Here is a 57,539-nt window from a genome sequence, read left to right as displayed (position 1 = left end):
AATGCGGCTGGAACTTGCTCTTGAAAGCACGCAGTCCGCGGAAGTTATAAAAGCGGCCGCCGAAGCGCCACACGATGCCCGCCAGCCGATGCCAGCGCGATGCGAGCGGTGTCGGCTGCATGCCGGAGAGCGGCGCGATGCCGAGACTGAGCGAGCGGAAACCCGCCTGCTTCAGATGCAGCGCCAGTTGGGTGAACAGATATTCCATCGCATACGGCGACGCGCCTTCCACGTGACGCATCACGCCAACAGTCGCTTCAGTGTTCATGTCGGTCGTCATGAAGGTCACAAACGCGGCCGGCTCGCCGTTCTGGCGCACCAGCATCACGGATTGCGCGGCGAGGTACTCGTCGGTAAACGCGGCCACAGAGAAGCTCTTTTCGCGTGCGTCGCGGCTATCGAGCCAGCCGTCGGAAATCTCGCGCAGCGTTTCGAGCGACGCCGGCACGTCAGCCTGATCGATCACTTCGACGGTAAAGCCGTCACGCTCGCCACGTTTGAGCGCATAGCGAAGATGCGCGCGATGCGAGCCCTTCAGGTCGAAATCGTCGAGCACTACGTGGGCCTCTTCGCCGAGCTTCATCAACGTGAGGCCGGCATCGAGATAGAGCGGCAAGGCGTTGGCGCGCACCTGATAGAACGCCGCGCGGCCACCATGCGCGTGCGCGAGCGCGACGAACTTGCTGATCAAGCCGGCCCACTCCTCGCGCGGACCGACCGGATCGTGCAGCGCGGCCCACGTGCGGCCATTTTTCGCGTACATCAGGAACGCTTCGCGCGATTCGGAAAAGAGGAAGCTCTTATCGCCCATCAGCGCGAGACCGGCGTCGCTACGCTCCTGCGCCCGCACGATGCGCGCCGCGTCTTGCAGATCTTGCGGAGCGGGCATCACGAAACGGCCCGCTGCGGGCCGCAGCAACTGCCAGAAAGAGAACGTGGCGGCGAACAGGCTGGCGGCCAGCGTCGCGCGCAACGCACGCGGTGCGCGTTCGTCGAAAGCGAATTGCCACCACAGGTCGCGTGTATATGGCACGTCCCGGAACGCAAACAGCATCACCCACACGGCGAGCGCGAGCACCATCGCCACCGACACCAGCCAGCCCGCCGTAAAGCGCTCGGCAAACAGCGACGAATGACGGTTGAAACGGCGGCGTGTGGACAGCAGCAGCGCGATCAGCATGCCGAGCACGCCTGCTTCCACGAATGCAAGACCTTTGGTCAACGACAGTGCGAGGCTCAGCACCGCCAGCAGCAAGGTCATCCACCACGCGGCATCCAGACGCCGCAGCAAACCGCGCGCGACGAACAACAGCAGCACGCCGAGCACGCTGCACAGCATCTGCGAGCTTTCGAGCACCCACAGCGGCAGCACGTCGCGCAGGATCAGGATGCGCTGCCAGAACGCGGGCGTCGCGCTGGAAATCACCAGCATGCCGCCGACCACGAAAGTCACGAGGCTCAGAAACAGCGGCGCGAGTTTGTATGCACCTGCCGCGTGCCGCAGCGGCAAACGGCTTTTCAGCGCGCGGCCTTCGAAGCCGGCGAGCAGTGCCGCCGAGACGATCAGCGGGACGCCGAAGTAAATCGCGCGATAAGCGAGCAGCGCCGCGACCATCTGATGCGTTTGCACGCTGCCGTTCAGCGTGAACACCATCGCGGCTTCGAACACGCCGACGCCGCCCGGCGTGTGGCCGATCATGCCGAGCAGCATCGCGGCGGCATAGACGGTGATGAAGGTCACGAAGCTCACATCCGCATGCGGCAGCAGCGCCCACAACGCGAGGCCCGCGGCCACCACGTCGAGTACGGCGAGGGCCACTTGCGCGAGCAGGTCGCGGCGCGCCGGGATATCGAACGACAGCCACTGCCAGCGCGTGCGGATCGGGCGCGTTTCGCGGCGGCAGGCGGCCGCCGCGAGTCCGAGCGCGGCGAGCAGCGCAGCGCCGCTCCAACGCAGCGTGAGCGGCGGGAGATGCAGCATCGTCGCGAGCGGGTCGGCGAGGCACACCATGCCGAGCGCTGTCATCAGCACCAGTGCGAGCGCCAGTGAAACGCTCGTGAACACGGTCATGCGGCCGATCTGTGCGGGCGTGACGTTCGACACCCCGTAGACGCGCGCACGCACGGCGCCGCCTGTCAAAGCGCCGAAGCCGGTCGCATTGCCGAGCGCGGAGCCCGCGGTCGCGCCGATCCACAGCGCCGCGCGCGGCACCGTGGCGCCGAGGTAGCGCAAGCCGACCGCGTCGCGGCCGACCAGCGCGATGTAGCTGAGCGCAGTCGCGCCGAGCGCCGCGGCCCACTCGCCCGCCGTCAGATGCCGCAGTTGGCGCATGACCGAGCGATAGTCGACGGCTTGCGAGAGATGTTGCAAGACGACCAGCAGCAGCCCGCAAATGACGAGTGCGAGCACGGGCGAGAGGATGCTCCGTTTGCCAAGCGCCTTCGATACACGGTCGAACATCGCGCCTAGCCGGTCGAAATTATTGTTATATCGGTGGAACATGGTCAATGCGGGCCTTGCGTAGAGCTGTCGCGGCGACGGGTCGTCTGCCACGGCGTCGCCTTGCTTCGGCGATTACAAATGGATAACGGCAAAGTGTGAAAAAGGTTGACAGTGTCAGCCAATGTCAGTCAATTCGTCGGGTTTTAACCTGGGCCGGTGATTGAAGCTGAACGCGCTTCGCGGCGTGACGGAGCAACATGCGCCGATAAAACGGTCGATATTGCCGATTGGCTTGCCGCGCTGGTGAGAACCGCTGCGCTCGGCAAGGGGCAGGATTTTAAACGCTTATTGAAGATCGCGAGACGAAGATTCGACATGGCGTCGATATCGCCCGGTCGCGCACCGATTTAAAGGCTGATTCGCTCCATCAAGTTTTTTTCGCTTCGCGTGCCGGCAATCCAGAGGCAGCCCTCCAGCGCCATGAAGCGGTTTGATGCTCTAATCGATGACGATGCATCGATTCCGAAGCACGCTTCCCTCAGGACAGGAGACACGGATTGACGAACGAAAATCAACTCGAACGCTGGCTCGCACGCGAGCAGGAAGTATTGGCGACACTTAACGCCGGACCGGGTCCCGGCGTCGCAAGCCCCGAACAGGTGGCGGGCAAGACCGGCCTGGAAGTCATGCAGGCGATGATGAACGCAGAACTGCCCTACGCCGCGATCGCGCGCACACTCGACTTTACGATCGTCGAAGTCAGTGCGGGGCGCGCGGTGTTTCAGGGCACCCCGCTCGCGCAGCATCTGAATCCACTGGGCACCGTGCACGGCGGCTGGATCGCCACCCTGCTCGATTCCGCGCTAGGCTGCTCGGTGCACACGATGATGCCGCCGGGCCGTGGCTACACCACCGCCGAGCTGAGCGTGAATTACGTGAAAGCCGTGACGCCGCGCGTGCAACGCGTGCGTGCCGAGGGCAAGGTGATTCATTGCGGACGGCAACTGGCGACGGCGGAAGCTCGCCTTGTCGGCCCCGACGGCACGCTTTACGCGCATGCCACGACGACCTGTCTGGTGTTCGAGATTCCGGGCCAGTAAAAGATACGATCGATACCGACCGTTGCTCGAACGCTTACTGCGGGCGGCGATGCGCTTCGGCAAGCACAGCGCAGTTTTGCAGATGCAGGTTGAGCGCATGCAGAGCCAGTGCGCGGAGCTTGCCCAGCCACGAGTTGTTAGCGGCGGGTGCAGTACGGACGGTAGCGACGTTGGAAGCGGTGTTCATGGCGGACTCCTATATAGGGTTTATACCTAGGCAATAACCCGATTATAGCGATCCCATGCCGCACCGCAACAGATATCAATAATGTCGCCGGCATGTTGTTCGACGGTCACTTCAGCGATCCGGGTAATCTCGAAAAGGGGCGGCATCAGGCGGTGCGCTATTAACCATCCGCACCGTACAGGTGCAATAATGCCCCCTTTGCCTGCGACCTTCCGCCGCAGACCGCCCGTCTCTCATGACCGTCGCCCAGAAACCCCTGATTGCGCCTCTCATCGTCGCATGCGCGATGTTCATGGAAAGCGTCGATGCGAATGTGATCGTCACCGCCTTGCCCGCCATGGCGCGCGACTTCGGGCGCGATCCGGTCACGCTGAAAATCGCGGTGACGAGCTATGTGCTTGGTCTTGGCGTCTTTATCCCGGTATGCGGCTGGCTCGCGGACCGCTTCGGCGCCCGCACGATTTTCCGCACCGCAATCGGCATCTTCGTGACCGGCTCGCTCTTGTGCGCCGCGTCGAACTCGTTGGCCACCTTCACCCTCGCCCGTTTCGTGCAAGGCGTCGGCGGCGCGATGATGGTGCCGGTCGGGCGGATCATCATCTTCCGTGTGGTCCACAAGTCCCAGTTCATCCGCGCGATGAACTATCTGAGCGTCCCTGCACTGCTCGGACCGGCAGCCGGGCCACTGCTCGGCGGCTTCATCACCACTTATCTGCACTGGCGTCTGATCTTCTTCATCAATGTGCCGATCGGCATTCTCGGTATCTATCTGACCAACCGGCATATCGCCAACACGCGCGAACCGGACCCCGGGCCGCTCGACTGGATCGGTTTTTTTCTGTCGGCGGCCGGCGCGGTGCTGCTTCTGCTCGGACTGTCGCTAGTCGGCGGCGAACTCATTTCGAATCGGGACGCGTTCGGCATGTGCGCAAGCGGCGCGGTTCTGCTGCTGGGCTACGTCGCGTACGCTCAGCGCGTCACACTCCCGCTGCTCGATCTGCGCTTTTTCAAAGTGCCGACTTTCCAGGCGAGTGTGCTTGGCGGATCGCTGTTTCGCATCGGCCTCGGTGCGTTGCCCTTTCTGCTGCCGCTGATGCTGCAGGAAGGACACGGCATGAGCGCGTTCGAATCCGGCCTGATCACCTGCGCGTCCGCGTTCGGCGGCATGTTCATGCGCACGTTCGCCTCGCGCGTGCTGCATCGCTTCGGCTTCCGTTCGGTGCTGGTGGTGAACGCGGCGTTGTCAGGGATATCAATCGCGGCGTGCGGGCTGTTTTTCCCTGGCACGCCGACCTGGATTATCTGGTTCGTCGTGTTGCTCGGCGGCTTCTTCCCCGCGCTGCAATTCACGAGCCTCAACTCGCTGACTTACGCGGAAATCGCCAGCCGCGACGTGGGGCGCGCGACGAGTCTCGGCAGCGTCGTGCAGCAGATGTCGCTCGGCCTGGGCGTGACGGTGGGCGGTATCGTGCTGCAGATTTCGCGTGTGTTGCACGGACATCTGAGCATCATGTGGTCGGATTTCTGGCCTGCGTTTCTGGTGGTGGGTTTGTGTTCGTTCGCTTCAATTCCGGTCACATTGCGCATGCCGCATCGCGCCGGGGAAGATATCTCGCGAGGCGGGCGAGGGTAAAGACCGGCCTTCTCAGGCCTTCTTACAGAGCACGCTCACCCTGCCGCGCCGATCTTTTCCGCCAGCTTCGCGTCGTAACTGGAATGGACATGCACCCGCTTTTTCTCCGGATAGGCGTAGGCGTACGCCTTGCGCAGCGCTAACGACGCCTCGTGAAAACCGGACAGAATCAGCTTCTGCTTGTTCGGATAGTTGGCGATGTCGCCGACCGCGAAAATGCCGGGCCGCGAGCTTTCGTAGTTAGACGTATCCACGTCGACGCGGCCGCCGTGGATCGATAGATTCCACTGCGCGATCGGCCCAAGATCGGCGACCAATCCGTACAGCACGACGAGGTGCTCGGTGTCGAGTTGTGTTTCGCCTTCGATATGCCGCAGCGAGATCGATTTCAACGCATCGTCCTCGACGTTGAGCCCCGAAATCGCGCCGACCACAAAATCCATCTCCCCTGCCTCGACCGCCCGCCGCATCGACTCGACGCTCGAATCCGCCGCACTGAAGCCCTTGCGCCGATGCACCAGCGTCACGCGCCGCGCGACCTTGCGCAATGCCAGCGCCCAGTCGAGCGCGGAATCGCCGCCGCCGGCGACCACTACCGTCTTGCCGGCGAAATCGGCGAGACGTGGCACGCTGTAGTGCACGTGACGCGACTCCAGCGGCACGGCTTCGGCAAGCGTCAGTTTTTGCGGGACGAACGCGCCATTGCCGGCGGCAAGCAGAATTGCCGCCACGTCGAACACGAGGCCGCGATCGGTGCGCACGGTCCAGCGCCCATCGTCGCGCTGCTCGACCGACTCGACCCGCTGCTCGAGATGGATCGGCACATCGAACGGCTTGCATTGCACCATCAAACGCTCGACCAGCTCGCGCGCGGTACACGAGGGAATCGCGGGAATGTCGTAGATCGGCTTGTCCGGATAGAGCTCAATGCACTGCCCGCCCACCTTGCCGAGCCCATCGACGATCTGGCATGACAGGCCGATCACGCCCGCTTCGAAAGCGGCAAAGAGGCCCACGGGGCCGGCGCCGACGATCAGTACATCGGAGCAGATCGGTTGCGAAAGCGGCTGCGAAAGCGGGTCTGCGGCGTGCGTCATTCGGGATCTCGTCGGGTAGGTCGATGATCCACCATACAGAATCGCCCGAAGCCCGGCAACGATGCCATTACAAGCGGTAAGGACGCTTGGGTTGCTGACATCTTCCTGAATCAAGGCACATGCCCTGGTGTTGCATGGACATGTGCCTGGCGATCCTAAGCGCTGAATGGCACCATTCAGCGCAATCTCAACTTAAAACACCGGCTCAGAAACTGCCGTATCGCGGTCGACTTTAAAGGCCGCGGTCAATTCGCTCAATTGCCGCGCCTGATCCGCCAGCGAGTTCGCGGTCGCCGCGCTCTCCTCGACCAGCGCAGCATTATGCTGCGTGACCTCATCCATCTGCGTGACAGCGAGACTTACTTGCCTGACGCCCTCGCTCTGCTCTTTGGAAGCAGCCGCAATCTCGCCAACAATCCGCGCGACGCGCCCGATTGCCGCTTCGATTTCCTGCATCGTATCGCCCGCTTCATTGACGAGCCCGGCGCCGCTCTCGACACGCGAAGTCGACTCCGCGATCAGCGCGCCGATTTCCTTCGCGGCCGCTGCTGAACGTTGAGCGAGACTGCGCACCTCGCCCGCCACCACGGCGAAGCCGCGTCCTTCTTCACCCGCGCGGGCGGCTTCGACGGCCGCGTTGAGCGCAAGAATATTGGTCTGAAAGGCGATGCCTTCAATCGCGGTAATGATGCCGGTCATCTTCGATGAACCCGCGTGAATCAAGCGCATCGTCTCAACCATGCTGCCGACCGAACTGCGTCCACGCGCGGCCATTCAATTGCACGGTCGACGTGAGCTGTTCCATCGCCGCCGCGGTTTCTTCCAGCGACGCCGCCTGCTCCTCCGTGCGTTGCGACAGATCGAGATTGCCCGCGGCGATCTGCTGCGTCGATGAAGCGATCGAATGCGAACCGGCGCGTACAGTGGTGACGGTCGCGCCGAGCTTGTCCTGCATGGACGCAACGCCGCGCAGCAGCGTCGCCATTTCGTCATTCGAACGGATCGGCACGTGCGTGGTCAACTCGCCGGCGGCGATGGCATCGAACTGGCGCAACGCATCGTTCAGCGGTCCCATGATCGCGCGACGCAACGTGCGCCAACTGATGAACGCCACCGTCAGACCCACCAGAATGCTGCCGATACACGCAACCAGGAGCGTGTGAAACAGCGTGGCCGAGCGCTCGTTCGCGTCGCTCGCCTGCTGGCTCAGATAGTCCTCCAGCGCGCTCTGGCTCGTATTCATCGCCGTGTAAAGGCCGATCAGGTGATTCGCGCGGCTTTCGTCCATCCAGCTCGCGTCGCCCGTGCGGATCGCATCGACCAGCTTGTCGATGCCGTCGCGCCGCACGGCGGTGCGCTTTGCGTCGAGATCGTCGGTGAGACGTTGAAGTTCGGGCGTTTTCGGCAGATCGCGGAAGCTGTTCCACCACTTGTCGGAATCGGCCAGCAGCATGCGGGCACGGTCGAGTTGCGCGCCCAGTTGCGGCGAATGCGGATTGCTCATCGCCCAGTCGAGTCCGAAGCGCGCGCGTGACATCGCCGTGCCCGATTTGCCGAGCGCCACAACTGAAGCGAAATGCACCGTATAAGCGTCACGCTGCGCCGCGTTGCTTTCGTCCATCCCGAGGATGCCGAGCGCGCCGGTGGCAATCAGCAGCCCGCCGAGAAACGCGATGGTGATCGCGATCCTCAGATTGATGGTCAGGTTCTTGGTCATCGTGGTTTTTGTCGTTTTTGTTTCTTATATGGAACATCTACCCGTATATGGAAAGTATGGCGATTCGCACTGGCGCGAAAAAATTAAATTTGCGAGGCGCGGCAAACGCGCAACAAGCCCGTAAACCATGTTTCGCCGGTGGTCGACGGAGGCCTCATTGAATAGATTCAATTTATGGAACTATAAGAAAACAACATTATTTTTATAGCCGACGACTTCGTATAGTCGAGCCCAGTTCGAATGCGCCCTACGCTCGGCGCCCTCCTTTCCCGCTACTGGACCACGATGAAACTACTCAAGTTCGCCCCTCTCGCGATTGCCGGCGCGCTTTCCAGCGCCGCCCATGCACAAAGCAGCGTGACGCTGTATGGCCTGATTTCGGCGGGCGTCGGCTATGCGACGAATCAGGGCGGCAAGAACGCGTGGCAGGCACTCTCGGGGACCAACCAGAATCCGCGCTGGGGTCTGAAGGGCGTGGAAGATCTGGGCGGCGGCACGACCGCGATCTTCCAGTTGGAAAACGGCTTTAACGTGATGACCGGCACGGCATCGCAAAACGGCCGCGAATTCGGCCGGCAGGCGTTCGTGGGGCTCGCCAGCAAGACGTTCGGTACGTTGACCTTCGGCCGTCAGTACGACACGGTGCACGACTACGTCGGCCCGGTGATCATCGCGAGCAATGGCGTGAACATCGGCGACAACGACAACGGCTATAACGACATCCGCGTGCAAAACGCGGTGAAGTACGTGACACCCGACTATCGCGGCCTGAAGGCCACAGCCGAATACGGTTTCAGCAATGCCACCGGTTTCGCCAACAACAATGCGTACAGCTTCGGTGCCGGTTACGAGAACGGCCCGCTCAAGTGGAGCGTGGTCTACGCCCAGTACAACAACCCGTTTAGCGCGACCAATCCGGACGGCGCGATTTCGAACGACTACGCGTCGTCGCTTCTGATCTTCGCGAAGAGCGCGCTGCATCCGGCCGCGTATGCGAGCAAGCAGCGCATCTTCGGCACAGGCGGCTTCTATACGGTCGGTCCCGCGCAATTTGCAGCGCTCTTCACCGATGTCCGCTACGATTATCTCGACGGTTCGCATCTGCATTTGCAGAACTACAACCTGAACCTGAACTACCACGTGAGCCCTGCGTTCATTCTCGGCGCAGCGTATGCCTTCACGGACGGCAAATACGATGTGATCAACACGAGCCCCAAATGGCATCAGGTCAATCTGCAAGCCGACTATTTCCTGTCGAAACGCACCGACGTCGCGCTGACGGTGATCGCGCAGCAAGCCGCTGGCGACGCGCAACACGCGCAGATTTTCGCCTACGCTCGATCCACCGGCATACGCCAAATGATCGCGACAGTCGGCATGCGCCACGTGTTCTGACGATGATGAACTCCTTCGATCCAACACAAGACCGGCGCGCGTTTTTGCGCACGGCCATGGGACTGGCTGCGGGTGCGTCGGCGTGGCCGATGTTTGCAGGCGCGGCAACAGGTGTTGCCGACACCGCTAACGCGGCAAGTGGCACGTCCTCGTCGACCGACACCGCTTTGCAAAGCGGCGCTCGTCGCAGTGTGATCATCGATTGCGATCCCGGTCAGGATGACGCGATTGCCATCCTGTTCGCCCTCGGCGCGAGCGACCGGCTCGATGTGCGCGCGATCACGACGGTCGCGGGCAACGTGCCGCTCAATCTCACCGAGCGCAACGCCCGCATAGTGCGTGACTGGGCCGAGCGCACGCAATCGCTGCCGGTGTACGCGGGCTGCCCTCGTCCGCTCACGCGCGAGCTGGTCACAGCCGCCAACGTGCACGGCAAGACCGGTCTCGAAGGCGTGCCGTTACATGAACCGCTAGCGCCTCTCGCGCCGCAGCACGCAGTTGCCTTTCTGATCGACACCTTGCGCGCGGCGCCGCCGCATAGCGTGACGCTGTGCGCGACCGGGCCGTTGACCAACCTCGCCACCGCGTTCACCGAAGCGCCGGAGATTCGCAACGGCATCCGCGAAATCGTGCTGATGGGCGGCGCCTTCTTTGAACGCGGCAACATCACGCCCGCGGCCGAATTCAATATCTACGTCGATCCGCAGGCTGCGCAAGTCGTGTTTGCGAGCGGCGTGCCGATCGTCGTGCTGCCGCGCGACGTCGCCGTGAAAGCGCCGATCACGCCGGCACGGATCGCGCCGATTCGCGCGCTCGGCAATCGTTGCGGCACGATGGCCGCCGACATCATGGCCGCGGAAGTCGCGTATCAGAAGGGACGCCGGGGCGTTGAAGAAGCGCCGATGTACGACCCCTGCGCGACCGGCTACCTGATCGAGCCGTCGCTATTCAAAGGACGCGAGGTCAACGTAATGATCGAGACCGTCGGCGAATGGACGCTCGGTGAAACCGTGGTGGACTGGAGCGGACACAGCGGCCGTAAGCCGAACGCGACCTGGATCACCGAAGTCGACGCGGACGGTTTTTATGCCGCCTTGCGCGCACGGCTCGCTACGTTGCCGTGAGCCGGCAAACCCTTGAACCCGTAAAGGGCTCGACAGCGGCCATGCATGCAGTGCGCCTTGCGTCGTCAGATATGCGCGGCGATCCACTCGCGGCAAGCACGCACGTGCGGGCCGCGATCGCCGCCGGCGAGCGAAATGAGTGCGATCGAACGGGTGACGCGCGGCTTGTCGAGGCGCAATGCGACCAGTTCCGTGTCGTGCAGATGCATGGTGTAGAGACTGGGCAGCACCGCAATCGCCAGACGGTTGCGTACGAGTTCGTACAAAGGCTCGGTGTACTCGACGCGGTACGCGACCGTCAGCTGCAAACCTTCGGCGCCCCCGGTACGCTGCAGCGCGTCGCTGACGCTGCCGCGCACGAACACCGCCAGATCGCGGCCCACCAGCTTTGCCCACGCAAGGCTCTTCTTCTGCGCGAGCGGATCGTCGCGCCGCACCACCACCAGGATCTGATCCTCGAACAGATCCTGGTAGCGCAACGCGGCTTCGCCGTCGCTGTCCGCCGCGGCCGCATCGGGCTCGTGCACACCGACGCCGAAATCGGCCGCGCCCTGGCGCACGGCATCGATCAAGGCCGTGTTCGGCATGTCGTTCAGCGTGAAGCGCAGCGACGGTTGTTGTGCGCGCAACGAGGTGAGCGCCGGCAACAGGCGCGCCGCAGCCGATGGAATCAGCCCGATGCGCACCGTCTGCACGCGTTCGGCGAAGGTGCTCGCCATATCGTCGAAGGTGCCGCGCGCCTGATTGAGCAGGCGCTCAGCGAGCGGCAGAACGCTGGCGCCCGCATGCGTGAGCGTCAGCCGATGCGCCGAGCGCGCGAACAGCGGGCCGCCGAGCAGGAACTCGATCTGCCGGATCGCCGCCGTCAGCGCAGGCTGCGTCAAGGCGAGCGACTGCGCGGCCTGCGTGAAGCTGCGTGCATGCGCGAGCGTGACGAAGTACTGGATTTGCCGCAGTGTGAGCGCGGGCAGCAGGGACGAACGGTCGGTCATGGAGAGCAATACATCGACACAATGCGCAGCAGTATAAATGGCGTGGTTACAGGATGAACCAATTGATCAACAACGAATTTTCAATGCCGAAGACCAACAACCCGGCACACGTCACGCGTGGCGGCTGGCTCGAACGGCGTTTCGCGCTCGCTGAGCGCAAGACCAGCGTGCGTATCGAAACGATCGCCGGCATCACGTCGTTTCTCGCGGCCGCCTATTTGCTGGTGGTGATTCCGTCGCTGCTGTCGGCGGGCGGCATGGATCGCGGCGCGGCGACTACAGCGACGATTCTCGTGTTCGTGCTGAGCACGGTGCTGATGGCGCTGTATGCAAATCTGCCGTTTCTGGTGGGGCCCGGCATCGGCGGTTCGGTGATTCTCGGCATTACGCTAGCGGGCGAGCACGTCGCATGGCAAACGGGCCTGGGCATTGCGTTCGTGTCCGGTGTGCTGTTCCTGATCCTGACCCTGGTGGGCGCGCGCAGCCTCGTGGTGCGCTTGATTCCAGCGCAGATCAAGCTCGGGCTCGGGGCCTCGATCGGTTTGTTCATCGCGGTGCTCGGCTTCCGTAACGCCGGGATGGTGATCGCCAACGCGAAGACCAATGCACTCGCGCTCGGCGATTTTTCGCGGCCCGGCACGCTGGTGGCATTGATCGGCCTCGGCGCGGCTGTCGTGCTGCAGGGCCGCCGCGTGCCCGGCGCAATCTTGTGGGCGATCCTGATTGCGGCTGGCGCCGGTGTGCCGCTTGGCGTCACGCATATGCCCGCGTCGTTTCTGTCGTGGCCGCATAGCATCGCGCCGATCGCGTTCAAGCTCGACATTGCGAGCGCCTTGAGTGTGGCCGCGATTCCGTATCTGTTCGTGTTCTTCGCGGCGGAGTTTTTCTCGACGCTCGGTACCACGCTCGCGGTCGGCGCCAAAGCGGATCTGCTCGACGAAAACGCGAATCTGCCAAACATCAACCGCCCGTTTCTCGTCGATTCGGTTGCCGCGACGCTCGGTCCGGTGTTCGGCATTCCGGCGCTCACCGCGCTGGTGGAATCCGCGGCAGGCGTTGAAGCGGGTGGGCGCACCGGCCTCTCCTCGCTCGCCGCGGCCGCGATGTTCGCACTGATGCTGTTGTTCGTGCCGCTCGCTCTGGCCATTCCGAAAGAAGCGACCGCCCCGGCGTTGATCCTGATCGGGCTGTCGATGTTCAGCACGATTCGCCACACGCATTTCGACGATTTCAGCGACTCGCTGCCCGTTCTTTCGATGGTGCTGCTCACGCTGATGTCGAACAGTTTCGGCACCGGCATCGCGGGCGGCCTGCTCTGCTATGTTCTCGTCAAGCTGCTCGTCGGACGTTTCCGTGACGTACCGTGGGGCCTCTATGTGCTGGCCGTGCCGCTCGGCTATTACTTCTATACCGTGGTTAGGCCGCATTGAGTTCTTCACCTTAGTTACCCCACCTGGTTACCTAACGCAGTTGCACGTTTTCATTCTGCATTCGTACTAAACTGAGTTTGCGTCGAGTTTTACGCACTACCGAAAAACATACCGACATGAAAGAGACATTGGGCAATGTGCCCGCATCGCGCCTCGGCATTGCGCTCATCGACGCGCATCGCGCCTTCTTCACCGCCCTGCCGAAGGTTGAGTTGCATTGCCACCTGCTGGGCGCGGTGCGTCACGAGACGTTCATCGCGCTCGCCGAAAAGAGCAACGCGCCGATCGAGCGCGAAGAGATCGACGCGTTCTATACCCGCGGCGAAAAGCCCGTCGGCGTGCTGCGTGTGCTGCGCGCGCTCGACGAGCATCTGCTCACGCATGCAGACGACCTGCATCGCATCGCCTACGAATATCTCGCCGATGCCGCTGCGCACCAGGTGCGTCATAGTGAATTCTTCTGGAATCCTACCGGCACTGTGCGCGTTTCGAAGATTCCCTATGCGGATGCGCAAGCGGCCATTGTCACCGCGATTCGCGACGCCGCGCGCGACTTCGGCATCAGCGCGCGACTGATCCCGAGCATCGACCGCGAAGCCGATCCCGACGAAGCGATCGCGCTGGTCGACTGGATGTGCGCGCATCGCGCAAAGGAGGTGGCGGGCCTCGGCATCGACTACCGCGAGAACGACAGGCCGCCTGAGTTGTTCTGGAAGGCGTACCGCAATGCGCGCAACGCCGGCTTCAAAACCACCGCGCATGCAGGCGAATTCGGCATGCCGTGGCGCAATGTCGAGACGGCCGTCGACCTGCTGCAATGCGACCGGATCGATCATGGCTATACGATCGTCGACAACCCGCAGTTGGCCGCTCAATACGCGGAGCGCGGCATCGTGTTCACGGTGGTGCCGACCAACTCCTACTATTTGCGCACGCTTGCCCCCGAAGTCTGGGCCGAACAGCATCCGATGCGGCGCATGCCGGGCCTGGGCCTGAAAATTCACCCGAACACCGACGACCCGACGCTGCACAAAGTGACGCCGAGCGAAGCATGGCAATTGATGCATAGCCACTTCGGCTTCAGCATCGCCGAGTTGCGGCAGTTCATGCTGAACGGCATCGACGGCGCATGGATCGACGAAGCGACGCGCCACGCATGGCGCGCAGCGTGGGGCGCGGAGTTCGATGCGTTAGCGGCAACCTTGCCTGCTTAAGTGGAACAGCGCCTCGGGTCGCGCCACCCACTCAGGCGCCGCCCGCGCGGCTTCATTCACCAATCCACGAACCGCGCAAATCGCTGTCGTGCAGCAATTGCAGCAACGTGCCCGCCGGACGGCTCAGCCGTTTGGCGGCCAGCGCGATGAATTCCACCGAGGGCAGCGTCGGCAAACTGGCCGCGTTGAGCGGCGGCGTCAGACCCCGCGCGGCCAGATACTGCGGACGAACCGTGATGCCGAGCCCGCCGCGCGCGGCCGCAATACAACCCGCGTGACTGCTGCTCGTGCAGACCACCTGCCAGCTGAAACCGGCTTCGGCGAGCGCATCGAGCACAACGGCTCGCGTCACGCTCGGCTCGGCGACCAGAATCAGCGGCAACGGCTGGCTGAGGTCGACCAGCGTGCCGGTGCGCGCCAGCCACTCCAGCCGCCCGGTGAAAAGCGGCACGCCGCGGCGGTCGCCCAGACGCCGCTTACCGACCAGCAAATCGATCGAGCCGGCGTCCAGCAACTCATACAGCTTGCCGGTCATACCGATCGTGATTTCCAGCTCGACATCGGGATGCGCGTTGCGAAACGCCGCCAGCACCGTGGGCAGCGGCCCAAGCGCGACGTCGTCCGATGAACCGAGCCGCACGCGCCCTTTCAGACGCGGCGCGCGAAACTGCGACTCGGCTCGTGCGAGTGCTTGCAGGATCACGCTGGCGTGCGCGAGCATGGCCTCGCCGTCCGGGGTCATCGCGAGCGAATGGGTGTCGCGCACGAACAGGCGCCGCCCGACGCTCTGTTCGAGCCGGCGGATATGTTCGCTGACGCTCGACTGCGTGAGATCGAGTTGCCGCCCCGCCTCGGTGAAGCTATGGCAGGCTGCGACTGTTGTGAAGGTCTTGAGCCAGATGGGATTGAGCATGCGTCATTGTGGTCCTGGTTATCGGCAAAGTCGATAACAGTCAGCGTCTTTAGTGGGGTTCCCGATTGACGACGATGTCAATATGATGACGGAATCCCGCCAACGATTGCTTCGAGCACGGACCGCTGGTCTATCCATCCCGCCGCCTCCGCAGCCATTTGAATATGAACAAGGATTCCGCCCAGACCGCGCTGCTCTGGATAGTCGCCGCCGGCTTTTTCATGCAGTCGCTCGACACGACGATCGTCAACACCGCGTTGCCGTCGATTGCGAACAGCCTGCACGTCGCGCCGCTCGCGATGCAACCGATCGTGGTCGCTTACACGCTGACCATGGCCATGCTCACCCCCGCGTCGGGCTGGCTCGCCGACCGTTTCGGCACACGGCGCGTCTATTTCGTGGCAATTCTCATATTCGTGCTCGGGTCGATCTGCTGCGCGAGCGCGCATACGCTCGGCCAACTGGTGATGGCGCGGGTCCTGCAAGGGCTGGGCGGCTCGATGCTGCTGCCGATCGGAAGGCTCGCCGTCCTGCGCAGCGTCTCGAGCGAGCAATACGTGTCGGCGCTCGCGTTCATTTCGATTGCCGGCCAGTTGGGGCCGATCGCCGGGCCGACGCTCGGCGGCTGGTTCGTTCAGGCCATCACATGGCACTGGATCTTTCTCATCAATGTGCCGATCGGCGCGTTAGGTCTCTACGCGGTGCAGCGATTTTTGCCGGCGCATGGCGAAACTCAGGCGCCGCCATTCGACTTCGTCGGCTGTGGGCTGCTGTCGCTGTGCATGATCGCGTTTTCGGTAGCCGTCGACGCGCCGGTCGACACGCACCGCGCAGCATGGTCGGCGGGTCTCTTCGCGCTCGCTGTGGTCAGCGCGCTTGCCTACATTCCGCACGCAAAGCGCCGCAACAATCCGCTCTTCAAACTCTCGCTCTTTAGCGAACCGAATTTCAGCGTCGGTCTGATCGGCAACCTGGTATGCCGCGTCGGCTCGAGCGCCGTACCGTTCCTCGTGCCACTGCTGCTGCAATTGCAGCTCGGCTACACCCCGCTGCATTCCGGCCTGATGATGCTGCCTGCCGCACTTGCCGGCACCCTCACAAAACGCTGGATTGCGCCGCTCGTGCGCCGCTATGGCTATGACACGTTCCTGCTCGTCAACACGGTAATCGTGGGGTCGGCGATCGTTGCGTTCGCATTGATTACGCGTGGTACGCCGCTCATCGTCGAGATCGTGATTCTGGCGGTGTTCGGCGGCGCCAACTCCATGCAATTCGCGGCGATGAACAGCGTTACGCTCAAAGGCCTCTCGCATGAAGATGCCGGCAGCGGCAACAGCCTCTTTTCGATGGTGCAGATGCTGGCGATCGGGCTGGGCGTTTCGATCGGCGGCGGGCTGGTGAATCTGTTCTCGGCGCAATGGGGATCGGCGGCGCTTGGGTTCCGCCTGAGCTTCGTGTGCGTGGGCGTCATCACGCTGGTGTCGGCATGGGTGTTTCGCCATCTCGACGAAGCACCCGTCACGCGCGAGATGCGCGTCCAGGCGACTCAGGGCGCGGGACGCTGAATAGCGTCTCTCAATCCGGCACACGGACGCCGGAAAATCCTTCGCCCGCTTTGAACCATACGAAGCTCTTGAGTGCATCCGCAATTTGATCTAGAAATGAGGAGGCGCGAATTGCCCGCTATGCGTCTCGAGTTGAAGAAGTCATTCTCCTGCCACTTGTCGACGGTACGCTGTATGTAATACAGACCGCGCTAGATGGTCTCGAGAAAGATTTTACCGATCACGGATTTCAAGAAATCTGGCTGGCCGACCATTCACGTGAATGATCGCTACATTCAGGAGAGCATCAGTCATGGTCGAAAAAAAACGAATTCATGCTGCGCTCCTCGCCGCAGCGATCGCCACGATTGCGCCGGCCTGTCAGGCGCAAAACACCACCGACTGGCTGGCGAACACCTATGGCACCCTCGCCGCCCACGTGGGTAACACCGCACGTTCCATGTGGGTCGCGCCCGAAGGCGTCGTCTATACGGCCTCCATGTGGGACGAGTACGAGGGTGGCGTCGCCATCTACCAGAACGGCAAGAGCGTCGGCTCGATTGGCGCGCATGGCGAGTTTCAGGGCGGCGCGATCACGGGCAACGCGACGTCGATCTTCGCGGCACTGCAGTCCGGCAACACGTACGGAAGCGGCGCGGTGGGACGATACAACCGCACCACCAGGACTCGCGATCTTTTGATTCAGATCAGCGCGGTGACCAACCAGCCTCGGGTCGACGTCATCACCGGACTCGCCACGGCGGGCTCGCTCCTCTATGCGAGCGACTTCTATGGCAATCGCGTCCGGATCTTCACTATCGACGGTGTCTGGAAGCGGGACATCAACGTCTCGGGCCCGGGCGCGCTCGCCCTGGATGGCGCAGGCAACGTCTGGGTCGCACAGAAGAGTGCGGGCTCGATCGTCGAGTTCAGTCCAACCGGCGCCCTGCTGAACACCATCCAGATGTCCAGCGGGTCGCAGCCGTCGGCGCTCTATTTCGATGCGTCATCGGGGCAGCTCATGGTCGGGGACGAGGGCCCCGACATGAACATCAAGCGCTACAAGCTCTCGAGCACGCCAACACTGGCCGGTACATTCGGCATTCAGGGCGGTTATCTCGACACCACGACGGGAATCAAAGGTCAGGTCGGCGCGAAGCGCTTCACCCGCGTCGCTGGCATCGGCAAGGACACCGCCGGCAACCTCTATGTGCTCAACAACCCGTGGGGCGGCAGCTGGGACCTCGGCCGCAACGGCGGCACCGACATTCATGCGTATGACAGTGCCGGCAACTTGCGGCGGACGCTTCAGTCCCTCAACTTCGAGGGCGTCGCTGCCCCGGACCCGGCCACGGATGGCGCCTTGTTCTATGGCGGCACCAACATCTACACCGGCAGCGCTGGAGGCACCTTCGTCGCGAACACTGTCGATCCGTTCGCCTACCCGTCGGATCCGCGAGTCAACATCAACGATCGCGCACGGGATGAGCACTTCGGTCAACTTGCCACGGTCGGCGCCAATCGGATCCTCGTGGTGTCCAGCCAGAATCCCGATACCTTCTACTTTTTCCACTTCAATGCTGCGAATGGCTACATCGCAATACCGGACGCCACGCTTCCCGGCACGGCGTTCAAAACGACCGCATCGGTCAGGGACGGATTCTGCATCGACAGCAAGGGGGGCGTGTGGGCCGGTCTGGACAGGACCGGTTACATCTACCACTACCCGCTGACCGGCTTCGACGCCAGCGGCAAGCCAACATGGGGACCCGGTATCCCCATCCGCATTCCCGCGAGCATTCAGCCGCTGACGCGCATCGTCTACCTCGCGGACAGCGACACCATGATTCTCGGACAGGGCATCGTCGGGAGTACGGATTGGACGTCGATAGGCACGCGGATCGAGGTGTATCACGGCTGGAGCGCGGGCAACACCACGGCACCCAATCCGGTGATCAACCTTACCCACGCCGGCGCCAAGTCGATCGACGCGGCCGGCAGCTATCTCTTCGTCGGCTACTGGTTCAGCAGCAGCGGGCAAGCTTTGCCGAACATCGACGCCTTCAATCTCGCTACAGGCAACCTCGACGCCACGCTGGTCAACACCAGTAACGGTACCGTGGACGCCAGCAGCGCCATTGATTCGATGTACGGCATCAGGGCATACCTTCGATCGACGGGCGAGTACGTGGTCACGAAGAACAACGTCAAGGGCAACAGCATCACCGTTTATCGCTGGACGCCCTGATCGTGCGTTTGGTCCATGAGAGAGGCTTGGCCCCGGACAAACGTCATGCCTGGCTTCAAACGCTTCAGGAACGCCGCGACCACCCTTGCGGGCATTGAGCTGATTCATCGCATTCGCAAAGAGCAATTCCGCCTTGGCGGGTTGCGCCTCAAAGATACCATTGCGTCGGCTGTCTGGAATGCCGTCCTGTCGGCTCAATAAAATAGCCTATCTATTGAAAACAGCTCGTCCTTACGGGCTATTTGCACCAGAGCCCGAATTGACGCTTTCATTTCGTTCCGAATACCGGCGCATGAATTCAAACGATGTTTCGAGTTAGCATGTCACACATTAATGCATAACAAAGGAATATCACATGCCATTTGACGAGCGCATGCTGAACGGCATGGGCGTGCTGACGGCGATCGTCGACTGCGGCAGTTTTGCGGCGGCAGGCGTTGCACTCGACATGTCGCAATCCGGGGTCAGCCGTTCGGTTGCACGGCTTGAAGCACGCCTCGGCATCCGGCTATTCGACCGCACTACCCGCTCGGTCACACTGACGGACGAAGGCCGGCGCTTTTACGAACAGATCGTGCCGCTGCTCGGTGGACTCGAGGAAGCGGCCGCTTCCGCAGCTGGGGGCGCCACTGCGATTCGCGGACGTTTGCGCGTGAACATGGACCCGTTCTTTTCGCGTCTCGTGCTGGGGCCGAGGCTCGGCGGCTTCATCGATAAGCATCCCGATCTGCAACTCGAGTTGATCACGCGCGACCTGTTAGGCGATATGGTCGCCGACGGCTTCGACCTTGCGATCCGTTTCGGCGACCCGCCGGTTTCGACGCTGATTGCACGCAAGCTGCTCGACACGCGGATTATGACTGTGGCCGCGCCGTCGTATCTGAAGAAGCATGGCCATCCGGCGAACCCCGCCGAACTTGAAAGCGGCAAGCATGTGTGCATCAAGTTTCGTGATCCGTTGATGGGTTACCCGTTCAATTGGGAGTTCCACCGCGGACGCAAGAAAATCGCGATTACGCCGCAAGGCCGCTTGACCGTGAACGACGTTGGCACCTTGCATAGTGTGTGCGCTGCGGGCCAGGGCGTCGCGCAGATTCTCGCGCTCGGCGCCGAGTCGTTGCTCGTCAATGGCAAACTGGTTGAACTGTTTCCCGACTGGGGCGACGAGGTTTATCCGCTGTATGCGCTCTATCCATCGCGGCATCATCCGCCAGCCAAGGTGCGGGCGTTTTTCGACTTCATCGTTTCGCTGACGGGGGGCTCGATACGCGAACCGGCCGTTTGAGTCGCGGTTGGACACGGGCAATGCCCTGCCGAAAACCAGCGCGCAGCAGCCATGCGTTTATCGACGTAGCGGGCGCGGCACAAATAGAAAAACCGGCTTTACGCCGGTTATTTTCCTTCCGAATGCCTAAAGAGCGACGGGTTTCTTTTTGAGCATCAAGGGTCGGCGCGTTTGCATCAGCGTACTCCTTGCGCCCAGCCACTTCGTGACGTGCTTGACCCATTGCTTCGGTGCGGCTTCACTGCCCTGGCCCCGCTGCGGCTCGTTTGCCGTGGGTGTGGCCGCCTTATCGCTTCCGGCAACGCGCGCTGCTTCGCGCCGCCGTTTGCTGTCGGCGATTTCTTCTAAGTTGACCTGATCATCATCCATGCTGGAACTCCCGCGACAAAGCAAGGCGACGCGCCGGTGGGCGCCGTACTGCTTCGGCTGTGGAACAAGGCGGCGCACGGCAGGTCCGGTTGGACGTGCCGCGCCGCGCTGCATCAAGAAATCGTATAGCGGTTTTGCGGACCGCCGACATAAAGACCGCGAGCGAGCGTGAGGATTTGCTCGCGATGACGGTCGAAGGCCGCCAGCACTGCCGGTTCGTCGGAGCCTGCGCTCGGGCTCAAATTCGAAATGACCGAATTGTTGACAGTGAAGGCGATTTCGCGCGCGTTGTCATAGCCCCAGAAATTGACGCAATGACGGAAGGCGTCGTAACTGCGGCTTGGGTTCGGGAAGTTGAGGGACATTTCACGCTCCCGTGGTGTTTTCCTTCTTTACGGTGCGCCGAATATGGGGCGCGGTCAAGGGGTTGTTTGTAAGTGTGTGACAACGATAAGAGCAAGCTGCCCGAACGGACGATGAAGGGCGCGATCAGTCGCAAGCGGTCCGTCCCGGCAAAAAAACCGGCGAAGGCAAACTGTCAGCCAGTTGAAATATCAAGTGCTAACCCAAGCGGCTTTGCTGCGTTTTGGCACCAAAACCGCACAAATTTTCCCCTTCTAACCGCTTTCACAACGTTGACATTTTTTCCGATTTATTACGGATTATTTTTTTCTTGTAATGCACTATTTTGCGGCATGCAGCAATGTGTGCGCAAAGCGAACCGGCTGCTCCCGTTAACAGATAAGAAAGGAGACGCCCGTGTTTACCTTCTCCACCGCATCCCCCACGTCCCGCCCCTCGCCCAAGGTTTCCATTTGCCTGCCAACCTGCAATCGGCCTGAGTTGATCGCGGAGTGCATCGATTCGTGCCTCGCGCAAACTTATGGCAACCTGGAGATTGTGATCGGCGACGATTCAAAGGATAAACGCACCCAGCAGTTGATCGCGCAGCGCTATGCGAACGAACCGCGCGTCCGCTATGCGATGAACCAGCCGCCTCTCGGCCAGGCGCGCAATGTCGCGAGCCTGTTCGAGCGTGCGCGCGGCGACAAGATCCTGCTGATTCACGACGACGACCTGCTCACCACCGACGGCATCGAAAAGCTGGTGTCGCTATGGAAACTTCATCCGCAGCTCGAAGTGGCCTTCGCCGATCAGTACGAGGCCGATCACACCGGCGCCATCGACTTCGAAGCCAGTACACGCCTGAACACCGCGTTTCGACGCACGCGGGACGCCGAAGGCTTGCAGCCTCTGCCGGGCAGAACCGGGCTGATCCAGATGTTCCCGAACAACGGCTGGATGGCCAACGCGGACCTGGTCAAGCGGATCGGCTACAAGGACCAGTACGGCATGTGCTGCGATTTCGTGTTCGGCACCGAACTCTGTCTCGCGGCGCGCAAGGTGTTTTACCTGCACGAATACGTGTCGGTATATCGGAAGACGGCGACCTCGATCTCGCATAGCACGCGCGGCACGACGGTTGCCGCGACCGTCAGTGCGTATGCGTTCGTCAAGGCGCTGAAGCTGCCGCCGCAACTGGAACCGTCACGCAAGCTGGCGTTACGCCGGCTCGCGCCGATCGTCGTCTCGGTTCATGCGAGGAATCGCCAGACAGTGCCTGGGTTGAAGATCGCGCTCACGCATCTCTTCGCCTACAAGTATGGTTTCAGCATGCGGCTCTATTACCACCTGCTCATGCTCTCACGTGCGGCTGTGAGCGTGCGGCAGCGCGCAACGGTGGCTGCGGTGGTCGCAGCAGCGCCGGCTGTCGTCGCCGAGCCGGCCGCCGCTGTGACGGAGCTCGTTACGGACCTCGTGACCGATCGATCCGAACTGGTCTGACGCTGCCGTAGCTGCACTCGACCGCCCCTTCCTGCGCCGCAGCTTGCTCCATGAGCACGATCAGTGGACAAACATCGCTGCGGTTTTCAGGCTAGCTGGTTAGTCGGTTAGTCGGTTAGTCGGTTAGTCGCCAGACAATGCATGGGCGGCGGCCGGTGCGAGCGGTCGTACGATGCGTTTGCGCCGCGTCAGCGCATAACTGGCGACACGATCAAGCGCCGTGCACAGCACAAGATAGATGAAGCCGGCGAACAAAAAGATCTGCGCGGGATACACCATCAGCCGATTGCTGACCTGCGTCGCGACGAACGACAACTCGCCGACGCCGACGATATACGCGAGCGAGGTGTCCTTCACCAGCGACACCCATTGATTCACGAACGACGGCGCCATGATGCGCATCGCCTGAGGCAGCAACACATAGCGCAGCGTTTGCATCCGCGTAAGGCCGAGCGAGAGCCCGGCTTGCCACTGACCGTCGCCGACCGCTCGAATGCCCGCATGCACCGAGTGCGCAAGATACGCGCCGCCGATCAGCGAGAGGGCACAGACGACCGTCGCGAGCCCGGGCACATCGATATGGAAGACCACAGGCAGCAGGAAATATGTCCAGAAGATCAGCATCAACACAGGTATCGCGCGAAAGAAACCAATCACGAGTAGCAACGGTATCCGGGCGATACGCCCCGCCATCGTCAGCGCAATGCCACCCGCGACACCGAGCACCGCCGAAGCAAGCGCGGAACACAATGCAAGCACCAGCGTGAGCGCCGCGCCGCCGAGCGGTCCTTGCGGAAATGCGCCGACCAGCAGATACGGCAGGTTATTGGCGAACAGCGACCACGTCATGCTCAGCGCCTCGCGAATGAGCGGTCGCGCGCATGCGCCACCGTATGCGCGACGGCTTCGATCAACGCGACGGCAGCGATATACAACACGGTTGCCACACCGAATGCCTCGAAAGTTTTAAAGGTCTCCGTCTCGACCTGACGCGACGCGTACGACAGTTCTGCAAGACCGATCGCCATGGTCAGCGATGAGTTTTTCACGAGGTTCATGTATTGGCCGAAGAGCGGCGGCAGCGAAATGCGCACGGCTTGCGGCAAAACAACGTAACGGAACGCCTGCAATGGCGTGAGCCCCAAGGCCGAGGCCGCAGCATGCTGACCAACCGGCACGCCGCGCAAACCCGCCTGGAACTCCTCTGCGATGAAGGCTGCCGTATAACACACGAGCCCAACCCACCCGGCGACAAATTCGAACGACGGCCAGCGCAACGCGTACGCGCCGATGTGCACGCTATGCGGCGTGTTCAGCCATTGCATCAATGCGTCAGGCATCAGCGTGGCCGCGCCGAAGTACCAGAAGAACAGTTGCACCAGCAACGGCGTGTTGCGAAACACAAGCACATACGTGGCCGTTGCACGACGCAGCCCGCCGTACCGGGCATGACGCGCGATCGCCAGCACGAAGCCGAACAAGGTGGCCGCGAGCGCTGCCGTCAACGCAAGACCGACGGTGACACCGAAGCCTTGCCACAGCCACATCAGATACTTTGGAGCGAGCCACGCTTGCATCTTTGAACCTGCTTCTTTAAATCCGCTTCTTTAAACCCGCTTCTTTCGAAAACGCCGTCGGGCACGTTGACAACGTGCCCGTTCATTCCTGGGTGCTGCAGCGACACGGCGATCAGGTCCTGTCGCCGATCTTGAAGATGCGCGCGAGCGGCGTCTTCGTTTGCGGACCGAACCAGCGGTTGTAAATCTTCGCGGCCGAGCCGTCGGCTTCCAGTCCCTTCAGCGTATCGTTCACAAAGCCGACGAGGCGCGTCTCGCCCTTCGGGATTCCGACGCCCATGTAGTCGTTCGAAATCGTGAACGCCGGAATCTCGTAGTTCTGCTTGTCCGGCACGTTGGCGAGCAGGCCGACCAGCTTCGGACCGTCCTGCGTGATCGCCTGCACGTTGCCCGCGCGCAAAGCCGCAAATGCGAACGGCGTGTCGTCATACGCGACGATCGTGGCTTGCGGGAATTTCTCGCGCAGCGTGATCTCGTTGGTGGTGCCTTTGTCGGCGCCCACCCGCAAGCTGTTGATCTGATCCGCCGACTTCAGCACACCCTTCTTCGCCAGAAACTGCTGGCCCGACGAGAAATACGGAATGCTGAAATCGACCTGTTTGGCGCGCTCGTCGGTAATCGTGAAGTTGGCGAGCACCAGGTCTACTTTCTTCGACGTGAGGAACGGAATGCGGTTGGCCGGATTGGTCGGCTGCAGTTCGAGCTTTACGCCGAGCTTGTCGGCAAGCGCCTTCGCGTAGTCGACGTCGAGACCGACGATGTGGTTGCTTGTTGCGTCGACGTAACCGAACGGCGGATTGCTGTCGAAGGTCGCGACGCGCAATACGCCTGCCTTCCTGATGTCGTCGAGACGGTCGGCGTGGGCGAGCCCCGATACCGTCATTGTCAGTCCCGTCATTGTCATTAACCAGGCGGCGAGTATTTTCGATTTCATTTTTATGGATCTCTTTGTTTGTGTGCAATGCGTATGCGATGTTTCAGAAACGGATGCGTGTTGGCGATATCCATCGCAAATCTGTCGCGAGCGCGAAGTGCAACTGATGGCCACGCATGGGCGTCACATTAGCAGCGACGCCACGCGGTCCGAACCAAGAAATGCTCCTGTAATAAGCGCGTTTTCTGCTAAGCATCCGCTCATTAGCAAACGCGTATTTGTCGCTTGGTCTTGCGCGTGCGGCTGATTAGGATGGACCTCGAACCGTCATCAGCCCCGAGGTGATTCGCCATGTCCGACAGTGCCTGTTTCAAGCCGCGTGTGATCGAGCCAGTCGTCGTCAATCAGCCGGAAGGATTGGGGCTTGCAGTGGAGTTGTGGCTTGCGCATCCCGTCGATGGAATCGCGGGGCGAGCCGTGCAGATTCATTTGCGCAGCGATGCGAAGATGGCGCAAGCAGAGGCGCTGCGCGATCTGCTGCATGTGCTGGGAACGGAGATCGTAGTGGCTTGAGTGCGCGCCGTGCTTGCCGTGCTTGCCGTGCTTGCCGTGCTTGCCGTGCTTGCCGACAGGATAAAAAAACGGCGGCCGGGTTGCCCTTGGCCGCCGTTCTCAAGCAGCGCTCATGCGTGCTGTTCGAGCGTATCGATCACGCTCAAGGCTCGAGACGCAGATACCCTTCTTTCGAAGGATCGCGCATGCGCAGCGACACGATGCCGGCGATCGCGCACAGCACGGTGACATACCAATAGAACATCGACTCGTTGCCCACCGATTTCAGCCACAGCGCGACGTATTCCGCCGAGCCGCCGAAGATCGCATTGGCCACCGCATACGACAGACCCACGCCGAGCGCGCGCACTTCCGGCGGGAACATTTCGGCCTTGATCAGGCCGCTGATGGACGTATAGAAGCTGACGATCGCCAGCGCCACGACCACGAGGCCGAAGGCCGCATACGGGCTCGTCACGTCTTTCAAGGCATGCAGCAGTGGCACGGTGCCAATGGTCGCGAAGAAGCCGAAGAACAGCATCGAACGACGGCGGCCGATACGATCCGACAAGGCGCCGAACGCCGGCTGCATCACCATGTAGACAAACAGCGCCGCGGTCATCACGTTGCTCGCCGTCTTGGCGTGCATACCGGCTGTGTTGACCAGGTACTTCTGCATGTACGTGGTGAACGTGTAGAAAATCAGCGAGCCGCCGGCCGTGAAGCCGAGCACCGTCGCGAATGCGCCCTTGTGCAGCCACAAGCCGCGCAGCGTGCCGGCTTCCTTACGTTGACGCGTTGCAGCCGTGGTCGTTTCTTCAAGCGATTTACGCAGATACAGCGCGACCAGCGCCGCCAATGCACCGATCACGAATGGCACGCGCCAACCCCACGCTTTCAGTTCTTCGGTGGAGAGGGTTTGTTGCAGAACCACCAGCACCAGCAGCGCGCACAACTGGCCGCCAATCAGCGTGACGTACTGGAACGACGCGAAGAAGCCGCGGCGGCCCTTCAGCGCGACTTCACTCATATAGGTGGCGCTGGTGCCGTACTCACCGCCCACCGACAAGCCCTGGAACAGGCGCGCGACCAGCAGCAGCGCCGGCGCCAAGGCGCCGATCTGCGCATACGTGGGAAGCACCGCGATCACGAGCGAGCCGCCGCACATCATGAACACCGACACCATCATCGCGGTCTTGCGACCGTGCTTGTCGGCGAGCCGGCCGAAGAACCAGCCGCCGATCGGGCGCATCAGGAAGCCCGCCGCGAAGACGCCGGCGGTGTTGAGCAACTGCGTGGTGGTGTTGCCGTTCGGGAAGAAGGCCGGCGCGAAATATAGCGCGCAGAACGAATACACGTAGAAGTCGAACCACTCGACTAGATTGCCCGATGAAGCGCCAACGATCGCGAAGATGCGGCGCCGGGTGTCGTGTGCGTCGTAAGCCCTGGCCACGGTTTGGTCGGTTAGGTCGGTCATGCTGTTGTCTTTCCTTGTCTTTAAACGGAGGTAGCGGTCGTGGCGCCGCCTTCACAACACGCGCATCGAGGTGCCGCAGTGGCACCTATAGCGCGCGTGCGCGAATTTTACAGAATTGCAAGGGAAAGATGGGGGTTTGTTAGGGGACTATGCCGCGAGGTTCGTTGCGAGCTCCTCGAGTCCGGCTTCGTGAGCATCGCGCATCAGCGCTTCGACCTCAGGCAAGGTGCGGCGCACGAGTGCGCGCGCCGATCGCGGAAGGTCGGCGCAGGCGTCTTCGATGTCGCCGGTGCGATGTTCGCCAAGCATGGCCAGCAATACCGACGCCTGCTGCACGTCCTTTTGTGACTTGACGAGCGTGTTCGTTCGCAGGCGCGACACGAGCAGTTTGTGGATTGCAAAGCGGGCGGCGTCAGGTACGCGTACGGGCACGGCACCATGCCGTGACACGAGCGTGCCGGTCTGAGACCGGCCTAGCAGGTAAGCAAGATACGGCATGCCCGTGGCATGCGCATTGAGCTCGGCCACCGGCACGGTGGGAAACGAGTCGTCATTCGAGGGAACCAGCAAATCGACGTGAAAGCGTGACTTTCCTGCCTCCGTAAACGAGGTGGACGCCTCACCGCGTTTCATCGAAGGGACCGGCACGAAGTTGATGCCGGTCTCCTTGAGCATCGCGAGCAGTCCGCCTTCGGGAAGGTTGACGAGTGCGAGCTGATGCCGGCGCGCGATATCGATATCCTCGGTCTCGTATGAGATGGCCTTGATGCCGAGCGAGTTGAGAATCACGGCGTAAGCGTGCGAGCCAACCAACACTGCCCCGGCCTCGAAAAGGCCGTAATTGTAAAGAACGCCGACCGTAGCGTAGGTTTTGTTGTCCGCCAGCTGAAAGCCCAGCTTGCTGAGGTCCCGGATGCGCGAAATGAGATCCTTGCTCAGGTCGATGCGGTGCCGCACCTCCTCGACACTGCGGTCCACTTCTGGATCACCCTTTGGACCGCCAAGGCTCTCCTCCTGCTTCTTGCCTTCCGGCCCCATGTACTGACGGGCGTAGTAGACGGCCCCACCCCGTTTGTGCTCGATCACCGTTCCGGGCGCTCCCATCAGGACCTTGTCCTGAGTGGCGGCTGCCTGTTCGATGTTGGCGAACTGGGAGCAGTAGGCTTGTTCTTGCTGCTCGTAGAGAAGAAAAGGCGGCATGGAATTTTTCAGTAGTTTTTTATATTTTACTGAAAAAATGAACTTGCGTTTTTTCAGTACTTTCTCATAAATTACTGAAAGGCGGGTGCCGTGCGACCGGCCAGGCGTCGAATGACAGAAACCCCTGTTCGTCACAGACAAACAGGGGTTCCGGACAACTCAAAAACGCAGCCTTCCGCATGACAAGGTCGAGCGAATTCAAACCCTCACCGCCGGCGGCACATACTTACACTCATACCGCTTCCTCACCGTGCCATTCTCATCGACGCTCTCCAGGTAGACGTCGAACTGCCACAAGCGCGCCATGTGCTTGAGCACTTCATCGCTATCGTTGGACAGATGCCGGTTGTCGCTCATGAAATGCCGCAGCGTCAGACTCCGGTCGCCGCGCGTATTCACCGCCCACACCTGAATATTCGGCTCCCGATGATGCATGTCGTACTGCCGCGACAACGCCTGACGCACGTATTGATACCCGCTGTCGTCATGAATCGCGGACACTTCGAGTGCATCGCGCATGTCGTCATCGAGCACCGAGAATAGACGCATCTCGCGGATCAGATGCGGCGACAGATACTGCGCGACGAAACTCTCGTCCTTGAAGTTGCGCATCGCATAGTGCATCGCCGGTAGCCACGGACTGCCGGCCAGTTCGGGGAACCACTTGCGATCTTCCTCCGTCGGCGCTTCGCAGATCCGGCGGATATCGCTCATCATCGAAAAACCGAGCGCGTACGGGTTGATGCCGCTGTAGTAAGGCTTCGTGACCGGCGGCTGGTAGACCACATTGCTGTGCGAATGGAGAAACTCCATCATGAAGCCGTCTTCCAGCTTGCCCTGGGCGTACATCGTGTTGAGCAAGGTGTAGTGCCAGAACGTAGCCCAGCCTTCGTTCATGACCTGGGTTTGCCGCTGCGGATAGAAATACTGCCCGACCTTGCGCACGATGCGGATCACTTCCCGCTCCCACGGTTCGAGCAGCGGTGCGTTCTTCTCCGCGAAATACAGCAGGTTTTCCTGCGGCTCCGGCGGATAACGCCCCTCGATTTCCTCCGGCAACGGTGTATGCCGGGTCGGCAAGGTGCGCCACAGTTCGTTCACCTGCGATTGCAGATATGCCTCACGTTCGCGGCGCGCCGCAAACTCCTTTTCCAGCGACAGTTTCTGCGGACGTTTGTAACGGTCCACGCCGTAGTTCATCAACGCGTGACACGAGTCGAGAAGTTCCTCCACCCGGTCGAGCCCGAAGCGCTCCTCGCACTCCGCGATGTAATTCTTCGCGTAGACGAGGTAGTCGATGATCGCGTGCGCATCCGTCCACAGCTTGAACAGATAGTTGCCCTTGAAGAACGAGTTGTGCCCGTAGGCCGCATGCGCGATGACGAGCGCCTGCATCGTCATCGTGTTCTCTTCCATCAGGTACGCAATGCAAGGGTTCGAATTGATGACGATTTCGTACGCCAGCCCCATCTGCCCGCGGCGGTAGCTTTTTTCAGTGGAAAGAAAGTGCTTGCCGAACGACCAGTGACGGTAGTTCACCGGCATGCCGACGGATGCGTAAGCATCCATCATCTGTTCGGCGCTGATGAGTTCGAGCTGGATCGGATATACGTCGAGTTCATATTGCTCTGCAACAAGGGCAATATGCGAGTCGTACTCTTCGATCAATTCGAAGGTCCAGTCGGACGGGCACGGCAAAGGCCGTCTATCGGCTACGTTCATACGGACTTCCCTTTGCCCCTCAGTGGGCGTTCCGGTGTGTCCCCGTGCTGCAGCGGTGTCGACTGCTCCGGCTGCGGCGGCTCCCGTATCGTCCGCCTTCGCCTCGGCATGCCCCGACTGTTGCTGCTGCGGCACGCCTTTCCCACGCTCAGGCTGATAGCCGCGCGCTTCGTTGTGCAGGTGTTTAGTCATGAAGACGCCGCCTGCTTTTCAAACAACTCCCGAAACACCGGATAAATGTCAGCCGCGGTTTCGACCTTCTTCATCGCCATGTGCGGCTGGCTCAGCGCCAACTGTGCATATTCGAGCCACAGGTTCTGCTCTTCCGGCGTGACCTGGATATACGCAAAATAGCGCACCTTCTCCAGGATGTCATCTGAAAGTATCTTGCGGCACTTGGGTGAATCGTCAGTCCAATTGTCGCCGTCGGAAGCCTGAGCGCCGTAAATATTCCATTCAGTCGGCGAATAGCGCTCGTCCATCACCTTCTGCATCAGCTCCAGCGCGCTCGACACCACCGTGCCGCCGCTCTCTGTCGAATGAAAGAACGTGTCCTCGTCGACTTCCTCGGCGCGCGTATGGTGGCGGATGAACACCACTTCGATCTTTTCGTAGTTACGCTTGAGGAACAGATACAGCAGGATGAAGAAGCGCTTGGCGAGATCCTTGCGCTGCTCGTCCATGGAACCGGACACATCCATCAGACAGAACATCACCGCCTGACTGGACGGCGTGGGTTGCTTCACCCGGTTCACGTAGCGCAGATCGAACGGGTCGATAAACGGAATGCGCCAGATGCGCCCGCGCAAGTGGTGGATTTCCTCTTCGAGCAGTTTGATGTCTTCGCGACGGTCGTCCGGATCGGCCTTCATCACGTCGAGTTGCCGTTCCATCTCGTGCAACTGGTTGACGAGCGGCGCACCGAGCGCAATACGGCGGCCGAGCGCGCTGCGTAGCGAACGCACCACGTCGATATTGTTCGGCGTGCCTTCGGCCGCCCAGCCGGCGCGGATACTCTTCCACGTAGGCACGGCCATCAGATGGGTTTTGACGAGACGCGGGAGTTCGAGGTCGTCGAAGAAATACTGCATGAATTCTTCGCGGCTCAACTCGAACACGAAGTCGTCCTGACCGTCGCCCTCGTTGCTGGCCTGGCTGCCCCCGCCTCCTCCGCCGCCTTGCGGGCGCTGGATCTTGTCGCCGCGGATGTAGTCCGAGTTGCCCGGATGCACCATCTCCCGCTTGCCGCCGGGACCATGCCGGAACGACGGCTCCGCGATGTCCTTGCGCGGAATCGTGATGCTCTGGGTGTTCTGGATGTCTTTGATGCTGCGGTCGCGCACCGCCTCCGAAACCGCGCGACGAATATAGTTCTTAACGCGGCGCAAAAAGCGCTCGCGATTTGCAATGCTCTTGTTCTTACCAGCTAACCTGCGGTCGATGATTTGATGAAGCACGCCCGGTCTCCCGCTGTAATTTCGAGTGCGCGAGACGCACGTTGCATAGGCATGTCTGCAAACGCAACGCTATGTCCATGCAACTTGCGCCTCGCAAGGTGCCCGCGCGGTCGGACCGCGCGGGCGGCACGCAGTGCGTATCATGACGACTTGCGCACGCGCAGATACCAGTCACACAGCAAGCGCACCTGCTTTGGCGTATAGCCCTTCGTCACCATCCGGTTGACGAAGTCTTCGTGCTTGCGTTGCTCTTCCGCCGAGCCTTTGGCGTTGAACGAGATCACCGGCAACAGTTCTTCCGTGTTCGAGAACATCTTCTTTTCGATCACGACGCGCAGCTTCTCGTAGCTGATCCACGCGGGATTTTTCCCCGCATTCGCAGCACGCGCACGCAACACGAAGTTGACGATCTCGTTGCGGAAGTCCTTCGGGTTGCTGATACCCGCAGGTTTCTCGATCTTCTCCAGTTCGGCGTTCAGCGCCGCGCGGTCGAAACTCTCGCCGGTGTCGTGGTCGCGGAACTCCTGATCCTGAATCCAGAAGTCCGCATACGTCACGTAGCGATCGAAAATATTCTGACCGTACTCGGAATACGACTCCAGGTACGCGGTCTGAATCTCCTTGCCGATAAACTCGGCATAGCGCGATGCCAGCACGTCCTTGATGAACGACAGATACTTCTGCTCGGTTTCCGGTGGGAACTGCTCACGCTCGATCTGCTGTTCGAGCACATACATCAGGTGCACCGGATTTGCTGCAACTTCGGTCGAATCGAAGTTGAATACACGCGACAGAATCTTGAACGCGAAGCGGGTCGACACGCCGGTCATCCCTTCATCCACGCCCGCGAAGTCGCGGTACTCCTGATACGACTTGGCCTTCGGATCGGTGTCCTTGAGATTCTCGCCGTCGTACACTTGCATCTTCGAGAACAGACTGGAGTTTTCCGGCTCCTGCAAGCGCGTAAGCACCGACATCTGCGCCATCATCTTCAGCGTACCCGGCGCGCATATCGCACTGGCCAGCGACGAATTACGCAGCAGCTTCTCGTAGATCTTGACCTCTTCACCGTAGCGCAAGCAGTACGGCACCTTCACAACGAAGATCCGGTCGAGCAGTGCTTCGTTGTTGCGGTTATTGCGGAACGCCTTCCATTCCGACTCGTTTGAGTGGGCGAGGATGATGCCGTCGAACGGGATCGCGCCGAAGCCTTCCGTGCCCTTGAAGTTGCCTTCCTGAGTCGCGGTGAGCAGCGGGTGCAAGACCTTGATCGGCGCCTTGAACATTTCGACGAACTCGAGCAAGCCCTGATTCGCGAGGCACAGGCCACCGGAGTAGCTGTATGCGTCCGCATCATCTTGTGCGTACTGTTCGAGCTTGCGAATGTCGACCTTACCGACCAGCGACGAAATGTCCTGATTGTTTTCGTCGCCCGGTTCGGTCTTGGCGATACCGATCTGACGAAGGATCGACGGATAGCGGCGCACCACGCGAAACTTGCGGATGTCGCCGTTGTATTCGTGCAGGCGTTTCACCGCCCACGGGCTCAAAATGTTTTTCAGGTAGCGGCGTGGAATACCATATTGCTCTTCGAGGATCGGACCGTCCTCGTCGTAATCGAACAGACCGAGTGGCGACTCGTTGACGGGCGAGCCCTTGATCGCGTAGAACGGCACGCGTTCCATAAGTTGCTTCAGACGTTCCGCGATCGACGATTTGCCGCCGCCGACCGGCCCCAACAGATATAGAATCTGTTTCTTTTCTTCGAGCCCCTGGGCCGAGTGCCGGAAGTAGGCGACCACCTGCTCGATCACCTCTTCCATTCCGTAGAACTCACGGAATGCGGGGTATACCTTGATGACCTTGTTCGCGAAGATACGCGACAGGCGCGGATCGTTGCGAGTGTCGATCTGTTCTGGTTCACCGATTGCCGTCAACATGCGTTCGCCGGCCGTGGCGTACGCGGCGGGATTGTCTTTGCAGAGCGCGAGATACTCCTCGAGCGAGAGTTCATCTTCTCGCGTTTTCTCGAAGCGGGTCGCGAAACTGCTGTAGATATCCATGCTACCTCCTCGCCGAAGTCTAGACCGATGTCGTGCGCGGCGCGCTATTCGGAAACGACATCGCTCGAATTCATCCTAAACCCTTTTAAATTTTTTTTCACGAACTACGTTGCGAAAATCGCGCCGTACCCGCCTCCCAACATTCATCACTTGGAAACGCAGATTCGCTCACCTACAATCTTGCGCTCGCACACAGCGAATGCGCAGCGACTGCCGGTCCACGTTGCTAGCTCTCCAACGCCCCTGCTCGCCGTGCTGCTCAGCACAGTTCGCTATGCTCCGTTACACGAATCGTCTCGTTCATCGAACGATCTCACTGCTGCACCAGACAGCCTGTCTGCACGCGCACACTTTGTTGCATCGAACGCGGACGTCATGCGTTTTACTGCGCCCCGGTACTTTTTTTCATCAACGCGCGGCATCGCCGTTTGGTCTACAACGACAGGCGCTGTGTTACATGTTCATTCGCGATGCTGACCAGAAGCGCTGTTCAACGGCGCATCGTCTAACGGTTCGTCAACCCACGGGCGGTTTTGTTCCACGTCATTTCACATGGCGTGCGGTGGATCGCCACCCGGTGGATCGCCACCCGGTGGATCGCCTTGCGCTTGCCGCTCATGCCTCGCCCTCGTATTAACCGCGTCAGCGGCATGGTTAGCCGAACGCATAACTGGATCACGGCCGCACCATGGGTTGCTTCATAGGTATATATACGGCAAAGCGTCTAGTGCAGATGCGGCAAATGTAAAACGGCCACCCGCGGGCAGCCGTTTGCTTGATGTTTCGTAATGAGCGGTTACAAGCCGACGGTTACAAGCGGACCGTTACAAGTACACCGCGCCACGCTCAGCTCAGGTCAGTTCAATCTCCACTTCCCCGAGACCGTCGATGTGGCCGCGCACAATGCCCGGCTTGTCCACATTGTGCGCACCGACATACGAACCGGTGGTGAGCGTCCATTCCGGCTCGATGGTGATGCCCATGGCGGCGCAATGGTTGACGAACCACACCAGCAGTTCGCGCGGATCGCCAGCCGGATTGCCGGTGGCGTCCGGCACCAGCGAGTTGCCGTCGAAACTCAGCTCCAGTTCGGGCGATACGAAATCGAAGCCGCGCGCGAGGCCTGCATAGGCAACCGGATGACCGGTGATCAATGCGCCGTTGTTCTGTGCGTCGGCCAGTTGCGCGAGCGGCGCGACATTGGGCCACTCGGTAAAGCGGCTATCGACGATCTCGATGGTCGGCAGCACGACACCAACCTTCGAGAGCACCTCGTCACGCGCATAAGCCCGGCCGCGCGGCTCGATTGCCTCGGCGAAACGAAAGGCGATCTCCAGCTCCACCAGCACCCTGAAGAAGCCGGAATGGGCCACCCGCGCGGGGGACGGCAGCACCAGCGAAGCCGGAATCGGCGCGCCCGCGGCGGCCCCGCCCGGCGCTCTGGCGCCGACCTTCCACGCACCCGTCGAATCGCCGAGGCCTGCGATGACAGCCTGCTGGATCGCGTATGCGGTTGCCGCGTCAGGCGGCAGGCTGTCGGGTGGGGGCGCATCGATCGGGCGATGCTGCCGGCGGGCTTCGACGAGGCGGTTCGCGAGGTCGTATGGCGTCATGTCGGTCCTTTATGGCTGGCGCGTTGAGCGGTGGGCTGCCGCTGAGTCGCAGCAGTTGGGATAGCGGGCTCACGGTTCGCGCGCTGACAGCCTGAAGCGGCCATGTTGCCGATGCAAGCCGTAGTCGCGCCCGTCAATGTACCGGATCACGACGCTCACCAGGGCGCGGACAACGATTGTGAACGTTACTTAGTCCGCAGACCATGAAAAAAGACCGCGGTTGCATGCACAATCGCGGTCTTTATCGTCATGCGGCCGATCCGCATAAGCGTGGTTCCGTCCAATGCTTCATCGGGAACGAATGTTGCATCACCGTGGCCGATCAGAAGGTTTCCCAATCCTGATCGCTGCCGGCGCTCGCCACTGCCTTGGCCGGCGCCCTCGTCGGTGCGGCGGAAACCGGCGTTGCCGCGGGTGCGGCAGGTGCCTTGGCTGCCGTAACGGGCTGCGCACCCGCTTGTGATACCGGATGTGACGTGGGATGTGACACTTTGCGTGCCGCCGTCGAGCGAACCGGCGTGGCCGCGCGCTTCGGCGCCGCGCTCACCGGCGCCTTGTAGCCGCTTTCTTCGAGCTGGAACACCGCGACCGCGGTACGCAGCTTGCCGGCCTGATCTTCGAGCGAAGACGCTGCCGCAGCGGCTTCTTCGACCAGCGCGGCATTCTGCTGCGTCACCTCGTCCATCTGGGTGACCGCGCGCGCCACCTGGTCGATGCCGCTGCTTTGCTCTTCCGAGGCCGCTGCGATCTCCCCCATGATATCGGTCACGCGCTGCACCGCACCGATGATCTCGGTCATGGTGCGGCCCGCTTCGTCGACCAGCGCCGAGCCCGACTGCACGCGCTCCACCGAAGTGTCGATCAGCTCCTTGATTTCCCTGGCCGCCGCCGACGAACGCTGCGCGAGGCTGCGCACTTCGCCTGCCACCACCGCGAACCCGCGCCCTTCTTCGCCGGCCCGCGCCGCTTCCACGGCCGCATTCAGGGCCAGGATGTTGGTCTGGAACGCAATCCCTTCGATGATCGAAATGATGTCGGCAATCTTCGCCGAGCTCTGATTGATGTCGCCCATCGTGCCGACCACCTGGCCGACCACCGCGCTGCCCTTGTTGGCAATCTCGGACGCATTGGCCGCCAGCGAGCTCGCCTGGCGAGCGTTGTCGGCGTTCTGCTTGACCGTGCCGGTCAGCTCTTCCATGCTCGACGCGGTTTCCTGCAGCGCCGACGCCTGCTCTTCCGTACGCGAGGACAGGTCGATATTGCCGGCCGCGATCTGGCGCGTGGCGGTCGCGATCGATTCACTACCGCCGCGCACCGTGCGCACCGTTTCGGTGAGACTGCGCTGCATTTTGGCGATGCCTTCGAGCAACTGCCCCATTTCGTCACGCGAGGTGACGACGACCGGGCGGCGCAGATCGCCAGCGGAAATCGTTTCGAAATGACCGAGGGCTTCGCCGAGCGGGCGGGCAATCGCGCGGCTGAGCGTCACGTAGGACAGCACGGCGGCGAGCACGCCGACCAGCAGTGCGCCGGCGCTCACCATGCGGAACACTTCGAAGCTGTTTTGCGCGGAGTCGTAACCTTGCTTGGCGGAGCCGAACTGGAACTTGCTCAGCGCGTCGTCCGAGTTGGCGAGATCGTTGTACGCTACCTGCAAGCGCTTGGCAGCGTCGACGACCTTGCTCTGGTCGTTCGCCGTGATGATCGCCGCAAACGCGTCCAATTGCTGGTGCAGCGCGTCGCGTTTGGCGATGACGTCCTGCGCGAGACGGTCTTCCTCAGCGTTGCGCGGCAGGTCCATATACTTTTTCCACCACATGTCGGACGAAGCTCGCATCGAACGCGCACGCTCGATCGTCGGCGCCGCGTCCGGCGTGCCGATCATGAACGCCGCGCGGTCGAGCGCCAGCCGCTCGCGCGCCGCATACAGCTCGGCGTCGCCGATATCGACAGCGCTCGGCATTGCATTGGTGAAAGTGTCCTGATAAGCGTCGTTCGAACGGCTCATGCCGAACAAACCGAAAACGCCGATGGCGACCAGCAGCGCGGCGAGAAAAGCCATCGTGAGGCCAATCCGCGCCTTGATCGTGATGCCTTTGTTCAACATGCTTGTTCCTGTACTTAGCAAATGAGAGGCTGCGTGCGCAGCGCGGGGTAGCGGGTGGCGTCTGCTTGCATGGCGCTGATTTGGGGCCGCGCTCTAATGCCCACGTTTACGGCATTCCACTTGCATACTTGAAGGTTTTATATGGTACGAAGAAAGACGTTGTAAGCAATTGGAAGAAATTACAAACCACTGACAGGCCGCGCCTGTGCCGAGGTCAAGCGGCGTTTTTGACATTCAGGGAAGTGAATTCAGGCGGCTCGGAAGGCCGAACGCGGAGAGGCGAGGTGGGTTCAAACGGGGGGCAAGCAGGGGGCAAGCAGGGGCCAAGCGGGGTTCAATCAGGGTTCAAGCGGAACCCTCGACTTGGGGGCGCAATGGCGCGCCTAAGAACGGGCGCAAAGCTCTCGCGCCCGACGCAGTGCTCGACTCTTGCTCAGGATCAACAGAGCGCAAAAGCAGCGCGAAAGACCGGACGCGAAGCCTTTCAGCTCGCGCCCGGCAACGCAGTGCCCGCGCAGTGCCCGATATCAGGCCGCCAGATCGCGCCTGGCTACGCCGGCCCATGTCGCGGTCGATTCGCGCACGATCAGGCGCGGCGACACGACACGCCGGCGACCCAGCGCGCGCGGACTGCCAGACGACGTCCCGGCGATGCGTTCGATCAGCGTCTGCGCGGCCATATCGCCGAGCGCGCGGACCGACTGCCCCACGGTCGAGAGCGACGGATAGGTGAATCGTCCCAGTTCGATATCGTCGAAACCGATGATCGAGCAATCGCGCGGCACGCTGATATTGCGCTCCGCCGCGGCGCGCAGCGCGCCGATGCCCATCATGTCGTTGCCGGCAAAAATCGCCGATGGCTTCACGGTATCGAACAGCTGCCCAGCCGCGCGATGGCCGCCTGTCCCCGAAAAATCGCTTTCGACAATCGCCCCGGACGGAATCTCGATGCCGCGCTCGGTCATGGCGCGGATAAAGCCGTGCACCCGCATGGCGCTCACCGCCGTCTTCACGGGCCCGGTGATGCAGCCGATCCGCACGTGCCCCAGTTCGAGCAGATGACGCGTCGCGAGATAACCGCCCTTCTCGTGGTCGATCTGCACCAGATCCGCGTTCACACCTTCGATATTGCGGTCCACGACGACTAGCGGCTCATGGGCGTCGGCGAGCGTCTGCGCCAGCACCGCGTCATCACCCGCGGAGGCGACGATCAGTCCGTCGATGCGCTTTTCCTGCAGCACGCGCAGATAGTTACGCTGCTTGGCCGGATCGTCGTCGGAATTGCAGAAGAACAGGCAGTAGCCGTTGCGCGAGCAACCATCCTCGATACCGCGCGCCATCTCCGCGAAATACGGGTTCGTGCTGTTCGGCACCACCAGACCGATCGTCGCCGTCGCCCGCGCCTTGAGCGAGCGAGCCACCGCCGACGGCACATAGTGAAGCTGACGGATCGCGTGTTCGACCTTCGCGCGCACGTCGGCCGACACCGGCCGTGAGTTGTTCACCACGTGCGATACCGTCGTGAACGACACCCCTGCCACGGCCGCTACATCCTTGATCGTCGCCATAACCTGTTGCTCTCCTGCCTGTTGTTCCCGCCGGCCACGCCACCTGGCGACCCACCGGACGTCTTCATCGAAGACAGACCAAACCCATGAATACTTACGCTTTACCGCATTTCCAGCTTCGACTGCTCTTGATACGCCAAGGTGCCGCAACCGGCGCCACCGTCATGCGCGCTTACGGCGGCTGCGGTAGGTATCCAGCACGACCGCCACCACGATCACCGCGCCGGTGATCATCCGCTTGGTCGGCTCGTTTGCGCCGATCTGCGCCAAGCCGGCCGCCAGCACCGAAATGATCAACACGCCGAAAAACGTGCTGATGACCGAACCGCGTCCGCCCATCAGGCTCGTGCCGCCAATCACCACCGCCGCGATCACCTGCAGCTCCATGCCGACGCCGGCGTTCGGGTCGGCCGCTTCCAGACGCGAAATCTGGAACAGCGCGGCCAGCCCGGCAAGCGCGCCCATCAACGCAAACACGATGACTTTGTAAGGCCGCGGATTGACGCCCGCGAGCCGCACCGCTTCCTCGTTGGTGCCGATGCCGACCAGATAACGGCCGAACACCGTGCGCGTGAGCACCAGTTGCGCAATCACCATCACCGCCACCGCGATCAGAAATGCCGGCGAGATGCCTAGCGCGATCGGATTCGACAGAAAATCGAACGCGTCGCCGATATACGCGGTGCGCGAATTGGTCATCTGATACGCCATGCCGCGCGCCGCTTCGAGCACGCCAAGCGACACGATGAACGACGGAATCCGCCAACCCACCGTCACCGCGCCGGTGATGGTGCCGGTCAGCGCCGCCGCGGCGACCCCGAGCAGCGCTGACGGCAGCGGTCCCCAGCCCCACTTCAACGCCGCCACGCTCACCACCGAGGCGCCCAGCGCCAGCACCGAACCCACCGACAGATCGATCCCGGCGATGATCAGCACGAAGGTCATGCCCACCGACATCACCACCAGATCGGGGATCTGATTGGCGATTGTGCTGAACGTGTCGTACGTCAAAAAGTGCGAACTCAGCAGCGAGAACAGCACGATCATCGCCAGCAACGCACCGGCGAGGCCCAGGTAGTTCGAAAAGCCGAGCCGCGTGCCGGCCGGCTTGCCACTTACCAGCGGCACCAGTGGCACCAGCGGCGCGGACGGGTCGGCTGCCGGCGTGACCGTTGCCCCTGCCTGCGGCGCGCCCGGTGTGCCACTCGATCCTTCACGTACCGATTGATCGGTCATGACAGACTCCCTGCTTCATGGGTGCCGGGGGCATGCAGCAGCGCTTCGCGGCTGCGATAGCCGGCGAAAGCCGCGGCCAGCAACGCGTCCTGCGACCAGTTGTCGCGCTCGAACACACCCGTCATCCTTCCTGCGGACATGACGCCGATCCGGTCGCAGATCAACATCAGTTCACGCAGGTCGCTCGACACCACGACAAGCGCGCGCCCGTCACGAGCGAGCGCACCCATCAAACCATAAATATCGAACTTCGCGCCGACGTCGATGCCGCGCGTAGGTTCGTCGAACAACAGCACACGGCAATCGCGCGCCAGCCAGCGGCCGATCACGACCTTCTGCTGGTTGCCGCCCGACAGCTCGCCGACAATCTGCCCCGGTCCCGAACTGCGAATCCGCATCGCGTCGATCTGCTTTTGCGCGAGTGCGTATTCGCGCTTCGCATCGACGATGCCGTGCCGCGCCACGCGGCCGATATTGCCGAGCGACACGTTGGCCGCGATCGGTTGCGGCAGCAACAGGCCTTCGCCTTTACGGTCTTCGGTAATCAGCGCGAGGCCGGCCCGCACCGCATCCGACGGCGAAGCAATCTGCACCGGCGTGGGCGGCGCACCCGGCGTTTTGGCCAGCGACACCGTCCCACTGTCCTTCTGATCGGCGCCGTAAATCAGCCGCATCAGTTCCGTGCGGCCCGCGCCGATCAACCCGCTGATGCCGAAAATCTCGCCCGCGCGCACCTCGAACGACACGTCGCGCACCGCCTTGTTGCGCGTGAGCCCGTCCACTTTCAACAATGGCGCGCCGATGTTGCGCGCGCCCAGATCGATCCGCTCGCCCAGTTCCCGGCCGACCATCCACGTGACGATCTCATCGCTCGTCAGGTTCGCCATGGCGTCGACATGCACCAGCTTGCCGTCGCGCAGCACCGCGACCTGCTCGGCCACCCGCGCCAGCTCTTCGAGCCGGTGCGAGATATAGACCAGCGCGACACCGCGCGCCTTGAGCCTGTCGATCTGCTCGAACAGCAGGTCCACTTCGCGCGCGGTCAGCATCGCGGTCGGCTCGTCGAGGATCAGCACGCGGCAGTCGTCGATCAGATTGCGCGCGATCTCCACCATCTGCTGATGCCCGATGCCGAGTTCGCCGACCAGCGTATCCGGATCGATCGCCTCGAGCCCGACTTGCGCCATCGCGTGGCGCGCATCCTCGCGCAGCTTGCGGCGATCGATCCAGCCGAAGCGGAACGCGCCCGCCTGTGGCAGACGGTTCAGAAACAGGTTTTCGGCCACCGACAGCGTCGGCAGCAGATTCAACTCCTGCATCACCATGCGCACGCCGAGCGCTTCGGCTTCCGTGCGGCTCGCCGGCGCGTAGGGCGCCCCGCCAAGGCGCATCGTGCCGGTGGTCGGGTCGACAAGGCCGCCGATAATTTTGGACAGCGTACTCTTGCCCGCGCCGTTCTCGCCCGTGAGCGCCAATACCTCACCGGCGCGCAGCGACAGCGACACGTCGGCGAGCACCGGTTCGGCATAAGTCTTACCGATGCCGCTTACAGACAGCACGGCAGGCAAGGCATCGTGATCGGTTGAATCCATCGCAATCCTGGTTCCGGGGCTCCCGGGGCGGCTTCATGCGATTCGCTCGCATGAGGCCGCCAACGACAGCCACGTGTCATGCCGGCCCAATGCGCGGAATGCGCAGGCGCTTTCGACCACGCCCCCTCTCGCCGCGCAGCCACCGTCATGACGCTTACCTCTGGATTTAACGGCGGCGCAGCAGGTTTCTTGAGCGTTTATTGAATTGGCGCGGATTCGCGTATTTTTTCCATGCATTCAGCATGCAATGGCGTGAGCGCGAACCCGCGTGCCCGGGTTTGTTACGGTGCTTCCTGTCGTGCGTATTCCGGTACTGGCTACCCGACGCTTACTTCGTCACCAGGTCGCACGGCGTTTCCACCACGCCGGACAACTGCGACTGCTTCTTGTGCTCGCTGATCGCCTTCAGCGCGGTGTCGATACCGAATACGGCCTGCTTGGCAGCGTACTGGTCGGCGGTGGCGAGCACGCGGCCGTCCTTGAGCATCGGCTTGATCGCGTTGATGTTGTCATAGCCGACCACCAGCACCTTGCCCTGCTTGCCGGCCGCGCGTATGGCCGAGACCGCGCCGATCGCCATATTGTCTTTGCCGGCCAGAAGCGCCTTCAGGTTCGGATACTCATTGAGCATAGCCGACGCCACCGCGTTGCCCTTGTCGATTTCCCATTCGCCCGATTGCACCGACACGACCTTGGCGCCGACGGTCTGCATGGCGTCCTTGAAGCCCGCGGTGCGTTGTTGCGCGTTGGTGGTGGTAGACACACCTTCGATAATGCCGACTTCGTCGCCCGCCTTCAGCTTTTTGGCCAGGTAGTCGCCGACCTTCTGCGCGCCCTTGCGGTTATCCGGGCCGACGAACGGCACGTTCAGATCTTTCGACTTGAGCACGTCCGGATCGAGCCGGTTGTCGATGTTCACGACGATGATGCCCGCGTCGACGGCCTTCTTGACGACCGGTACCAACGCCTTCGAGTCAGCCGGAGCCAGCACGATCGCATCGACCTTCGAGACAATCATCTGTTCGACGATCCGGATCTGGTTCGCGGTATCGGTCTCGTCCTTGATGCCGTTGGTGATCAGATCGAACTGGGAGGAATTGTGTTTCTGGTAGTCCTTCGCACCGGTTTCCATGGTCAGGAAGAACTCGTTCGCGAGCGACTTCATGACCAGCGCGACCTTCGGCTTATGGGCAGGTGCGCTTTGTGCGTATGCGGACGAAAACGGCAAAGCGGCGGTGGCGGTGACGAGAACTGCGGCCGCCAGCATGCGGCGGCGAATGCGATGGCTCATGCTTATCTCCAGAGTTTGTCGGGCTCACGGTCGAGCCGTATTTTTTAGTTGCGCGCAAACCTTTGCGAGGCCCATTCTCAGCGTGCCCGGTTCGGACTGTCAACGATTCGCAGCGTTGCGATGCACCGGGACGCAGAAAGTGCGTCGATGCGGTGCGCTCGATGGGTTCGACCCGGCGCGGCGGGTAAGCGCACCGGTAGGCTGCGTTTTGGCAAGGGTTCCTCGCTTGGTCTATGCGTGGCGAATTTGCCGCTAGCTGCAAGCTCCGCAGCCGGCGGGCCGCCTATGCTGGACTTTTATTGCGCACGGTGCAAGCGGGAACAACGCGGGGCGGTGGGGGTGTGGCGCGAATGTCGCAGCGGTGCGGCTGTATTGGACGGCACCGGCTGCTCGGCGGCTATCGGTGTGTTAAAGCCAGCCGGCCTTGCGGAAGCGCCAGTACAAGATCAGATCCACGGTCAGCATCACGGCAAGACAGACTGGGTAACCAAACTCGTAATGCAACTCGGGGATGCTCTGGAAGTTCATCCCGTAGATGCCGGCGATCATGGTCGGCACCGCGAACAACGCGGCGAACGAGCCGAGCCGCTTGGTCACCTCGCTTTCGACCAGCGAGATCATCCCCAGATTGATCTGCACCGCGGTAACCACCATTTCGCGCCGGCCGTCGATGGTTTTGACGATCCGCTCGAGGTGGTCGTAGACGTCGCGGAAATAGGCTTGCATGCCTTCGCAGATGCTCGGAATGCGGCCGCCCGTCAGTTTGCCGATCGCTGCCTGCAGGGGTGTAATGTGATGCTGCAAGATCACGAGACGGCGTTTCAACGAGTACAGATCCTCGATGATCGCGCGCGATGCCGCCGAATTGTTGCGCTCGAAGATGCGGTCTTCGAGTGCTTCGATCTCGGTGTTCATCGCCTCGACGATCGGAAAATAACGATCGACGATGTCGTCCGCCAGTGCGTACAGCACGAATGCCGAGCCCTCCTTGAGCAATTGCGGCTCGCGCTCGCAACGGGCGCGAACGTTCTGGAAGCCGGTGCGCGCACCGCGGCGCACCGACAGCACATAGTTGTGCCCTACGAAGACGTCGACCTCGCCGATCAGCAGTTCGCCCTCGTCGTCCATTTCCACGGTATGCATGACGGCGAATAGCGACTCGCCGTACTCCTCGATTTTCGGACGCTGATGGCCGTTTTGCGCATCTTCGATCGCGAGTTCGTGCAGGCCGAACTCGTGTTTCATCACCGCCAGTTCGCCCGGCTCCGGGTCTTTCAGCGCGACCCAGACGAAGCACTCGGGCCGCGCCACGTAGTCGCTGATGCTATCGATATCGATGTCAGCCAGCTTCCGGCCGTCCTGATAGGCGGCGCAATTGATCAGCATGTTGGATTACCTTGAAAACGGAACAGACCGGCCGGCTTCGCACTGTGTGTAAGCCCTGTGGCGGATCTGCATGAACGAATACACGACAGCCGCCATGTTAAGGGCTATGCGCGAACGTCATGTAGCCAATTGTTAAAGCTTGCGTGCGGGTGCGGGTGCGGGCGCGGTGCGGTTCGGTACTGCCCGGCACGACCCGCCGCAATCCGGCGTTGTCAGGACCTGCCCTGCGCTATTGGGCAACCCTGCGCAAAGCGATCCGGTGATCCTCGCTGAAGGTGACAGACGCGCGGTTCGTATAGCGCGTATCGGCCGTGACCATAAAGCGCATCTCCACGACCGGATCGAATTGCGTGGAGACACCGATGCGATGCACGCCCGCACTTAGATAGAAGACTACGTGTTCACCGTTCATCAGATCGGTGACCTGCTCGCCGTCGATATACACCAAGGCATCGCGGAACCGGACGATAAGGTCGCGAGAACGTTCGCGCCGCACGTCCACGGCAACCAGTCCGGTGCCGGGCTGCGTGTAACCGGGCTGGACGATTCGCGCTTGCGGCACCTCCTTGAACGCGACCGGTTCGGCAGGTGTCGAGGCGCAACCGGCGAGCGACGCGATAGCCAGCGCAAGCAGCGCGGCTTTGCAGTGGAAGTGCTGGCGCATCGGCATGCTGGGTCTCCCGTGTTATTGGTAGTGTTGCTCTTGTTATAGGCGCATTGCGCGATGTTGTGCACCCTCGGCTCTTGCGCGCCGGTTGAACGATCAGTCGAACGGGTTGACTACCCGGATGCCGGGTACTGCAAAATCGGCGACATTGCGTGTCACCACTACGAGGTCGCACGTCAGCGCAGTGGCGGCGATCAGTTTGTCGACGGCAGGCTCCGATTGGGGCACGCGCAGCCTGCCCCATGCATGGGCAGCGGCCTCGTCAATGGCCAAAATGCTCCTGGCAAACCTAGTCAGCACGGCGTTCATCCATCGTTCAAGCACGATTGCTTGTGGCAGGTCTCCGCGTTGCCGCACCTGCTCAACGCCGCGTCGCAATTCTCCTACAGTGATGACAGAAAGATAGAGTTCGCGCTCTTCCTTCTCCGCTTGCGTGAAAAATCGCCGTACCCCCGGATTAGCACGCTCCCAACGTCTGATCTCGCTAATGACGTTGGTATCAATCAAATACAACCGGAGCCTCGCGCCTGTCGTTCACCCGCTCAAAGTCCGAGTCTTCCCCAACATTGGGGATGCTCATCAATGCCCTGACGAACTGCCGGTTGTACACCTTCTGCAACGCCTCCTCCAGAATCGCCCGCTGCTCTTCCTCCACCGAGCGCCCATTCGCTTCAGCTTCGCGAATGAGTGCGTCATACAACGTTTGGTCAACGCCACGAATCCATAGATTTGCCATCCTGATTTCTCCCGCTCACACACTGCCACGCATCATAGCAACGCGCGGCCGTTCTGCCATCCTGGCCAAACGGCCAACTGTCTACGCGCCCACTTGCGCGCTGCCGCGTTCTTCTTCATGATCGCTGCAAAGCGCTGCGCTGTGGGCGCCGCGCGCTGCGGATTTACCCTCAGATCCGCCGCGTGCTACCTTTGTCTGCCAGACATGTTTGCTTCTCTACCGGCTATGCGCAGCGCTTCATCGCCTGCCTCGACGGACATACGCTCAAGGAGTCTGCAATGTGGTATTTCACCTGGATTCTCGGCATCGGCGTGGCATTGGGCTTCGGCATCATCAATGTGATGTGGCTGGAAGCCAGCGGCAAGTTCGCGCGCGACCCGCAGCACGCCGCCATCCCGCCCGCCGCGCCTGAGGACACGTCTTCGTGACTCACCTGGTTTTCTTCTGCGGTCACGCAGGCACCGGTAAGACAACCCTGGCAAAGAAGCTGATCGGCCCGCTCATGCAGGCGAGCGGTTCGCCCTTCTGCCTGCTCGATAAAGATACGCTGTTCGGCGGCTACAGCGCGGCCGCCATGGCCATGCTGACCGGCGATCCGAACGACCGCGACAGCCCGCTTTTCCTCCAGCACCTGCGCGATCCCGAGTATCGCGGCCTGCTCGATACCGCCCGCGACAATCTCGAACTCGGCGTCAGTGCGCTGGTGGTCGGGCCGCTCTCGCGCGAAGTGCGCGAGCGGCGCCTCTTCGATCGCGCCTGGCTGGGCGTCGGCGCGGACGTGGTCCTGCGGGTGGTGTGGATCACCACATCGGAAGAGATGGCACATCAGCGTATCGTCGATCGCGGCAATCCGAACGATGCCTATAAACTTGCGCATTGGGACGAGTATCGGCAGCGCCGCTTCGTGCCGAGCGGTGAGATTTGCGAAGATCTGTTGATGTTCGACAACACCTCGCCAACCCACGCGGACTACGAAGCGTTGCTCGCACGCCTAGTAGGCGGGCCGCATACGTCGTCTGCGATGCTGCCGCCGCTACCTATGTAGTTGCCCGTGCAGCTGCCTGTGTAGCTGCCTGTGTAGCTGCCCGTGTAGCTGCCTGAGTAGTGCCAAGCGTAGTAGCCCCTGCAGCAGCCTATTCAGCACCGGCGTCTGAACCGCAAAACGCCCCGCAGTGCGGGGTGTTCCTGCGCTTTTCTAAGGCGGCCTTCTACGAGGCCTTCTTCGTTGCGCGCGGCAGTCATTGCCACGTCGTCGCACGGCCCTCGGTTTTGAGCCTCAACGCGACAGCCGCTTACACCGTTACCATCGCATCCAGCGACTGCCCTTCGTACAGCTGGCCAAAGCGGTTCGCGAGGAAGTCGCGCAGCGACACCTGCTCCTGACGAATGAAGCCGCTTTGCGGCAGCTTCTGCTCGCGGAACAGATCGAGCACCGCGCACATCGCGCCAGCGGTGGTGATCTGGATCGCGCTCATCGGCACGCCGCACACGGTCTTTGCGAAGATCTTGCGGGTGAACACTTCCTGCACCAGTTGACCATCACGCATGCCGCTCACGGTGATGAACACCAGCACGACGTCTTGCGCGGTCGAAGGCACCGAACGGCGCATGATGGTCTTGAGCGTATCGCGGTCGCTCGCAAGACGCAGGTCTTCCAGCAGGAACTGCATCAGGTTGCGGTGGCCCGGATAGCGCACCGACTTGTAGTCGAGCGATTCGACCCGACCCGACAGCGTTTCGCATAGCGTACCCAGGCCGCCGGACGTATTGAACGCTTCGTATTCGGTACCGTCGAGCGAGAAGTGTTCGAGGCCTTCGAGCGGCTGCACCCACTGCGTGCGGCTGTCGCGGATCGCTTCGCACGGCTGGCAGTACTCGTTGATCAGGCCATCGACGCTCCACGTCAGGTTGTACTTCAGCGCGTTGGTCGGGAACTCCGGCAGCGCGCCGACGCGCATCTTGACGTCGCGGATTTCAGTGAAACGGTTTGCCAGTTCATGCGCGGCGATACCGATGAAGCCCGGCGCCAGACCGCACTGGGGCATAAAGGCGTGATCGGCGGAGTCGGCGATCTCGCGAATCGCGTGGGTGGCGCGCACGTCTTCGGTCAGATCGAAGTAGTGAACACCCGCGCCCTTGGCGGCCGAGGCCACGTTCACCGCCAGGTAATACGGCAGCGCGTTGACGAGCGCGTCAAAGCCTTGAACGGCGGCGCGCAGCGCGGCAGCGTCAGCGGAATCGACGCGGCGGGTCGGAATGCCCTGGGCGGCGAGCTTATCGAGCGCGTTCTGGTCGCGGTCGAACGCGACGACGTCGTAGTCGCCGGTTTCGCGCAACATATGGGCGATGGTGTGACCGATCAAACCTGCGCCAACGATGGCTACTTTCATGCGCTTCTCCTTGTTCTGTGTCTGCTGTCTCCAGCTTGGGAAGTGCGCCGCGCTTAAGCGCGGCGCCCGGCGGGCTGAACCCTTGAGACACAGTTTAGGGAGAAGCAAAAACAGTTCATACGAGCAAAATGCTGCGCTATGACCATGAACTTCGACGTTATGACGACACTATCAGTCGATATGTCGAAAACATGTCAAAACGGCGTAAAAATTGGGCAGCGGGATCACACCATGCCGCGGTCGATCTTGCGCGCAAGAATGATCGACGTCGTGGTTCGCTCCACCCCTTCCAGGCCGCCGATCTCGTCGAGCAGATCGTTGAGGCGATCGGGCGAATCGGCGCGCAGCCAAGCAACATAGTCGAACTCGCCGCTCACCGCGCAGAGCAGTTGCACCTCGGGCATCTTGCCGAGACGTTTCTGCACGGCAGGCCCGTACTTCGGCGCGATGATGATGCCGACGTATGCCTGGATGCTCGAGTCGAGCACGTCCTGGCCGAGCCGCACGCTATAGCCGCCGATCACGTTGCTGCGCTCGAGCCGGGCGATCCGGGCGATCACGGTGGTGCGCGCCACGTCCAGTTGACGCGCGAGATTGGCAACGCTCTCACGAGCGTTGGCTTGCAGCAGCGCAACGAGGTTGCGGTCGAGGTTGTCGAGTTGGTCGAGGCGCGGAGGTCTCATCGGGGGTAAGAAGTTGGTCAGCAGTGGAGCGGATTATCGCGCGTCTTTAACATCGGGCGGCACGCAGAGGAACGCCGAAAGATCACACCCCGAACCGCTCGATCACGAAATCGATAAAGCTGGTGAGCTTCGGCGTGGCGCGGCGGTCGCGTGGGTAGACCAGATGGACGGGCGCGCCCTCGGGCAAATAGTCTTCCAGCACCGACACCAGTTCGCCGCTGGCGATCTCTCTCGCAAGCAGCGCCTCCGGCTGCAACACCAGCCCGAAGCCACGTAATGCGGCAACCTTGAGCGCCTGGCCGTTGTTCGCCCGGAACCGTCCGGCGCGCAGCTGGTTTTCGTCCGCGGTCTCGCCGCCTAGCCGCCACAAACCCTCGCGGCCCCAATGCAGAAAACCGAGGCATTCGTGTTGCATGAGATCGGCCGGCGTGCGCGGTGTGCCGGCCCGCTCCAGATAGGCCGGCGACGCGCATGCGCGCATCCGGTAAGGCTTCAACGGCCGCGCGACGAAACCGGAATCCGGCAAATGGCCGATTCGCACCGACGCATCGAAGCCCTCTTCCACCAGGTCGATCACGCGATTCGACAGATCCAGTTCGAGGCTCACGTCCGGCCAGGCGTTCAGGTAGTCGGTCATCGCCGGGGCAAAGACTTCGACGCCGTACGTCAGCGGCACCGTCACCTTCAGCACTCCACGCGGCGCGGCTGCCATTGCCTCGGCAAGAGACTCCGCCTCCTTGACGTCCGCCAGAATACGCCTGCAGTGCTCGTAATAGTGCCTGCCGATTTCAGTCAGGCTCTGACGGCGCGTGGTGCGCGTCAGCAGCCGCGTCGCGAGCCGCGTTTCAAGCGAGCGGATGTGCTTGCCCACCATCGCCGACGAAATGTCAAATCGCTCGGCCGCCGCCGTGAGACTGCCCGCTTCGACCACGGCGACGAAGATTTCCATGCTGACGAATTTGTCCACCCGCTATTTCCTGTTCGTTTCGGTTGTAAGCGTTTGTCGCACAAGAGCCGCATTGTAGGGATATCGTGATACTAATAGCGGCGACGGCGAAGTGGGCAGCCGGCCGCCTTGCGTCGCTATGCCGACGCGTGTTGGGCCGCTCGCCATGCTCGTCTTGTCCTAATTCGAATAGACATCAGGAGTTTCGATGAAAAAAGCACTCGTAATGCTGGCCACCGCAGTCGCCATGAGCGGCGCGTTCGCACAAACTTCCGCGCCGGCTTCGGCACCGATGGGCGCCTCGGCTTCGGCACCTGCCGCAAAAGTTGGCCACGAGCGCAATGTCGAAGACCGCATCGCCTACCTGCACACGCAGTTGAAGATCACGCCGGCGCAGGAATCGCAATGGAACGCGTTCGCCGATGTCATGCGCAACAATGGCCAGACGATGGGGCAGTTGTTCCAGCAGCGCAAGGCCGACACGAACCTGTCGGCGATCGACGACATGAAGCAATACGCGACGATCGCGCAAGCGCATGCGGACGGCATGAAGAAACTGGTCGATGCGTTCGATCCGCTGTATAGCAGCTTCTCGCCGGAACAGAAGAAGCTGGCCGACGTGACGTTCCATCAGGGCGGCCCTGAGGGCGGCCATCGTCACCATGGCAAGGGTGACGGCAAGAAGGCACCGGCGAGCGAATGATGCGACTGTGAAGCCGCAAGCGGCTAACTGCACGGTTGATTACGCGCAGCGCGAGTTTCTGCGCTGCGCGTCCGGTTCTTTTGCCTTTGGCGGCGGGATCTGTCCGCGTGCCTACGGCGCTGGTCTTCGCCCAATCAGCGTGCCACACGGCGCTTTCTGTCTACGAGCCCGCTTTACAGGCGAACGACCCAAGCCGTTCCGTCCGAGGCTGATGTTCTTGCCGTTCAGATCGGCGAGCGCCGGATCGAACCGGACCTGCTCGCCGCCTTCCCCGCCTATGGCAAAAGAAGCCGATCTTCAAATGCATCTGGCATGATTGCGAGTACGTGGCGTCGAGACACCAAGTTCCGGCGCGGCTGTCTATCTCTCTACACCCACTCGCTTCATGACCGAACTCAAAAATCTCGACCTGAGTAAAGATGCCAACGCCCAGCGCGTCGTCAAAAACGAAACCGTGAGCGTTGAATTCGCCGCCGCCGAGGGCGAGCTGATGAGCCTGGAAGGCCCGAACCGCTATGCCCGCGGCGACGCGCTGATCGCCGGCTCGACCGGCGACCGATGGGTCGTCTCGCGCGAACGTTTCGACGCCAAATACCTGCCGGAAGACCCCGCCCTCGCTCACGGCGAACCGGGCGCTTATCGCAACCGTCCGGCCGTCGTGCTGGCCAAACAGATGAACGAAGCGTTTTCACTGGCCCGCTCAGCGAGTGGCGGCGATGTGCTGCACGGCGCCGCCGGTGACTGGATCATGCAGTACGCCCCGGGCGACTACGGCGTGGTGCAGGCCGCACGCTTCGCGAAGGTCTATCGGCTTGCCGATTGACTTAAGCAAACTCGTCGCCGAGATCCACCGTCACATCGCGCGGCACCGCCTCGCCGTTCGCATACTGCTCTTCGAGCGAGCCGATGCTCGCCTCGACATACGCCCGCAGCACCGCGAAACTCCGGCCACGCAGCCGCGCCGGCAACGCGCGATAACGCGCCAACGCCGTCGGCGCAATCACCACGGTCATCACGATACGGCGCGCGGCCGCACCGAAACGCATTGCAACCCAATGTATCGCCAACGTCGGCGGCGTGGCGTCTTCGCCCGCACGCTGGATGAACTGCGTCTGCTCGGGAAACAGATCGCTGATGACGCGCGCCAATTCCTCGAACTCGAGATTCGCGCAGTCGTATTGGTAAGCTTCTTCCATGAGGTGTGCCGAAAGGATGAGCCTGAACGGTGTACCGAAAGGGTACGCCGAAAGTTAGAGAATCACGGATGGTCTGTGTAGCAAGCGGCTCACAAGTGGCTCAAAAGCGACTCACACGGCAACCGCCGGCCGACGGAACGCTCTGAACAGCAAACCCGCGACAATCACCGCCCCCAGCGCATACACGCCGTCCACCTCGGCGAGCGACACGAGTTGCGCCTGGAACAACGCGGCCGGCACGTCGACCAGCGCATGCAGCGCAATCGCGAGCGGCAGGATTCCACGCCACCCAGCCCGTACGCCGCGCCACATCAGCACCGACAAGCCGATCTGGAACACCAGCGCGGCCACCCGTTCGAGCGCGAAAATGCCGGCCGTCTGCGGCGTCAGGCTGGCTAGAATCAGGTGGATGCGCATCACGGAGTCAGTCGGCAGATTGCTCAGATAGCCGTCCAGTTCGCCGCGGTTTTCGAAGACGGCGAACAGGATCCATTGAAGCTGCACCAGCACACCGACCAGCCAGGCTTCAGCGCCGCCGTGGCCGAGGCCGTAGGTCAGCGCCATGCCGTCACCGGTGCTCGCAGCGGACCCGGACTTCGCTGCCGCGCGCTTGAGCAAAAGGCGCATGCCGATGAAACGCCCCACTTCCTCGCAGATACCCGCAACCAGTGCGCCGTACACCACGAAGGCCAGCGGATTGGACAGGAAGGTGGCGGTCGCTTCGTTCCGATGCAGCACGTAGTCATTCAGCGCGCGCTCGATCACCGTCGCGAACAGGGCGAACACGGCGATGCCGACGATTGCGTCGCGGGGGTTCAGCGCGAGCGGCCGGCGCAGACGGCGGTAGATCAGGAACGGTAAGGCGCCGACCAGCAGCGTCGCGACGGCGAGGCTCGAGAGGGTAAGCGGTGCAACAACCATGAGTTTCCTTGCGATGACCGGCGCGCACCCGCTGCGCGCCGCAGCCCGAATGATCGCAGATCAGCGCGAAGTTGACGCGCGGACGATCAGTTCGCCTGGCAGGAGGCAGTCGCGCGCGGTGGTTTGCACCCCTTCGATGCGCTCGTGGAGGAACTCGACCGCGCGGTAGCCGATCTCGTAGGTCGGCTGGCGAATCGTGGTAACGCCGGTCAATTCGGCCCATTCTGGATCGTCGATCGACAGCAGCGCGACGCGCGCCTGCCAATCCGCGCCATATCGCGCCTTCAGATGGAGGGCGAGGCACAGCGCGACCGGCGCGTTGGCCGCGAACAAGGCAATGCGTCTGGGTTTGCCGGTGGCGCTATCTATGGCGTTGCCTGTCGCGTTATCAGTGGCGCTGCGTGCGGCGCTGCGTCCGGCGTTTCCTGTCGCGTTGGCCACGGCCCCGCGAGGACCGCCAGCCGCATCAATTGCGCGGTCCAGTTCGGCGAGGGCACGCTCCACGGCTGCCGGCTCCGCAAGGTTCAGCACCAACGTATGTCCAAGCGCGCCGCCCTTGCTGCCCGTCCTGCTACCTTCGCCTTTGCCACCAAGTCCACCCTCACGGCCCTTGGCACCCGCGCCGCTCATCACCTCGCGAAACGCCGCCTCGCGCAGTTGCCGCGAACTGACTTGCTCGAAGGGCTGCACGACGAACCAGATATCGTCGAACCCATTGTCGAGCAGATGCCGCGTGCCGAGCTCAGCGGCCGCCCGGTTGTCCAGTCCGACCATGTCGGCGACGAGCCCTTCCACCGAACGGTCGACCAGCACCGCCGGGATCCCCCCGTCGCCCACCGGCCGCAGTGTTTCCTCGCGCACGCCGAGCGCGTTGACGATCACGCCCTCCACGCGATACGTGGTCAGCAGTTGCAGATAGCGCCGCTCCATTTCGACTTCGTTGGCCGCGTGGCAGATCAGCGGCATCAAGCCAAGCGCGTGGCAAGCGGCTTCCACGCCTTGCAGCACTTCGACGGAATACGGGTTGGTCAAATCGGCGACCAGCATGCCGATCAGGCGATTGCGGCCACGCTTGAGGCCGCGCGCCATCTGATTCGGCTGATAGTCGAGACGCTCGATCGCAGCCTCGATGCGCGCGCGCAATTCCGGCGACAGCACGCTCATCTCGCCATTCAGATAGCGCGAGATACTGGTCTTGCCCGTGCCTGCTTCGCGCGCGACGTCGGTGATCGTCGCGCGGCGGGTGGTGGCAAGCGGCGTCGTGCTCATTTCTTCAACACTTCGCGATTGACGATATTGATCGCGAGCGTACCCTCGAGCGCGGCGACGAGGTTTTCCGCCGCGTTGCGCGCCATCGCATGACGGGTCTCGTGCGTCGCCGAACCGATATGCGGCAGCGCTACCACGTTCGCCATTTTCAGCAGCGGCGAATCGGCCGGCAGCGGTTCGGTCTCGAACACGTCCAGACCCGCGCCGTGAATCGTGCCGTTTTGCAGGGCCTCGATCAGCGCCTGCTCATCGACCGTGGCGCCGCGCGATGCGTTGATCAGGATCGCGTTCTTCTTCATCGACTTGAGTTCCGCCGCGCCGATCATGTGCTTTGTCTCGGACGTGAGCGGCACCTGCAGACACACGAAATCAGAGGTGGCGAGCAGCTCCGCCAACTCGACGCGGCGTGCACCGTAGGTCTGTTCCGCCTGCGCGTTCGCGCTGCGATTCGTGTACAGCACCTTCATGTTGAAGCCGAGCGCCGCGCGCCGCGCGACCGCGCCGCCGATCCGTCCCAGCCCGACGATGCCGAGCGTCTTGCCCTGCACGTCGACACCGAAATGTGCGGGTCCGATGCTGTGCTTCCACTGGCCTGCCTTCACCCACTCCGCGAGTTCGACCACGCGCCGCGCCGACGCGAGGATCAGCGAGAACACCGTATCCGCGGTGGATTCAGTCAGTACGTCCGGCGTATGCGCGAGCAGAATGCCGCGGCGCGTGAGGTCGGCGACGTCGAACTGGTCGTAGCCCACCGAGATGGTCGACAGCGCCTTCAGACGGCTCGCGCCTTCGAGCATCGCCGACGAGATTTTCACGCTCGAACCGATGCCGCCGTCCGCGTCCTTCAACGCGGCGACGAATGTGCCGTGCTGCGCCGGGTGGACCTGCACGACTTCCGCATGCTGTTGCAGATACGCGAGCACATCCTCGGGCAGCGACTTCCAGGCGACGATCTTCTTCATCTGCTTATTTTCCTTGCAACGGTGTAGCGAGCGTGGCGGGCTTGCTCAGTGGCTGCGCTTGCGGCTGCGGTTTGACGATCAGCGTCAGAATCACCGCGGCGACCAGCGCGACGCTCATGAACGCATAGGATGCCGCGGGCGTTCCGGTCGCGCCATTCAGATAGCCGACCACGTACGAGCCGACGAACGAACCGAGCGCTCCCATGCTGTTGATCAGCGCCATCGCACCGCCCGCGACGTTCCTCGGCAGCAGCTCCGGCACGATCGCGAAGAACGGTCCGTACGGCGCATACATCGCACCGCCGGCAATCACCAGCAGCGCGTACGAAATCCAGAAGTGCGTGGAGCCGAGCGCATACGATGCGGCGAACGCAACCGCACCGACCAGCAGGAACGGCCACACGAACACTTTGCGGCGGTTGAGTTTATCCGATGCCCACGAAGCCGCAAGCATGGCGATCGTTGCAGCCAGATACGGCAGCGCCGAGAGCCAGCCGGTTTCGACCATGCCGAGCGTCGAACCGTTCTTCAGAATCGACGGCAGCCACAACACGAAACCGTACACGCCGATGCTCCAGCAAAAATACTGCGCGCACAGCTTGATGACCGCAGGCGTGCGGAACGCTTCGCTGTAATTGCGCACCGGCTTGATCGCGGCCTGCTCGGCGCGCAAGGTTTCGGCGAGGTCGTCCTTTTGCTGCTGCGTGAGCCACGACACCTGCTGCGGCTTGTCCCGCACGATGAACCACCAGCACACCGCCCAGAGGATCGCGGGCGCGCCTTCGGCGATGAACATGTGACGCCAGCCGAACGAGTGCACCAGATAGCCGGATACCACCGACATCCACAGCACCGTCACCGGATTGCCGAGAATCAGAAAGGTGTTGGCCCGCGAGCGCTCGCTCTTCGTGAACCAGTTGCTGATGAAAATCAGCATCGCCGGCATCACCGCGGCTTCGACGACGCCGAGCACGAAGCGGATCACCATCAGCGAGGGGATATTGCTGACCATGCCGGTCAGCGCCGCGCAACCGCCCCACAGGATCAGGCTCCAGAACACGAGCTTTTTCACGCTGCGGCGTTCCGCGTAAATCGCGCCGGGAATCTGGAAGAAGAAATAGCCGAGAAAGAACAACGCGCCGATCAACGACGACAGCCCTTTGCTGATGCCGAGGTCCTGGTTGATGCCGGCGGCCGATGCGAAACCATAGTTCGCACGGTCGAGATAAGCAAGGCTGTACGTGATGAATACGATCGGCATGATCGTCCACCAGCGGCGAATTGCAAGCGATGAGGTCATAGGAGTCTCCTTTGTCGACCACAGTTGGCGCTTTAGCGCTTACTCTGGTCCCATGCAAGATAGTTGCTAACGGCTTCCCGAGGCAATAAGGGGCGGTCATGGGGCGCTGTTCGAGCGCTCTTGCTGTTATCGAGCTAGCTAATGCTGGATGGCCGGATGGCTGAACGGCTGAATGCACTGGACGCGGCGTTGTGCGCGGCTCACCCGCGCTCAGGCCGCGGTTGCGACGCGCGGCACATCGGCACGTTCGAGCGCGTCGAGTTCGGCGCGGCTCGGCAGGCCTTCCGAATCGCCGATCACCTGGATCGCCAGTGCGCCGATGCGGTTGCCGCGCGCGACCGCTTGCGGCAGTGTCTTGCCTTCGAGCAGCGCGCTGACCACGCCGACAGCGAAGCCATCGCCCGCGCCAACCGTGTCCACCACCTTCGCCACCGGTTGACCGGCGATCACGGCGGCATCGTCGGCGGTGCGAAAGTACGCGCCTTCTGCGCCGAGCTTGATGATCACGCCGCGCGCGCCCTGGTCGAGATAAAACCTTGCGATGTCGTCCGGCTGCGTATAGCCGGTCAGGATCTCGCCTTCGCCGATGCCGGGCAGCACCCAGTCGGCCAAAGCGGCGAGCGCATTCAGCCCTTCGACCATCGCGGCGCGCGAGGGCCACAGCGTCGGGCGCAGATTCGGGTCGAACGAAATGGTCTTGCCTGTGGCACGCATTTCACGCGCCAGATGGAATGCGAGTTCGCACGAGCTCGCCGAGATTGCCGGCGCCACGCCCGTGAGATGGAGATGACGCGCGGGCAGCACGTAATCGGCCGCGTAGTCGGCCAACGACAGGTGGCTCGCCGCCGACCCCTTGCGGAAGTACTCGACGGCCGGATCGTTGCCGTCGTCGTTCTTCGACTTCAGCTGGAAACCGGTCGGGTAGCGCTCGTCGGTGGTGACGCAGCGTTGGTCGATGCCTTCTTTCTTCAGCGTGTCGCGCACGTACTGGCCGAACGAATCGTTGCCGACCCGGCTCATCCAACCCACCTTGAAACCCAGTCGCGACAGACCGATCGCCACATTCAGATCGGCACCCGCGACGCGCTTGGTGAATTGCCCGACGCCGGCGAGCGCGCCGGTGTCGGCGGCCACGAACATGGCCATCGCTTCGCCGTAAGTGATGACGTCGAGTGCTGCGGTTGTGTTGCTCATGCTTCGCTCCTGCGTATTTTTTTAAGGTCCTGCGCGCCGCTTACGCGGCGGCCAGCCACGCGACGTAGTGCGCCGCGTCCGCTTCGATACGGTTCGCATCGAACGGAAATTCAATGCCGCGCGGCACGTGGCGCGGCAGCTTGTCGAGCACTGCGGCGAACTGCGTGTCTCCAGCGGCCGGCGCGGCGGGAAAGCGTCGTGCGCCCTCGCCCACCGCCGTCTTGCAATGGATGTATTCGACGTGTGCAGCCAGCGGCCCGGCGGCATCGAGCGGCGCGACATCGCGCCATGCCCAGTTGCCGATGTCGAAGGTCATGCCGA

49 protein-coding genes and 4 pseudogenes (1 of these 53 running past the window's edge) are annotated in these 57,539 nt (G+C 62.1%); 17 read left to right on the top strand and 36 right to left on the bottom strand.

Annotated elements, in window-relative coordinates; translation table 11 throughout:
- Positions 1–2,461 carry the 5' portion of a bifunctional lysylphosphatidylglycerol flippase/synthetase MprF gene (gene mprF / locus GNZ13_RS28670; RefSeq protein WP_236002230.1) on the bottom strand. It extends 92 nt beyond the left edge of the window, so only the first 2,461 of its 2,553 coding nucleotides appear in the window; it begins with the start codon at positions 2,459–2,461; the stop codon falls past the left edge of the window.
- Positions 2,462–2,659: 198 nt separating this feature from the next.
- On the opposite strand from mprF, the gene GNZ13_RS28665 reads away from it, so the two are divergent.
- Positions 2,660–2,854: a hypothetical protein gene (locus GNZ13_RS28665; RefSeq protein WP_172170851.1), complete on the top strand. Its 195-nt coding sequence runs from the start codon at positions 2,660–2,662 to the stop codon at positions 2,852–2,854.
- Between the two features lie 146 nt (positions 2,855–3,000).
- Complete coding sequence (locus tag GNZ13_RS28660) at positions 3,001–3,543, top strand: PaaI family thioesterase (protein ID WP_172170849.1); 543 nt, start codon at positions 3,001–3,003, stop codon at positions 3,541–3,543.
- Positions 3,544–3,577: 34 nt separating this feature from the next.
- On the opposite strand, the gene GNZ13_RS28655 is transcribed toward GNZ13_RS28660, so the two are convergent.
- Positions 3,578–3,730 (bottom strand): hypothetical protein, encoded by a 153-nt coding sequence (locus GNZ13_RS28655; protein ID WP_172170847.1) that lies wholly within the window; start codon positions 3,728–3,730, stop codon positions 3,578–3,580.
- A 235-nt stretch (positions 3,731–3,965) separates the two neighbouring features.
- Here GNZ13_RS28655 and GNZ13_RS28650 point away from each other — a divergent pair, with 235 nt between their 5' ends.
- Positions 3,966–5,363, top strand: coding sequence for an MFS transporter (locus GNZ13_RS28650; RefSeq protein ID WP_172170845.1), 1,398 nt, complete (start codon positions 3,966–3,968; stop codon positions 5,361–5,363).
- A gap of 35 nt (positions 5,364–5,398) precedes the next feature.
- Here GNZ13_RS28650 and GNZ13_RS28645 read toward each other — a convergent pair whose 3' ends face one another.
- Together GNZ13_RS28645 and GNZ13_RS54385 are read right to left on the bottom strand one after the other, a co-directional pair.
- Complete coding sequence (locus GNZ13_RS28645) at positions 5,399–6,460, bottom strand: NAD(P)/FAD-dependent oxidoreductase (RefSeq protein ID WP_172170843.1); 1,062 nt, start codon at positions 6,458–6,460, stop codon at positions 5,399–5,401.
- 192 nt (positions 6,461–6,652) lie between these two features.
- Positions 6,653–8,177: pseudogene (locus GNZ13_RS54385) on the bottom strand (methyl-accepting chemotaxis protein).
- A gap of 285 nt (positions 8,178–8,462) precedes the next feature.
- Between GNZ13_RS54385 and GNZ13_RS28635 the strand changes: the two are divergent.
- Both GNZ13_RS28635 and GNZ13_RS28630 read left to right on the top strand, forming a co-directional pair.
- The gene (locus tag GNZ13_RS28635) at positions 8,463–9,572 is read left to right on the top strand and encodes a porin (RefSeq protein WP_172170841.1); all 1,110 of its coding nucleotides are present in this window, start codon (positions 8,463–8,465) and stop codon (positions 9,570–9,572) included.
- A gap of 5 nt (positions 9,573–9,577) precedes the next feature.
- Entirely contained in the window at positions 9,578–10,696 is a 1,119-nt protein-coding gene (locus GNZ13_RS28630; protein ID WP_407945672.1) for a nucleoside hydrolase, read from the top strand.
- A gap of 65 nt (positions 10,697–10,761) precedes the next feature.
- Here GNZ13_RS28630 and GNZ13_RS28625 read toward each other — a convergent pair whose 3' ends face one another.
- The gene (locus tag GNZ13_RS28625) at positions 10,762–11,688 is read right to left on the bottom strand and encodes a LysR family transcriptional regulator (RefSeq protein WP_172170839.1); all 927 of its coding nucleotides are present in this window, start codon (positions 11,686–11,688) and stop codon (positions 10,762–10,764) included.
- A gap of 83 nt (positions 11,689–11,771) precedes the next feature.
- On the opposite strand from GNZ13_RS28625, the gene GNZ13_RS28620 reads away from it, so the two are divergent.
- Positions 11,772–13,118 carry an NCS2 family permease gene (locus GNZ13_RS28620; protein WP_172170859.1) on the top strand — a complete coding sequence of 449 codons (1,347 nt, stop codon included), beginning with the start codon at positions 11,772–11,774 and terminating at the stop codon, positions 13,116–13,118.
- Positions 13,119–13,234: 116 nt separating this feature from the next.
- Entirely contained in the window at positions 13,235–14,332 is a 1,098-nt protein-coding gene (gene add, locus GNZ13_RS28615; protein WP_172170837.1) for an adenosine deaminase, read from the top strand.
- 52 nt (positions 14,333–14,384) lie between these two features.
- On the opposite strand, the gene GNZ13_RS28610 is transcribed toward add, so the two are convergent.
- Positions 14,385–15,245 carry a LysR family transcriptional regulator gene (locus GNZ13_RS28610; RefSeq protein ID WP_172170835.1) on the bottom strand — a complete coding sequence of 287 codons (861 nt, stop codon included), beginning with the start codon at positions 15,243–15,245 and terminating at the stop codon, positions 14,385–14,387.
- A gap of 164 nt (positions 15,246–15,409) precedes the next feature.
- Between GNZ13_RS28610 and GNZ13_RS28605 the strand changes: the two genes are divergently transcribed.
- The 4 genes and pseudogenes from GNZ13_RS28605 to GNZ13_RS28595 all read left to right on the top strand — a co-directional run bounded on the left by GNZ13_RS28605 (position 15,410) and on the right by GNZ13_RS28595 (position 20,322).
- Complete coding sequence (locus GNZ13_RS28605) at positions 15,410–16,810, top strand: DHA2 family efflux MFS transporter permease subunit (protein WP_172170833.1); 1,401 nt, start codon at positions 15,410–15,412, stop codon at positions 16,808–16,810.
- A 292-nt stretch (positions 16,811–17,102) separates the two neighbouring features.
- Positions 17,103–19,037, top strand: a complete 1,935-nt coding sequence (locus tag GNZ13_RS28600; protein WP_172170831.1) for an NHL repeat-containing protein — start codon at positions 17,103–17,105, stop codon at positions 19,035–19,037.
- A 33-nt stretch (positions 19,038–19,070) separates the two neighbouring features.
- Positions 19,071–19,238, top strand: a pseudogene (locus GNZ13_RS51650) (IS6 family transposase); the annotation flags it as partial.
- Positions 19,239–19,392: 154 nt separating this feature from the next.
- A complete protein-coding gene (locus GNZ13_RS28595; RefSeq protein ID WP_172170829.1) occupies positions 19,393–20,322 on the top strand; it encodes a LysR family transcriptional regulator in 930 nt (309 codons plus the stop codon).
- A gap of 126 nt (positions 20,323–20,448) precedes the next feature.
- Here GNZ13_RS28595 and GNZ13_RS28590 read toward each other — a convergent pair whose 3' ends face one another.
- Positions 20,449–20,691, bottom strand: coding sequence for a hypothetical protein (locus tag GNZ13_RS28590; protein ID WP_172170827.1), 243 nt, complete (start codon positions 20,689–20,691; stop codon positions 20,449–20,451).
- Between the two features lie 113 nt (positions 20,692–20,804).
- Positions 20,805–21,056 carry a DUF1488 family protein gene (locus tag GNZ13_RS28585; protein ID WP_093644935.1) on the bottom strand — a complete coding sequence of 84 codons (252 nt, stop codon included), beginning with the start codon at positions 21,054–21,056 and terminating at the stop codon, positions 20,805–20,807.
- A gap of 394 nt (positions 21,057–21,450) precedes the next feature.
- Between GNZ13_RS28585 and GNZ13_RS28580 the strand changes: the two genes are divergently transcribed.
- Positions 21,451–22,536 carry a glycosyltransferase family 2 protein gene (locus GNZ13_RS28580; protein WP_172170825.1) on the top strand — a complete coding sequence of 362 codons (1,086 nt, stop codon included), beginning with the start codon at positions 21,451–21,453 and terminating at the stop codon, positions 22,534–22,536.
- Positions 22,537–22,659: 123 nt separating this feature from the next.
- Here GNZ13_RS28580 and GNZ13_RS28575 read toward each other — a convergent pair whose 3' ends face one another.
- The 3 genes from GNZ13_RS28575 to GNZ13_RS28565 all read right to left on the bottom strand — a co-directional run bounded on the left by GNZ13_RS28575 (position 22,660) and on the right by GNZ13_RS28565 (position 25,047).
- A complete protein-coding gene (locus GNZ13_RS28575) occupies positions 22,660–23,385 on the bottom strand; it encodes an amino acid ABC transporter permease (RefSeq protein WP_172170823.1) in 726 nt (241 codons plus the stop codon).
- 2 nt (positions 23,386–23,387) lie between these two features.
- Positions 23,388–24,113 (bottom strand): amino acid ABC transporter permease, encoded by a 726-nt coding sequence (locus GNZ13_RS28570; RefSeq protein WP_172170821.1) that lies wholly within the window; start codon positions 24,111–24,113, stop codon positions 23,388–23,390.
- 112 nt (positions 24,114–24,225) lie between these two features.
- Positions 24,226–25,047 (bottom strand): ABC transporter substrate-binding protein, encoded by an 822-nt coding sequence (locus GNZ13_RS28565; RefSeq protein ID WP_172170819.1) that lies wholly within the window; start codon positions 25,045–25,047, stop codon positions 24,226–24,228.
- 291 nt (positions 25,048–25,338) lie between these two features.
- Between GNZ13_RS28565 and GNZ13_RS28560 the strand changes: the two genes are divergently transcribed.
- Positions 25,339–25,560: a hypothetical protein gene (locus GNZ13_RS28560; RefSeq protein ID WP_063495933.1), complete on the top strand. Its 222-nt coding sequence runs from the start codon at positions 25,339–25,341 to the stop codon at positions 25,558–25,560.
- 142 nt (positions 25,561–25,702) lie between these two features.
- Here GNZ13_RS28560 and GNZ13_RS28555 read toward each other — a convergent pair whose 3' ends face one another.
- The 15 genes from GNZ13_RS28555 to GNZ13_RS28485 form a co-directional block, all read right to left on the bottom strand.
- Positions 25,703–27,016 (bottom strand): MFS family transporter, encoded by a 1,314-nt coding sequence (locus GNZ13_RS28555; protein WP_172170817.1) that lies wholly within the window; start codon positions 27,014–27,016, stop codon positions 25,703–25,705.
- A 147-nt stretch (positions 27,017–27,163) separates the two neighbouring features.
- Complete coding sequence (locus GNZ13_RS28550) at positions 27,164–28,351, bottom strand: GSU2403 family nucleotidyltransferase fold protein (protein ID WP_328807312.1); 1,188 nt, start codon at positions 28,349–28,351, stop codon at positions 27,164–27,166.
- Between the two features lie 63 nt (positions 28,352–28,414).
- Positions 28,415–30,130 carry a SpoVR family protein gene (locus GNZ13_RS28545; RefSeq protein WP_172170815.1) on the bottom strand — a complete coding sequence of 572 codons (1,716 nt, stop codon included), beginning with the start codon at positions 30,128–30,130 and terminating at the stop codon, positions 28,415–28,417.
- Positions 30,127–31,395, bottom strand: a complete 1,269-nt coding sequence (locus tag GNZ13_RS28540; RefSeq protein ID WP_172170813.1) for a YeaH/YhbH family protein — start codon at positions 31,393–31,395, stop codon at positions 30,127–30,129. The genes GNZ13_RS28545 and GNZ13_RS28540 overlap by 4 nt, the downstream gene beginning before the upstream one ends.
- Before the next feature lie 140 nt (positions 31,396–31,535).
- Positions 31,536–33,458, bottom strand: coding sequence for a PrkA family serine protein kinase (locus GNZ13_RS28535; RefSeq protein WP_172170811.1), 1,923 nt, complete (start codon positions 33,456–33,458; stop codon positions 31,536–31,538).
- A gap of 851 nt (positions 33,459–34,309) precedes the next feature.
- Positions 34,310–35,071, bottom strand: coding sequence for a hydratase (locus GNZ13_RS28530; RefSeq protein ID WP_172170809.1), 762 nt, complete (start codon positions 35,069–35,071; stop codon positions 34,310–34,312).
- Positions 35,072–35,393: 322 nt separating this feature from the next.
- Positions 35,394–37,178, bottom strand: a complete 1,785-nt coding sequence (locus tag GNZ13_RS28525) for a methyl-accepting chemotaxis protein (RefSeq protein WP_172170807.1) — start codon at positions 37,176–37,178, stop codon at positions 35,394–35,396.
- A gap of 527 nt (positions 37,179–37,705) precedes the next feature.
- The gene (locus GNZ13_RS28520; RefSeq protein WP_172170805.1) at positions 37,706–38,746 is read right to left on the bottom strand and encodes a LacI family DNA-binding transcriptional regulator; all 1,041 of its coding nucleotides are present in this window, start codon (positions 38,744–38,746) and stop codon (positions 37,706–37,708) included.
- A gap of 162 nt (positions 38,747–38,908) precedes the next feature.
- Positions 38,909–39,982 carry an ABC transporter permease gene (locus GNZ13_RS28515; protein ID WP_172170803.1) on the bottom strand — a complete coding sequence of 358 codons (1,074 nt, stop codon included), beginning with the start codon at positions 39,980–39,982 and terminating at the stop codon, positions 38,909–38,911.
- A complete protein-coding gene (locus GNZ13_RS28510) occupies positions 39,979–41,574 on the bottom strand; it encodes a sugar ABC transporter ATP-binding protein (RefSeq protein ID WP_172170801.1) in 1,596 nt (531 codons plus the stop codon). The genes GNZ13_RS28515 and GNZ13_RS28510 overlap by 4 nt, the downstream gene beginning before the upstream one ends.
- Before the next feature lie 328 nt (positions 41,575–41,902).
- Positions 41,903–42,865 (bottom strand): sugar ABC transporter substrate-binding protein, encoded by a 963-nt coding sequence (locus GNZ13_RS28505; RefSeq protein WP_172170799.1) that lies wholly within the window; start codon positions 42,863–42,865, stop codon positions 41,903–41,905.
- 408 nt (positions 42,866–43,273) lie between these two features.
- Entirely contained in the window at positions 43,274–44,251 is a 978-nt protein-coding gene (corA, locus tag GNZ13_RS28500) for a magnesium/cobalt transporter CorA (protein ID WP_172170797.1), read from the bottom strand.
- Between the two features lie 229 nt (positions 44,252–44,480).
- Positions 44,481–44,921: a hypothetical protein gene (locus tag GNZ13_RS28495; RefSeq protein ID WP_172170795.1), complete on the bottom strand. Its 441-nt coding sequence runs from the start codon at positions 44,919–44,921 to the stop codon at positions 44,481–44,483.
- Between the two features lie 93 nt (positions 44,922–45,014).
- Positions 45,015–45,431, bottom strand: coding sequence for a type II toxin-antitoxin system VapC family toxin (locus GNZ13_RS28490; protein WP_172170793.1), 417 nt, complete (start codon positions 45,429–45,431; stop codon positions 45,015–45,017).
- A complete protein-coding gene (locus GNZ13_RS28485; RefSeq protein WP_172170791.1) occupies positions 45,418–45,654 on the bottom strand; it encodes a FitA-like ribbon-helix-helix domain-containing protein in 237 nt (78 codons plus the stop codon). The genes GNZ13_RS28490 and GNZ13_RS28485 overlap by 14 nt, the downstream gene beginning before the upstream one ends.
- A 278-nt stretch (positions 45,655–45,932) precedes the next feature.
- On the opposite strand from GNZ13_RS28485, the gene cydX reads away from it, so the two are divergent.
- Both cydX and GNZ13_RS28475 read left to right on the top strand, forming a co-directional pair.
- Positions 45,933–46,082: a cytochrome bd-I oxidase subunit CydX gene (cydX, locus tag GNZ13_RS28480; RefSeq protein ID WP_172170789.1), complete on the top strand. Its 150-nt coding sequence runs from the start codon at positions 45,933–45,935 to the stop codon at positions 46,080–46,082.
- The gene (locus tag GNZ13_RS28475) at positions 46,079–46,699 is read left to right on the top strand and encodes an AAA family ATPase (protein ID WP_172170787.1); all 621 of its coding nucleotides are present in this window, start codon (positions 46,079–46,081) and stop codon (positions 46,697–46,699) included. Before cydX ends, GNZ13_RS28475 begins: the two co-directional genes overlap by 4 nt.
- 247 nt (positions 46,700–46,946) lie before the next feature.
- On the opposite strand, the gene GNZ13_RS28470 is transcribed toward GNZ13_RS28475, so the two are convergent.
- The 3 genes from GNZ13_RS28470 to GNZ13_RS28460 all read right to left on the bottom strand — a co-directional run bounded on the left by GNZ13_RS28470 (position 46,947) and on the right by GNZ13_RS28460 (position 49,694).
- A complete protein-coding gene (locus GNZ13_RS28470; RefSeq protein ID WP_172170785.1) occupies positions 46,947–48,044 on the bottom strand; it encodes a saccharopine dehydrogenase family protein in 1,098 nt (365 codons plus the stop codon).
- A gap of 224 nt (positions 48,045–48,268) precedes the next feature.
- On the bottom strand, positions 48,269–48,727 hold the full coding sequence (locus GNZ13_RS28465; protein WP_172170783.1) for an Lrp/AsnC family transcriptional regulator: 459 nt from the start codon (positions 48,725–48,727) through the stop codon (positions 48,269–48,271).
- Between the two features lie 82 nt (positions 48,728–48,809).
- A complete protein-coding gene (locus tag GNZ13_RS28460; RefSeq protein WP_172170781.1) occupies positions 48,810–49,694 on the bottom strand; it encodes a LysR substrate-binding domain-containing protein in 885 nt (294 codons plus the stop codon).
- A 187-nt stretch (positions 49,695–49,881) separates the two neighbouring features.
- On the opposite strand from GNZ13_RS28460, the pseudogene GNZ13_RS28455 reads away from it, so the two are divergent.
- Positions 49,882–50,392 (top strand): annotated as a pseudogene (locus GNZ13_RS28455) (Spy/CpxP family protein refolding chaperone); the annotation flags it as partial.
- Between the two features lie 369 nt (positions 50,393–50,761).
- Entirely contained in the window at positions 50,762–51,199 is a 438-nt protein-coding gene (locus tag GNZ13_RS28450) for a PGDYG domain-containing protein (RefSeq protein WP_172170777.1), read from the top strand.
- Position 51,200: 1 nt separating this feature from the next.
- Here the strand turns inward: GNZ13_RS28450 and GNZ13_RS28445 are convergent, their stop codons facing one another.
- The 7 genes and pseudogenes from GNZ13_RS28445 to GNZ13_RS28415 all read right to left on the bottom strand — a co-directional run.
- Positions 51,201–51,572, bottom strand: coding sequence for a DUF3022 domain-containing protein (locus GNZ13_RS28445; protein WP_172170775.1), 372 nt, complete (start codon positions 51,570–51,572; stop codon positions 51,201–51,203).
- 111 nt (positions 51,573–51,683) lie between these two features.
- Positions 51,684–52,493 (bottom strand): YhfC family intramembrane metalloprotease, encoded by an 810-nt coding sequence (locus GNZ13_RS28440; RefSeq protein WP_172170773.1) that lies wholly within the window; start codon positions 52,491–52,493, stop codon positions 51,684–51,686.
- 60 nt (positions 52,494–52,553) lie between these two features.
- Positions 52,554–53,762 carry a LacI family DNA-binding transcriptional regulator gene (locus tag GNZ13_RS28435; protein WP_172170771.1) on the bottom strand — a complete coding sequence of 403 codons (1,209 nt, stop codon included), beginning with the start codon at positions 53,760–53,762 and terminating at the stop codon, positions 52,554–52,556.
- Complete coding sequence (locus GNZ13_RS28430; RefSeq protein ID WP_172170769.1) at positions 53,759–54,724, bottom strand: 2-hydroxyacid dehydrogenase; 966 nt, start codon at positions 54,722–54,724, stop codon at positions 53,759–53,761. Before GNZ13_RS28430 ends, GNZ13_RS28435 begins: the two co-directional genes overlap by 4 nt.
- Positions 54,725–54,728: 4 nt before the next feature.
- Positions 54,729–56,024, bottom strand: a complete 1,296-nt coding sequence (locus GNZ13_RS28425; RefSeq protein WP_172170767.1) for an MFS transporter — start codon at positions 56,022–56,024, stop codon at positions 54,729–54,731.
- A gap of 210 nt (positions 56,025–56,234) precedes the next feature.
- The gene (locus GNZ13_RS28420) at positions 56,235–57,218 is read right to left on the bottom strand and encodes a sugar kinase (RefSeq protein WP_172170765.1); all 984 of its coding nucleotides are present in this window, start codon (positions 57,216–57,218) and stop codon (positions 56,235–56,237) included.
- A 40-nt stretch (positions 57,219–57,258) separates the two neighbouring features.
- Positions 57,259–57,539, bottom strand: a pseudogene (locus tag GNZ13_RS28415) (sugar phosphate isomerase/epimerase); the annotation flags it as partial.

Origin of the sequence: Paraburkholderia elongata, assembly GCF_013177735.1 — a bacterium.
Lineage (GTDB): Bacteria > Pseudomonadota > Gammaproteobacteria > Burkholderiales > Burkholderiaceae > Paraburkholderia > Paraburkholderia elongata.
This window is presented reverse-complemented; position numbering and strand designations above follow the sequence as displayed.

Excerpts from the sequence above, each read along its gene's own strand:
- GNZ13_RS28655 (WP_172170847.1), bottom strand. The coding sequence starts at position 3,730 with ATGAACACCGCTTCCAACGTCGCTACCGTCCGTACTGCACCCGCCGCT.
- GNZ13_RS28650 (WP_172170845.1), top strand. The coding sequence starts at position 3,966 with ATGACCGTCGCCCAGAAACCCCTGATTGCGCCTCTCATCGTCGCATGC.
- GNZ13_RS28645 (WP_172170843.1), bottom strand. The coding sequence starts at position 6,460 with ATGACGCACGCCGCAGACCCGCTTTCGCAGCCGCTTTCGCAACCGATC.
- GNZ13_RS28635 (WP_172170841.1), top strand. The coding sequence starts at position 8,463 with ATGAAACTACTCAAGTTCGCCCCTCTCGCGATTGCCGGCGCGCTTTCC.
- GNZ13_RS28630 (WP_407945672.1), top strand. The coding sequence starts at position 9,578 with ATGAACTCCTTCGATCCAACACAAGACCGGCGCGCGTTTTTGCGCACG.
- GNZ13_RS28625 (WP_172170839.1), bottom strand. The coding sequence starts at position 11,688 with ATGACCGACCGTTCGTCCCTGCTGCCCGCGCTCACACTGCGGCAAATC.
- GNZ13_RS28620 (WP_172170859.1), top strand. The coding sequence starts at position 11,772 with ATGCCGAAGACCAACAACCCGGCACACGTCACGCGTGGCGGCTGGCTC.
- add (WP_172170837.1), top strand. The coding sequence starts at position 13,235 with ATGAAAGAGACATTGGGCAATGTGCCCGCATCGCGCCTCGGCATTGCG.
- GNZ13_RS28610 (WP_172170835.1), bottom strand. The coding sequence starts at position 15,245 with ATGCTCAATCCCATCTGGCTCAAGACCTTCACAACAGTCGCAGCCTGC.
- GNZ13_RS28605 (WP_172170833.1), top strand. The coding sequence starts at position 15,410 with ATGAACAAGGATTCCGCCCAGACCGCGCTGCTCTGGATAGTCGCCGCC.
- GNZ13_RS28600 (WP_172170831.1), top strand. The coding sequence starts at position 17,103 with ATGGTCGAAAAAAAACGAATTCATGCTGCGCTCCTCGCCGCAGCGATC.
- GNZ13_RS28595 (WP_172170829.1), top strand. The coding sequence starts at position 19,393 with ATGCCATTTGACGAGCGCATGCTGAACGGCATGGGCGTGCTGACGGCG.
- GNZ13_RS28590 (WP_172170827.1), bottom strand. The coding sequence starts at position 20,691 with ATGGATGATGATCAGGTCAACTTAGAAGAAATCGCCGACAGCAAACGG.
- GNZ13_RS28585 (WP_093644935.1), bottom strand. The coding sequence starts at position 21,056 with ATGTCCCTCAACTTCCCGAACCCAAGCCGCAGTTACGACGCCTTCCGT.
- GNZ13_RS28575 (WP_172170823.1), bottom strand. The coding sequence starts at position 23,385 with ATGACGTGGTCGCTGTTCGCCAATAACCTGCCGTATCTGCTGGTCGGC.
- GNZ13_RS28570 (WP_172170821.1), bottom strand. The coding sequence starts at position 24,113 with ATGCAAGCGTGGCTCGCTCCAAAGTATCTGATGTGGCTGTGGCAAGGC.
- GNZ13_RS28565 (WP_172170819.1), bottom strand. The coding sequence starts at position 25,047 with ATGAAATCGAAAATACTCGCCGCCTGGTTAATGACAATGACGGGACTG.
- GNZ13_RS28560 (WP_063495933.1), top strand. The coding sequence starts at position 25,339 with ATGTCCGACAGTGCCTGTTTCAAGCCGCGTGTGATCGAGCCAGTCGTC.
- GNZ13_RS28555 (WP_172170817.1), bottom strand. The coding sequence starts at position 27,016 with ATGACCGACCTAACCGACCAAACCGTGGCCAGGGCTTACGACGCACAC.
- GNZ13_RS28545 (WP_172170815.1), bottom strand. The coding sequence starts at position 30,130 with ATGACTAAACACCTGCACAACGAAGCGCGCGGCTATCAGCCTGAGCGT.
- GNZ13_RS28535 (WP_172170811.1), bottom strand. The coding sequence starts at position 33,458 with ATGGATATCTACAGCAGTTTCGCGACCCGCTTCGAGAAAACGCGAGAA.
- GNZ13_RS28530 (WP_172170809.1), bottom strand. The coding sequence starts at position 35,071 with ATGACGCCATACGACCTCGCGAACCGCCTCGTCGAAGCCCGCCGGCAG.
- GNZ13_RS28525 (WP_172170807.1), bottom strand. The coding sequence starts at position 37,178 with ATGTTGAACAAAGGCATCACGATCAAGGCGCGGATTGGCCTCACGATG.
- GNZ13_RS28520 (WP_172170805.1), bottom strand. The coding sequence starts at position 38,746 with ATGGCGACGATCAAGGATGTAGCGGCCGTGGCAGGGGTGTCGTTCACG.
- GNZ13_RS28515 (WP_172170803.1), bottom strand. The coding sequence starts at position 39,982 with ATGACCGATCAATCGGTACGTGAAGGATCGAGTGGCACACCGGGCGCG.
- GNZ13_RS28510 (WP_172170801.1), bottom strand. The coding sequence starts at position 41,574 with ATGGATTCAACCGATCACGATGCCTTGCCTGCCGTGCTGTCTGTAAGC.
- GNZ13_RS28505 (WP_172170799.1), bottom strand. The coding sequence starts at position 42,865 with ATGAGCCATCGCATTCGCCGCCGCATGCTGGCGGCCGCAGTTCTCGTC.
- corA (WP_172170797.1), bottom strand. The coding sequence starts at position 44,251 with ATGCTGATCAATTGCGCCGCCTATCAGGACGGCCGGAAGCTGGCTGAC.
- GNZ13_RS28495 (WP_172170795.1), bottom strand. The coding sequence starts at position 44,921 with ATGCCGATGCGCCAGCACTTCCACTGCAAAGCCGCGCTGCTTGCGCTG.
- GNZ13_RS28485 (WP_172170791.1), bottom strand. The coding sequence starts at position 45,654 with ATGGCAAATCTATGGATTCGTGGCGTTGACCAAACGTTGTATGACGCA.
- cydX (WP_172170789.1), top strand. The coding sequence starts at position 45,933 with ATGTGGTATTTCACCTGGATTCTCGGCATCGGCGTGGCATTGGGCTTC.
- GNZ13_RS28470 (WP_172170785.1), bottom strand. The coding sequence starts at position 48,044 with ATGAAAGTAGCCATCGTTGGCGCAGGTTTGATCGGTCACACCATCGCC.
- GNZ13_RS28465 (WP_172170783.1), bottom strand. The coding sequence starts at position 48,727 with ATGAGACCTCCGCGCCTCGACCAACTCGACAACCTCGACCGCAACCTC.
- GNZ13_RS28450 (WP_172170777.1), top strand. The coding sequence starts at position 50,762 with ATGACCGAACTCAAAAATCTCGACCTGAGTAAAGATGCCAACGCCCAG.
- GNZ13_RS28445 (WP_172170775.1), bottom strand. The coding sequence starts at position 51,572 with ATGGAAGAAGCTTACCAATACGACTGCGCGAATCTCGAGTTCGAGGAA.
- GNZ13_RS28440 (WP_172170773.1), bottom strand. The coding sequence starts at position 52,493 with ATGGTTGTTGCACCGCTTACCCTCTCGAGCCTCGCCGTCGCGACGCTG.
- GNZ13_RS28435 (WP_172170771.1), bottom strand. The coding sequence starts at position 53,762 with ATGAGCACGACGCCGCTTGCCACCACCCGCCGCGCGACGATCACCGAC.
- GNZ13_RS28430 (WP_172170769.1), bottom strand. The coding sequence starts at position 54,724 with ATGAAGAAGATCGTCGCCTGGAAGTCGCTGCCCGAGGATGTGCTCGCG.
- GNZ13_RS28425 (WP_172170767.1), bottom strand. The coding sequence starts at position 56,024 with ATGACCTCATCGCTTGCAATTCGCCGCTGGTGGACGATCATGCCGATC.
- GNZ13_RS28420 (WP_172170765.1), bottom strand. The coding sequence starts at position 57,218 with ATGAGCAACACAACCGCAGCACTCGACGTCATCACTTACGGCGAAGCG.